Source organism: Streptomyces sp. NPDC041713 (genome assembly GCF_055591085.1).
The window spans coordinates 1-57,671 of record NZ_JBVIZY010000015.1 but is presented as its reverse complement, the minus strand read 5'-3'; the positions used below and the strand labels follow the sequence as shown (position 1 = coordinate 57,671).

The 57,671-nt window shown below is 68.0% G+C and carries 43 protein-coding genes and 2 pseudogenes; 25 read left to right on the top strand and 20 right to left on the bottom strand.

Annotation, left to right across the window (positions count from 1 at the left end; translation table 11 throughout):
* Nucleotides 1–81 precede the first annotated feature (81 nt).
* Entirely contained in the window at nt 82–522 is a 441-nt protein-coding gene (locus tag ACZ6CV_RS32465) for a PaaI family thioesterase (RefSeq protein ID WP_469255000.1), read from the top strand.
* Nucleotides 523–563: 41 nt separating this feature from the next.
* On the opposite strand, the gene ACZ6CV_RS32460 is transcribed toward ACZ6CV_RS32465, so the two are convergent.
* Complete coding sequence (locus tag ACZ6CV_RS32460) at nt 564–1,580, bottom strand: Gfo/Idh/MocA family protein (RefSeq protein WP_469254822.1); 1,017 nt, start codon at nt 1,578–1,580, stop codon at nt 564–566.
* A 100-nt stretch (nt 1,581–1,680) separates the two neighbouring features.
* Between ACZ6CV_RS32460 and ACZ6CV_RS32455 the strand changes: the two genes are divergently transcribed.
* The 8 genes from ACZ6CV_RS32455 (at nt 1,681) to ACZ6CV_RS32420 (ending at nt 10,199) form a co-directional block, all read left to right on the top strand.
* A complete protein-coding gene (locus ACZ6CV_RS32455; protein WP_362365411.1) occupies nt 1,681–2,472 on the top strand; it encodes a GntR family transcriptional regulator in 792 nt (263 codons plus the stop codon).
* 121 nt (nt 2,473–2,593) lie between these two features.
* Nucleotides 2,594–3,598, top strand: coding sequence for a sugar ABC transporter substrate-binding protein (locus tag ACZ6CV_RS32450; protein WP_469254821.1), 1,005 nt, complete (start codon nt 2,594–2,596; stop codon nt 3,596–3,598).
* Nucleotides 3,599–3,693: 95 nt separating this feature from the next.
* On the top strand, nt 3,694–4,713 hold the full coding sequence (locus ACZ6CV_RS32445; RefSeq protein ID WP_469254820.1) for a sugar ABC transporter substrate-binding protein: 1,020 nt from the start codon (nt 3,694–3,696) through the stop codon (nt 4,711–4,713).
* Nucleotides 4,710–5,765, top strand: coding sequence for an ABC transporter permease (locus ACZ6CV_RS32440; protein WP_469254819.1), 1,056 nt, complete (start codon nt 4,710–4,712; stop codon nt 5,763–5,765). Before ACZ6CV_RS32445 ends, ACZ6CV_RS32440 begins: the two co-directional genes overlap by 4 nt.
* An 8-nt stretch (nt 5,766–5,773) precedes the next feature.
* Nucleotides 5,774–6,589 (top strand): ATP-binding cassette domain-containing protein, encoded by an 816-nt coding sequence (locus ACZ6CV_RS32435; RefSeq protein ID WP_469254999.1) that lies wholly within the window; start codon nt 5,774–5,776, stop codon nt 6,587–6,589.
* A gap of 379 nt (nt 6,590–6,968) precedes the next feature.
* Nucleotides 6,969–8,126, top strand: a complete 1,158-nt coding sequence (locus ACZ6CV_RS32430) for an ROK family glucokinase (protein WP_355805918.1) — start codon at nt 6,969–6,971, stop codon at nt 8,124–8,126.
* Nucleotides 8,127–8,738 carry a sugar kinase gene (locus ACZ6CV_RS32425; protein ID WP_362365399.1) on the top strand — a complete coding sequence of 204 codons (612 nt, stop codon included), beginning with the start codon at nt 8,127–8,129 and terminating at the stop codon, nt 8,736–8,738. It abuts the gene before it with no gap.
* Nucleotides 8,739–8,879: 141 nt separating this feature from the next.
* Nucleotides 8,880–10,199: a sulfite oxidase gene (locus ACZ6CV_RS32420; protein WP_469254818.1), complete on the top strand. Its 1,320-nt coding sequence runs from the start codon at nt 8,880–8,882 to the stop codon at nt 10,197–10,199.
* 42 nt (nt 10,200–10,241) lie between these two features.
* Here the strand turns inward: ACZ6CV_RS32420 and ACZ6CV_RS32415 are convergent, their stop codons facing one another.
* From ACZ6CV_RS32415 to ACZ6CV_RS32405, 3 genes are all read right to left on the bottom strand, one after another.
* Nucleotides 10,242–11,201 (bottom strand): ornithine cyclodeaminase family protein, encoded by a 960-nt coding sequence (locus tag ACZ6CV_RS32415; protein ID WP_469254817.1) that lies wholly within the window; start codon nt 11,199–11,201, stop codon nt 10,242–10,244.
* Between the two features lie 95 nt (nt 11,202–11,296).
* On the bottom strand, nt 11,297–12,199 hold the full coding sequence (locus tag ACZ6CV_RS32410; RefSeq protein WP_469254816.1) for a helix-turn-helix domain-containing protein: 903 nt from the start codon (nt 12,197–12,199) through the stop codon (nt 11,297–11,299).
* A gap of 84 nt (nt 12,200–12,283) precedes the next feature.
* Nucleotides 12,284–12,550, bottom strand: a complete 267-nt coding sequence (locus tag ACZ6CV_RS32405; protein ID WP_355805936.1) for a DUF397 domain-containing protein — start codon at nt 12,548–12,550, stop codon at nt 12,284–12,286.
* Nucleotides 12,551–12,738: 188 nt separating this feature from the next.
* Between ACZ6CV_RS32405 and ACZ6CV_RS32400 the strand changes: the two genes are divergently transcribed.
* From ACZ6CV_RS32400 to ACZ6CV_RS32390, 3 genes are all read left to right on the top strand, one after another.
* Entirely contained in the window at nt 12,739–13,281 is a 543-nt protein-coding gene (locus tag ACZ6CV_RS32400; RefSeq protein ID WP_469254815.1) for an ATP-binding protein, read from the top strand.
* Nucleotides 13,282–13,462: 181 nt separating this feature from the next.
* The gene (locus ACZ6CV_RS32395; protein WP_469254814.1) at nt 13,463–14,482 is read left to right on the top strand and encodes an alpha/beta hydrolase; all 1,020 of its coding nucleotides are present in this window, start codon (nt 13,463–13,465) and stop codon (nt 14,480–14,482) included.
* A gap of 332 nt (nt 14,483–14,814) precedes the next feature.
* Nucleotides 14,815–16,446 (top strand): M4 family metallopeptidase, encoded by a 1,632-nt coding sequence (locus tag ACZ6CV_RS32390; RefSeq protein ID WP_469254813.1) that lies wholly within the window; start codon nt 14,815–14,817, stop codon nt 16,444–16,446.
* A 142-nt stretch (nt 16,447–16,588) separates the two neighbouring features.
* On the opposite strand, the gene ACZ6CV_RS32385 is transcribed toward ACZ6CV_RS32390, so the two are convergent.
* Nucleotides 16,589–17,437 (bottom strand): hypothetical protein, encoded by an 849-nt coding sequence (locus ACZ6CV_RS32385; protein ID WP_469254812.1) that lies wholly within the window; start codon nt 17,435–17,437, stop codon nt 16,589–16,591.
* 372 nt (nt 17,438–17,809) lie between these two features.
* Between ACZ6CV_RS32385 and ACZ6CV_RS32380 the strand changes: the two genes are divergently transcribed.
* Nucleotides 17,810–18,544: an alpha/beta fold hydrolase gene (locus ACZ6CV_RS32380; protein WP_469254811.1), complete on the top strand. Its 735-nt coding sequence runs from the start codon at nt 17,810–17,812 to the stop codon at nt 18,542–18,544.
* A 268-nt stretch (nt 18,545–18,812) separates the two neighbouring features.
* Here ACZ6CV_RS32380 and ACZ6CV_RS32375 read toward each other — a convergent pair whose 3' ends face one another.
* Nucleotides 18,813–19,799, bottom strand: a complete 987-nt coding sequence (locus ACZ6CV_RS32375; protein ID WP_469254810.1) for an ArsR/SmtB family transcription factor — start codon at nt 19,797–19,799, stop codon at nt 18,813–18,815.
* A gap of 61 nt (nt 19,800–19,860) precedes the next feature.
* On the opposite strand from ACZ6CV_RS32375, the gene ACZ6CV_RS32370 reads away from it, so the two are divergent.
* Nucleotides 19,861–21,363 carry an MFS transporter gene (locus tag ACZ6CV_RS32370; RefSeq protein WP_469254809.1) on the top strand — a complete coding sequence of 501 codons (1,503 nt, stop codon included), beginning with the start codon at nt 19,861–19,863 and terminating at the stop codon, nt 21,361–21,363.
* Here the strand turns inward: ACZ6CV_RS32370 and pyrF are convergent.
* The 5 genes from pyrF to ACZ6CV_RS32345 all read right to left on the bottom strand — a co-directional run bounded on the left by pyrF (nt 21,331) and on the right by ACZ6CV_RS32345 (nt 24,648).
* Nucleotides 21,331–22,026, bottom strand: a complete 696-nt coding sequence (pyrF, locus tag ACZ6CV_RS32365) for an orotidine-5'-phosphate decarboxylase (RefSeq protein ID WP_469254808.1) — start codon at nt 22,024–22,026, stop codon at nt 21,331–21,333. The genes ACZ6CV_RS32370 and pyrF overlap by 33 nt on opposite strands.
* Before the next feature lie 178 nt (nt 22,027–22,204).
* Nucleotides 22,205–22,825 carry a dihydrofolate reductase family protein gene (locus ACZ6CV_RS32360; protein ID WP_469254807.1) on the bottom strand — a complete coding sequence of 207 codons (621 nt, stop codon included), beginning with the start codon at nt 22,823–22,825 and terminating at the stop codon, nt 22,205–22,207.
* Complete coding sequence (locus tag ACZ6CV_RS32355) at nt 22,825–23,349, bottom strand: SRPBCC family protein (RefSeq protein ID WP_469254806.1); 525 nt, start codon at nt 23,347–23,349, stop codon at nt 22,825–22,827. Before ACZ6CV_RS32355 ends, ACZ6CV_RS32360 begins: the two co-directional genes overlap by 1 nt.
* 123 nt (nt 23,350–23,472) lie before the next feature.
* Nucleotides 23,473–23,814, bottom strand: a complete 342-nt coding sequence (locus ACZ6CV_RS32350; RefSeq protein ID WP_469254805.1) for an ArsR/SmtB family transcription factor — start codon at nt 23,812–23,814, stop codon at nt 23,473–23,475.
* A gap of 87 nt (nt 23,815–23,901) precedes the next feature.
* On the bottom strand, nt 23,902–24,648 hold the full coding sequence (locus ACZ6CV_RS32345; protein WP_469254804.1) for a dienelactone hydrolase family protein: 747 nt from the start codon (nt 24,646–24,648) through the stop codon (nt 23,902–23,904).
* Nucleotides 24,649–24,862: 214 nt separating this feature from the next.
* On the opposite strand from ACZ6CV_RS32345, the gene ACZ6CV_RS32340 reads away from it, so the two are divergent.
* Nucleotides 24,863–25,003, top strand: coding sequence for a hypothetical protein (locus ACZ6CV_RS32340; RefSeq protein WP_362365350.1), 141 nt, complete (start codon nt 24,863–24,865; stop codon nt 25,001–25,003).
* A gap of 15 nt (nt 25,004–25,018) precedes the next feature.
* Here the strand turns inward: ACZ6CV_RS32340 and ACZ6CV_RS32335 are convergent, their stop codons facing one another.
* The 3 genes from ACZ6CV_RS32335 to ACZ6CV_RS32325 form a co-directional block, all read right to left on the bottom strand.
* The gene (locus tag ACZ6CV_RS32335; RefSeq protein ID WP_469254803.1) at nt 25,019–25,141 is read right to left on the bottom strand and encodes a hypothetical protein; all 123 of its coding nucleotides are present in this window, start codon (nt 25,139–25,141) and stop codon (nt 25,019–25,021) included.
* Between the two features lie 5 nt (nt 25,142–25,146).
* Nucleotides 25,147–25,626, bottom strand: coding sequence for a hypothetical protein (locus ACZ6CV_RS32330; protein ID WP_469254802.1), 480 nt, complete (start codon nt 25,624–25,626; stop codon nt 25,147–25,149).
* Between the two features lie 99 nt (nt 25,627–25,725).
* Nucleotides 25,726–26,304 carry a hypothetical protein gene (locus ACZ6CV_RS32325; protein ID WP_469254801.1) on the bottom strand — a complete coding sequence of 193 codons (579 nt, stop codon included), beginning with the start codon at nt 26,302–26,304 and terminating at the stop codon, nt 25,726–25,728.
* Between the two features lie 209 nt (nt 26,305–26,513).
* Here ACZ6CV_RS32325 and ACZ6CV_RS32320 point away from each other — a divergent pair.
* Nucleotides 26,514–26,627, top strand: a pseudogene (locus ACZ6CV_RS32320) (IS110 family transposase); the annotation flags it as partial.
* Nucleotides 26,628–27,016: 389 nt separating this feature from the next.
* Here ACZ6CV_RS32320 and ACZ6CV_RS32315 read toward each other — a convergent pair.
* On the bottom strand, nt 27,017–27,142 hold the full coding sequence (locus ACZ6CV_RS32315) for a hypothetical protein (RefSeq protein WP_469254800.1): 126 nt from the start codon (nt 27,140–27,142) through the stop codon (nt 27,017–27,019).
* A 71-nt stretch (nt 27,143–27,213) separates the two neighbouring features.
* Nucleotides 27,214–30,120 carry an FG-GAP-like repeat-containing protein gene (locus ACZ6CV_RS32310; RefSeq protein ID WP_469254799.1) on the bottom strand — a complete coding sequence of 969 codons (2,907 nt, stop codon included), beginning with the start codon at nt 30,118–30,120 and terminating at the stop codon, nt 27,214–27,216.
* Nucleotides 30,121–31,054: 934 nt separating this feature from the next.
* Between ACZ6CV_RS32310 and ACZ6CV_RS32305 the strand changes: the two genes are divergently transcribed.
* From ACZ6CV_RS32305 to ACZ6CV_RS32290, 4 genes are all read left to right on the top strand, one after another.
* Entirely contained in the window at nt 31,055–37,015 is a 5,961-nt protein-coding gene (locus tag ACZ6CV_RS32305; RefSeq protein WP_469254798.1) for an RHS repeat domain-containing protein, read from the top strand.
* Nucleotides 37,016–37,095: 80 nt separating this feature from the next.
* Nucleotides 37,096–37,587 carry a hypothetical protein gene (locus tag ACZ6CV_RS32300; protein WP_469254797.1) on the top strand — a complete coding sequence of 164 codons (492 nt, stop codon included), beginning with the start codon at nt 37,096–37,098 and terminating at the stop codon, nt 37,585–37,587.
* A 440-nt stretch (nt 37,588–38,027) separates the two neighbouring features.
* Nucleotides 38,028–38,252 (top strand): hypothetical protein, encoded by a 225-nt coding sequence (locus tag ACZ6CV_RS32295; protein ID WP_469254796.1) that lies wholly within the window; start codon nt 38,028–38,030, stop codon nt 38,250–38,252.
* Between the two features lie 43 nt (nt 38,253–38,295).
* Entirely contained in the window at nt 38,296–38,526 is a 231-nt protein-coding gene (locus ACZ6CV_RS32290; protein ID WP_469254795.1) for a hypothetical protein, read from the top strand.
* 355 nt (nt 38,527–38,881) lie between these two features.
* On the opposite strand, the gene ACZ6CV_RS32285 is transcribed toward ACZ6CV_RS32290, so the two are convergent.
* Nucleotides 38,882–41,977, bottom strand: a complete 3,096-nt coding sequence (locus ACZ6CV_RS32285) for an FG-GAP-like repeat-containing protein (protein ID WP_469254794.1) — start codon at nt 41,975–41,977, stop codon at nt 38,882–38,884.
* 365 nt (nt 41,978–42,342) lie between these two features.
* Here ACZ6CV_RS32285 and ACZ6CV_RS32280 point away from each other — a divergent pair, with 365 nt between their 5' ends.
* The 3 genes from ACZ6CV_RS32280 (at nt 42,343) to ACZ6CV_RS32270 (ending at nt 49,515) form a co-directional block, all read left to right on the top strand.
* Entirely contained in the window at nt 42,343–48,573 is a 6,231-nt protein-coding gene (locus tag ACZ6CV_RS32280) for an RHS repeat domain-containing protein (RefSeq protein WP_469254793.1), read from the top strand.
* A 198-nt stretch (nt 48,574–48,771) separates the two neighbouring features.
* The gene (locus ACZ6CV_RS32275; protein ID WP_469254792.1) at nt 48,772–48,921 is read left to right on the top strand and encodes a hypothetical protein; all 150 of its coding nucleotides are present in this window, start codon (nt 48,772–48,774) and stop codon (nt 48,919–48,921) included.
* 315 nt (nt 48,922–49,236) lie between these two features.
* Nucleotides 49,237–49,515 (top strand): RHS repeat-associated core domain-containing protein, encoded by a 279-nt coding sequence (locus ACZ6CV_RS32270; protein WP_469254791.1) that lies wholly within the window; start codon nt 49,237–49,239, stop codon nt 49,513–49,515.
* A 1,562-nt stretch (nt 49,516–51,077) separates the two neighbouring features.
* Here the strand turns inward: ACZ6CV_RS32270 and ACZ6CV_RS32265 are convergent.
* Nucleotides 51,078–51,783, bottom strand: a pseudogene (locus ACZ6CV_RS32265) (DNA cytosine methyltransferase); the annotation flags it as partial.
* A gap of 749 nt (nt 51,784–52,532) precedes the next feature.
* Nucleotides 52,533–52,748: a hypothetical protein gene (locus tag ACZ6CV_RS32260; protein ID WP_469254790.1), complete on the bottom strand. Its 216-nt coding sequence runs from the start codon at nt 52,746–52,748 to the stop codon at nt 52,533–52,535.
* A gap of 128 nt (nt 52,749–52,876) precedes the next feature.
* On the opposite strand from ACZ6CV_RS32260, the gene ACZ6CV_RS32255 reads away from it, so the two are divergent.
* Nucleotides 52,877–53,287 carry a transposase gene (locus ACZ6CV_RS32255; protein ID WP_469254789.1) on the top strand — a complete coding sequence of 137 codons (411 nt, stop codon included), beginning with the start codon at nt 52,877–52,879 and terminating at the stop codon, nt 53,285–53,287.
* A 423-nt stretch (nt 53,288–53,710) separates the two neighbouring features.
* Nucleotides 53,711–54,928, top strand: coding sequence for a hypothetical protein (locus ACZ6CV_RS32250; protein WP_469254788.1), 1,218 nt, complete (start codon nt 53,711–53,713; stop codon nt 54,926–54,928).
* Between the two features lie 449 nt (nt 54,929–55,377).
* Here the strand turns inward: ACZ6CV_RS32250 and ACZ6CV_RS32245 are convergent.
* Nucleotides 55,378–57,671, bottom strand: a 2,294-nt coding sequence (locus ACZ6CV_RS32245; protein ID WP_469254787.1) for a pentapeptide repeat-containing protein, incomplete at its 5' end; no start/stop codon positions are given.

Sequence of the window (57,671 nt, the reverse complement as noted above, 5' to 3'; positions counted from 1 at the left end):
GCGGTCATGACCGAGCACTCCGCGGACCAGGTCTCCGCAGCCGAGCCGCCGACGGGCCAACCGCCCCTTGACCAGCTCCAGATGGGCGATTCGCCCGTCGACCCCGTGGGCGACCCCGTCGACCTGGCCATGGCCCGCAAGGTCCTGGACGCCCAGCCGTTCAGCCGCCTCGTGCAGGCCCGCATCACCCGCTTCGGCGAGGGCGCGGCCACGCTGGAGATCGACGTCCGGCCCGAACTCCAGCAGCAGAACGGGTTCGTGCACGGGGGCGTGCTCGCCTACGCTGCCGACAACGGCATCACCTTCGCGGCCGGCACCACCCTCGGCCCCGCCGTGCTGACCTCGGGCTTCTCCATCCAGTACGTACGCCCCGCCACCGGCGTCCGGCTCGTCGCCCGCGCCGTGGTCGTGCACACGGGGCGCCGCCAGGCGACGGTGCGCTGCGAGCTGTACGGCGTGGCGGCCGAGGGGACCGAGACGCTCTGCGCGATCGCCCAGGGCACGGTGCTCTCCACGGCCTGAGCGGCCTGCTCCTCCTCCGACTCTTCCTCCTGCTCCAACTCCTATTCCTCCGCCGGGGACTCCGGGATCTCGGTCATGCGCACCAACCGCCGCTCACGGCGCGAGAGTTCGCACGCCTCCGCGATCCGCAGCGCGTGCAGCGCCTCGCGCCCGTCGCAGGGGTTCGTGCGCTCGCCGCGGACGACGTCGACGAAGGCCGCGAGCTCCGCCTCGTACGCCGGGGCGAAGCGCTCCAGGAAGCCGGGCCAGGGCTTGACCGGTGCGGCCGGGCCCGTCGGCTCCGCCGAGGTGAGCGGCGTGCGCTCGTCCGTGCCGACCCCCAACTGGTCCAGTTCCCCGGCCAGTTCCATCCGGACGTCGTAGCCCGCGCCGTTGCAGCGGGTCGCGGTCGCCGTGGCGAGGGTGCCGTCGTCCAGGGTGAGGACCGCGGCCGCCGTGTCGACGTCGTCGGCCTCGCGGAACATCACGGGGCCGAGGTCGGAGCCGGTCGCGTACACCTCCGTGACCTCGCGGCCGGTGACCCAGCGCAGGATGTCGAAGTCGTGGACCAGACAGTCGCGGTAGAGGCCGCCGGAGAGCGGGAGGTACGCGGCCGGCGGCGGCGCCGGGTCCGAGGTGACCGCCCGTACCGTGTGCAGCCGGCCGAGCCGGCCCGCCCGCACCGCCTCGCGCGCCGCCGTGTACCCCGCGTCGAAGCGCCGCTGGAAGCCGAGTTGCAGCACCGTCCCCGCGGCCTCGACCTCGGCCAGGGCGGCCAGCGTGCCCGGCAGGTCGAGGGCGATGGGCTTCTCGCAGAACACCGGGAGCCCGGCCCGCGCGGCCCGCGCGATGAGCGCGGCGTGCGCCGACGTCGCCGCCGTGATCACCACGGCGTCCACCCCGGCCGCGAAGACCTCGTCCACCGAGGACACGGCCGTCGCGCCGGTCCGCGCCGCGAGGTCCGCCGCTCTGGCGGCGTCCACGTCGGCGATCACCAGGGACGACACCTCCGCGTTGCGGACGAGGGCCGTCGAGTGAAAGGTGCCGATGCGGCCCGTTCCGATCAGTCCGATGCGCATGGCTCCACCCTCGCGACGCCGTACCCTCCTGTCAATCCTTTGTCCGGACAACAGAACTTAAGAACTTCCCGTCATCCTCTCCTGGGGCTACGCTCGCCCCGTGTCCAAACCAGTCGCCAAAGCAGCTCAGGACAAGCCGGTCCGGGACCCCACGGTGGACCTCCGGCTCGGCGTCGACCGCAGCAGCCCCGTCCCGCTCTACTTCCAGCTCGCCCAGCAGCTGGAGGCGGCGATCGAGCGCGGCGCCCTGACGCCGGGCAGCCTCCTGGGCAACGAGATCGAGCTCGCCGGGCGGCTCGGTCTCTCCCGGCCCACCGTCCGCCAGGCCATCCAGTCCCTCGTGGACAAGGGGCTCCTGGTGCGGCGCCGGGGCGTCGGCACCCAGGTCGTGCACAGCCAGGTGAAGCGCCCGCTGGAGCTCAGCAGCCTCTTCGACGACCTGGAGGCCGCGGGCCAGCGGCCCGAGACCCGCGTCCTGCACAACACCCTCGAACCCGCCTCCGCCGAGGTCGCGGCGGCGCTCGGGATCGGCGAGGGCGACGAGGTGCACCGCGTGGAGCGGCTCCGACTCGCCCACGGCGAACCCGTGGCCCGGCTCCGCAACCACCTGCCGACCGGGCTCGTCGACCTCGACACCGCGCGCCTGGAGGCCACCGGCCTCTACCGCCTGATGCGCGCCGCGGGCCACACCCTGCACAGCGCGCGCCAGTCCGTCGGGGCCCGCGCCGCCACCGCCGAGGAGGGCGAGCTGCTCGCCGAGCCCGTCGGCGCCCCGCTGCTCACGATGCGGCGCACCACCTTCGACGACACGGGCCGGGCGGTGGAGTTCGGCTCGCACGTCTACCGGGCCGCGCGCTACTCCTTCGAGTTCCAGCTCCTCGTACGGCCGTAGCGACCCGGCGCCGCGCCAGCCGTCAGAATGTTCTGACAAAGCCATTGACGCTCCCGGGCGCCCCCCGCTAGAACTCCTCCAGCCGCACCGAGGCGGCCGGAAGGCAAAGGGGTGGTCCACCATGCGCACATCCCGTACGGCGAGGGGCGTCACGGCCTGTCTGGCGGTGATCGCGCTCGCCGCCGGCTGCAGCAGCTCCGGCGGCAAGGACGACGAGGACGGGTCCGGAGACGGTGGGGGCGGGGGCGGCAAGGGCGTGAACACGCCTCGCCTCAAGATCGCGATGGTCACGCACTCCGGCGAGGGCGACACCTTCTGGGACATCGTCCGCAGCGGCGCCAAGCAGGCCGCCCGCAAGGACAACGTCGACTTCCTGTACGCCAACGACAAAGAGGCCAAGGGGCAGGCCGAACTCGTCCAGTCCTTCGTCGACAAGAAGGTCGACGGGCTCGTGGTGACCCTGGCCAAGCCCGAGGCGATGCGGGCCGTCCTCGCCAAGGCGAAGAGCGCCGGGATCCCGGTCGTCACGATCAACTCCGGCGGGGAGTTCTCCCCGCGCTTCGGCGCGCTCAGCCACATCGGCCAGGACGAGTCCGTGGCCGGCGAGGCGGTCGGCGAGGAGCTGAACACGCGCGGCAAGAAGAAGGCCCTCTGCGTGATCCACGAACAGGGCAACGTCTCCCTCGAACAGCGCTGCGCGGGCGTCAAGAAGACCTTCGACGGATCGGTCGAGAACCTGAACGTCGAGGGCACCAACGCGCCCGGCGCGCAGTCCTCCATCAGCGCGAAGCTCCAGGCCACCAAGGACATCGACGCCGTCGTCACGCTCGGCGCGCCGATCGCCGCGTACTCGGTGAAGGCCAAGGACGAGGCGGGCAGCAAGGCCGAGGTCGACACGTTCGACCTGAACGCCGAGGTGGTGAGGCGGCTGAAGGCCAAGGAGGTCGGCTTCGCCGTCGACCAGCAGCCCTACCTGCAGGGGTACCTCTCGGTCGACGAGCTGTGGCTGTACCGGACCAACGCCAACGTGCTCGGCGGCGGCAAGCCCGTCCTCACCGGGCCCGCGATCGTCACCGGGAAGGACGTGCCGAAGCTGGAGAAGTACACCGCTCGCGGTACCCGATGAACACATGCGTGATCCGCGTGGTCGATACTTGGGCGGCTGGGGCCGGGGATCCGGACCGGTCGCACAGAGCAGCAGAGCAAGAAGGGCACGGCGTCGTGGCAAGGGTGAAGACAGGGGTACGTACGGTGGGCGCCGTGCTGGTGGCGGTGCTCGGCGTCACCGCGGGACTGACCGGATGCAGCAGCACCGGCGGCAAGCGCGCGGAGGACGCCCGCAAGGCCGCTGCCGCCGGGGGCAGGGCGGCGGTCGACACGCCCCGCTGGACCTTCGGCATGGTCACCCACTCGGGCGACGGCGACACCTTCTGGGACATCGTGCAGAGCGGCGCCAAGCAGGCCGCCGTCAAGGACAACATCAAGTTCCTGTACTCCCATGACGACGAGGCCCAGCAGGAGGCCCAGCTCGTCGACTCCTACATCGACAAGAAGGTCGACGGGATCATCGTCACGCTGGCCAAGCCGGACGCGATGAAGGGCGCCCTGGCCCGCGCCCAGAAGGCCGGCATCCCGGTGATCACGGTGAACTCCGGATCCGCCGAGTCCAAGAAGTTCGGCGCCCTCACACACATCGGCCAGGACGAGACGATCGCGGGCGAGGCCGTCGGCGAGGAGCTCAACAAGCGGGGCAAGAAGAAGGCGCTCTGCATCCTGCACGAGCAGGGCAACGTCGGCCACGAGCAGCGCTGCGCGGGCGCCAAGAAGACGTTCAAGGGCACGATGCAGAACCTGTACGTGACCGGCACCAACATGCCCGACGTGCAGTCCTCCATCGAGGCCAAGCTGCAGTCCGACAAGTCGGTCGACGCGGTCGTCACGCTCGGGGCGCCCTTCGCGGACACCGCCGTGAAGGCCGCGGACAGCGCGGGCAGCGAGGCCGAGGTCGACACCTTCGACCTCAACGAGAAGGTCGCCGCAGGCCTGAAGTCCGGCTCCCTCGGGTTCGCCGTCGACCAGCAGCCCTACCTCCAGGGATACGAGGCCGTCGACCTGCTCTGGCTGTACAAGTACAACGCCGACGTCCTCGGCGGCGGCCGCCCCGTCCTCACGGGACCGCAGATCATCACCAAGGACCAGGCTTCCGAGCTGGAGGACTACGCGAAGCGAGGGACCCGATGACCGCCACAGCACCCGCGCCCGCCCCCGACGCCAAGGCGGACGAGCGCCTGGTCAAGACCTCGCCGCTGAAGAAGCTGATGGGCCGCCCCGAGCTCGGCTCGGTCGTCGGCGCCGTCGCCGTCTTCATCTTCTTCGCGATCGTCGCCGACAGCTTCCTGCAGGCCACCAGCCTCGCGACGGTCCTGTACGCGGCGTCGACGCTCGGCATCATGGCGGTGCCGGTCGCCCTGCTCATGATCGGCGGCGAGTTCGACCTGTCGGCGGGCGTGCTCGTGACGACGTCCGCGCTCGTGTCGTCGATGTTCAGCTACCAGATGACGGCGAACGTCTGGGTGGGCGTCGGCGTCTCGCTCCTCGTCACGCTCGCCGTCGGCGTCTTCAACGGCGTCATGCTGACCCGTACGGACCCGCCGAGCTTCATCATCACGCTCGGTACGTTCCTGATGCTGACCGGCATGAACCTCGGCTTCACCAAGCTGATCAGCGGTACGGTCTCCACCAAGTCGATCGCCGACATGGAGGGCTTCGAGTCCGCCAAGGACGTGTTCGCCTCCACCATCACCCTCGGCGGCGTCGACTTCAAGATCACCATCGTCTGGTGGCTCGCCCTGATCGCGCTCGCCACCTGGGTGCTGCTGCGCACCCGCGTCGGCAACTGGATCTTCGCGGTGGGCGGCGGCGAGGACGCGGCCCGCGCGGTCGGCGTCCCGGTCGCCGCGACGAAGATCGGCCTTTACATGGGCGTCGCGTTCGGCGCCTGGATCTCCGGCCAGCACCTGCTCTTCAGCTACGACACCGTGCAGTCCGGCGAGGGCGTCGGCAACGAGCTCATCTACATCGTCGCCGCCGTCATCGGCGGCTGCCTCATCACCGGCGGCTACGGCTCCGCGGTCGGCGCGGCCGTCGGGGCGCTGATCTTCGGCATGGTCAGCAAGGGCATCGTCTTCGCCGAGTGGAACTCCGACTGGTTCAAGTTCTTCCTCGGCGTGATGCTGCTCCTTGCGACGCTGCTCAACCACTGGGTCCGCAAGCGCGCGGAGGCGACGAAGTGACCACGGACATGACGAAGCCGGAGGCGGCACCGGAGGGCGAGGAGCGTACGCCGCTCGTCGAGCTCGACGACGTCAGCAAGTACTACGGCAACATCCGCGCCCTCGAAGGCGTGTCCCTGGAGGTGCACGCGGGGGAGATCTCCTGCGTGCTCGGCGACAACGGCGCCGGCAAGTCGACCCTCATCAAGATCATCGCCGGTCTGCACCGGCATGACGCGGGCGGCTTCCGCATCCAGGGCGAGGAGACGCGGCTCGGCTCGCCGCGCGAGGCGCTGGACCTGGGCATCGCCACGGTCTACCAGGACCTCGCCGTGGTCCCCCTGATGCCCGTCTGGCGGAACTTCTTCCTCGGCTCGGAGCCGACGAAGGGCACGGGCCCGTTCCGCCGCATGGACGTCGACCTCATGCGCAGGACGACCCGCGCGGAGCTGCTGCGCATGGGCATCGACCTGCGCGACGTGGACCAGCCGATCGGCACGTTGTCGGGCGGCGAGCGCCAGTGCGTGGCGATCGCCCGCGCGGTCCACTTCGGCGCGAAGGTCCTGGTCCTCGACGAGCCGACCGCCGCGCTCGGCGTGAAGCAGTCTGGCGTGGTCCTGAAGTACGTGGCCGCTGCGCGGGACCAGGGCCTGGGTGTGGTCCTGATCACCCACAACCCGCACCATGCGTACCTGGTCGGCAACCGCTTCGTCCTCCTGAAGCGGGGCGTGATGTCCGGCTCGTACGCACGCGACGAGATCACCCTGGACGAGCTGACCCGCCAAATGGCGGGCGGCACGGAACTGGACGACCTCCGCCATGAGCTGGAGGGCGGGGCCCCTTAGCGGGGGGCGACGTCGCCGGTCGCGCCCCGCACGAAGACGGCACGTCGCCGGGTACGCCCCGTCGGGGGCCGCGGAACGTCGCCGGGTGCACCCCGTAAGGGGCGCGGGGAACTGCGCGAGCGACCAGGGCGGGCCCGCAGCCGCATCTGGGTGCTGTCTCGGCAGACGCGTCTGCGGCTTTTCCTGGGCGGGGCGTGCAGTTCCCCGCGCCCCTGAGGCCACCCGGCCCAGGGCCATCGGGACACGGTCCCGGCACCGGGGTCCCGCGCCCCGAGGCCACCCGGCCCCGGGCCACCGGGAGAGGACCCCGCCCCCTACGGGGGCCGAGCCCCGTATCCCGTTGTGCGCGCCCCCGCGAGCGTGAGGCAGAATCGCCGCAATGAGCACCTACCGCGACCTCGCGCACCGCGGCTCCGCACGGGCCACCGTTCTGCGGACCGTGGGCACCCGCGAACGCCGATCCCATCTGACGGCGCCCCGCGTCAACACCGTCGGCATCGACATCGGCGGCACCAAGGTGATGGCGGGTGTCGTCGACCCGGACGGCAACATCCTGGAGACCCTCCGCACGGAGACCCCGGACAAGTCCAAGAGCCCGCGCGTCGTCGAGGACACCATCATCGAGCTCGTCCTCGACCTCTCCGACCGGCACGACGTGCACGCCGTCGGCATCGGCGCCGCAGGCTGGGTCGACGCGGACCGCAACCGCGTGCTCTTCGCCCCCCACCTGTCCTGGCGCAACGAACCCCTGCGGGACCGCATCTCGGGCCGCCTCGCCGTGCCCGTCATGGTCGACAACGACGCCAACACCGCCGCCTGGGCGGAGTGGCGCTTCGGCGCGGGCCGCGGCGAGGACCACCTCGTCATGATCACCCTCGGCACCGGCATCGGCGGCGCGATCCTCGAGGACGGCGCCGTCAAGCGCGGCAAGTTCGGCGTCGCCGGCGAGTTCGGCCACATGCAGGTCGTCCCCGGCGGCCACCGCTGCCCCTGCGGCAACCGCGGCTGCTGGGAGCAGTACAGCTCCGGCAACGCCCTGGTCCGCGAGGCCCGCGAGCTCGCCGCCGCCGACTCCCCGGTCGCGTACGGCATCATCGACCGCGTCAAGGGCAACGTCCCCGACATCACGGGACCGCTCATCACCGAGCTCGCCCGCGAGGGCGACGCGATGTGCGTCGAGCTCCTCCAGGACATCGGCCAGTGGCTCGGCGTCGGCATCGCCAACCTCGCCGCCGCCCTCGACCCCTCCTGCTTCGTCATCGGCGGCGGCGTCAGCGCCGCCGACGACCTCCTGATCGGCCCGGCCCGCGACGCCTTCCGCCGCCACCTCACCGGCCGCGGCTACCGCCCCGAGGCCCGCATCGCCCGCGCGCAGCTCGGCCCCGAGGCCGGCATGGTGGGCGCCGCCGACCTGGCCCGCCTGGTCGCCCGCCGCTTCCGCCGCGCCAACCGCCGCCGCGTGGAGCGCTACGAACGTTACGAGCGCTACGCAGAGGCGCGCCGCACCAATGACCGCACGTCCCAGGGAACCCAGTAGATGACCGTGCCCCGCCAGCCCTCGCCCCCGGACCGCCCCGGCGCCCACGAACCGCCGGACCGCGACGGCGGCAGGGCCGGCACGACGGAGGACCACAGCCACATGATCCGCCGCCGTTGGCTGACGGCGATCATCATCGTGCTGCTCATCGGCGTGCCCGCCGGCTATCTGGTGATCTCCGCGGACCAGAGCCGCAACAGCGGCCGCGACAAGGAGGACAAGTACTCGGCGACCGGCCTCACCGCCGGCTGGCCCTCCAAGGTGCAGCGCCGCCTGTACGACGTGCCCGTGCAGCCGTACTCCGAAGAGGTCGCGTACTACGAGACGAACAACTGGCGCACCAGCCGTCTCTACGTCCAGTTCCTCACCAGCAACGCGGGCCTGAAGCGGTTCCTCAAGCAGATCGGCACCACCGAGGACAAGCTCAAGCCGAACGACATCACCATCAGCGCACGCGACCGCAACGTCGTCGGCTGGGAGTTCACGGGCCCCGGCCCCTGGTCGGGCCTCACCCACGCGCGGAAGAACCCCACGCCGACGCAGGACGTGGTCGTGGACCGCTCGAACCCCCGGCATCCGATGGTCTACGTGGTGTCGACGACGACACCCTGAGGCCCGACGACCTCCTGACGGCCCGAAGACACCCTGACGGCCCGAAGGCGCCGCGATCCGCTCATGTCCGGAAGCTTGCGTCCGTGTGAAGAATGCGGGCGTTCCGCCGCGAGCCGCCGTACCGCCTCCTAGCGTGTGGCCATGACCAGGATCCCGGAAGCAGAGACGGCCTACGACCGGCGTAGACGGAACCAGTGGCTGGCCGGGGAGGCCCGCGCCGAGGGGGTCGGGCGCCGCGACATGCTGCGGCTCCTGGCCGCCGCGGGCCTCGGCGCGGCGGTACCGGCGTCCCTGCCGGCGGCCACGGCGAGCGCGGCGGCGGGGAGCGCGAGGAAGGCGGGGCCGACGGCGCCGTCGCGCACGACCGTGTCGGCGGGGGAGGGCATCGTCAAACCGCTGCCCCCGGAGCGGTTCATCGTGCACGGCACCAACGCCGAGACCCGCTTCGAGGCGCTCGCCGGCACCGGATACCTCACCCCCGTCTCGCACTTCTTCGTCCGCAACCACACGACGACCCCGCGCCTGGACGCCGCGACCTGGCGGCTGAACGTCTGGGGCGACGGACTGACGGGCGGGGAGCGGCAGTTCGGACTCGCGGAGCTGAAGAGCCTGCCCTCGGTGACCCGTACGGCGTTCGTCGAGTGCGCGGGCAACGCGCGCAACTTCTTCAAGACCCAGCAGAACCAGCCGGCTTCGGGCACTCCCTGGACGACGGGCGCGATCGGCACGGCCCGTTGGCGCGGCGTCCGCCTCGCCGACGTCCTGCGCAAAGCCGGCCTCTCCCACAAGGCGGTCGACGTGATGCCGCGCGGCCTCGACGACGAGTACGTCACGCCCGACGGCACGAACTACGGCCGCGTACGCCGCCCGATGCCGCTCTCCAAGGCCCTGGACGACGTCATCCTCGCGTATGAGATGAACGGCGCACCCCTGCCTCCCGACCACGGACACCCGGTCCGCCTGCTCGCCCCGTCCTGGGTCGGCATCTCCTCGATCAAGTGGCTCGGCGACATCGAGGTGTCGACCACGCCGCTCTACTCGCCCTGGAACACCGACTTCTACCGGCTGTACGGCGACGCGTACCCGCCCGGCGGCAGCGCCCCGCTCACCCGCCAGACCCTCAAATCGGCCTTCGAACTCCCATGGAACGCACCCCTGTCCGCGCACACCCGGCACCGCCTCACCGGCCGCGCCTGGTCCGCCCACGGCGGCATCACCCGCGTCGAGGTCAGCACGGACGGCGGCGCCTCCTGGCGCCAGGCCCACCTCCACGACCCCGCACACCGCGGAGCCTGGACCCGCTGGTCGACCCCATGGACCCCCACCAAGCCGGGCCCCGCAGAACTCCTCTCCCGCGCCACGGACTCCACATCCCGAACCCAGCCGAGGACGACGGTCCCCAACACCCAGGGCTACCTCTTCGACGCGGTGGTACGGCACGCGGTGACCGTGGTGGCCTGAGCGAGGCACCGCGGGAACGGGACCCGCGGCGGCCGGCGGGGTTCACGACCCGTCGGCCACCCACCGCTCATACACCGCAGCCGCCACCGCCAGGTCCTCCCAGGCCATTCCGGCCGACTTGAACAGGCGGGGGCGTCCCTCCGTCGGTCTCGCCTCGCCGCGCACCAAAGCATCGAGGGTGTGCAGTTCGTTCATGGTGAAGGCGCCTTCGGCGGCTGCCAGGAGGAGGTCGCCGCACTCCCGTTCCGCCACCGCGCGGGACTCCGCCACGACCGTGGCGCGGGCCACGAGCCGGGCGTCCACCTCGCGGGCGTCCGGCTCGTGGGAGCCGACCGCGGCGATCGTCGCGTGGTCGGGCGGCAGGGAGCCGTCGAAGAGCGGTTCGCGGGCCGTGGTGCAGCAGCAGATCACGTCGGCCCGCGCGACCGCGTCCGCGTCGGCCGCGGTGGCCGAGAGTCCGGCGGCGCGGCAGCGGTCGGCGAAGGCCGCGACCCGGTCGGCGTTCCGCGCGACCACGTCGACGTGGCGCAGGGCGGGACGCACCGCCCGTACCGCCTCGACGTGCCCCCACGCCTGCGGACCCGTCCCGAAGACGACCAGCCGTTCGGCGTCGGGCACCGCCAGGTGCCGGATCGCCGCTCCGGAGACCGCGGGGGTGCGCAGGGAGGTCAGCGCGATCCCGTCCAGGAGGGCCAGGGGTGCGTGCGTCACGCCGTCCAGGAGCAGGTAGAGGCCCTGGACGCGCGGCAGGCCACGCTCCGCGTTGCCCGGCGTGACCGTGGCGACCTTCACGCCGGTGTACGACGCCGTGGCCGACGGCATCAGGAGCAGCTGGCCCCCGGGCACGTCGACGACGGAGCGGGGCGCCTCCGTCGCGGGGGCGAGCCCGGCGGCCAGGACCGCCTCCAGGGCGTCCACGGCGGCGGACATCGGGACGAGCCGGGCCAGCGTGCCGGCGCCGAGGTGGGGCGGGGCGGCGGGGGAGGGGGCCGGTGTGCTCATGCGGGTCCTTGTCCGGAGGGCCGGGTGCCGGCCGGGTGTGCGCTCCGCCGACTGTGGCCGAGACCCGACGAGGGACCCGCCGAGGCGGTGGCACCTCAGTACGAGTCGCGCAGCCGCTCCAGGATGGCGAGGCTGTCCTCCGCGTTCGGTGCGGCGGTGCACACCCGGTCCATCACCAGCATGTAGTGCTCGACGTCCGAGCGCTTGTCCAGGTACAGGGCGCTGGTGAGCTGTTCGAGGTAGACGATGTCGGGCAGGTCGGGTTCGAGGAAGCGCAGTATGGTCACCGGACCGCCGACGGCGGTGGCCGCGCCCGCCTCCAGGGGGGCCACCTGCAGGGTGATGTCGGGCACCTGGGACATGTCGATGAGGTGCTGTATCTGCGCCCGCATCGCCGCGCGGCCGCCCATCGGGCGCAGCAGCGCCGCCTCGTCCACCACGAACCACAGCTTCGGGCCGCCGGGGCGGGTGATCAACTCCTGGCGGCGCAGCCGCAGTTCCACCTTGCGGGTGATCTCGCGCAGGGAACCCGACGCCTCGCCGAGGCTCGCCACCGCGGTCGCGTACTCGGCGGTCTGCAGCAGGCCGGGGACGAACTGCACCTGGTAGCTGCGTATGACGGACGCGGCTTCCTCCAGGCCGAGGATGGTCTCCAGCCAGCTGGGCATCACATCGCTGTACTGCTGCCACCAGCCGGGCGTTCCGGCGCGCTTCGCCAGACCTATGTAGCCGGCGCGCTCCTCGGGATCGGTGACGCCGTACAGGGTCAGGAGGTCGGCGACGTCCCGTTCCTTCTGCGCCACCCGCCCCAGTTCCAGGCGGCTGATCTTCGCGTGCGAGGCGCGGATGGCCTCGCCCGCGGCCTCCCTGCTGATACCGCGGCTCTCGCGCAGTTTGCGCAGCTGGGTGCCGAGCACGATGCGCAGCACGGTCGGGCCGCCCCGCCGGTTGGCCAGGGACTCGCCGTTCGGCGTAACGCCTTCTGCTGCAGAGGACATCGCGCCGTCCCGCCCTCTCCTGGTCACCCGCTCGTTCGTCGCGTCAGTGTGGCATCGGCCCGGTCCGCCTGTACAGCGATCCGATCAGCTCGCGGGCGGCTGCAGGTCGTCGAAATCGCCGTCCTTGGCGCCCTGGATGAAGGCCGCGATTTCCGCCCGGGTGTAGATGAGTGCCGGCCCCGCGGGGAAGCGGGAGTTGCGCATCGCGACCTGTTCCCCGGCCAGTTCGGCGAGTTCCACGCACTCGCCGTTGGGATTGCTGCGGCCGCTTTTCCGCCAGCCGGCTCCGAGAATGTTCACAGCAGGAATGCCGTTGTCATATTCCGTGTCGTGGTCATTCTCAGGTGGCATGAGGGCTCCCTGACCTCGCCCCGAGCCCGCACCTGGCGGGGGAGGCCATTCCGGATGCAAGTACATCTGCACGTGCAGGCGTGCTTACGATTGTACTTGCGGATGTGCTTGCAGATGTAAGTGCGCCACATCACCATGGGGCGTGGGGGCCCATTCCTCCAAGTTCCGGCACAGGTGTGGGAGTTCAGATGACAGAAACCGTGGGTTGGGTCGGCGCGCCGGCTCTTGACTGTGACGTTCTGGCCTACTCCGCCTGCTGCTTACTGGTGGACGACATCAAGTCCCGTGAGGGATCGCTGGACTTCGTCACGTCGACGCTGGAGAAGTGGGAACTGCTCGATCAGCTCCCGCGCGTCCGCGCGACCGTCGACGAACTGGTCGGCAACGCCCTGACCCACGGCCAACAGGCGATATGCGCCCAACCCGCCCCGAGCGTCGGCATGGTGAGCCTGATCCGCGACGGCCGCGACCTCGCCTGCGCCGTCTTCGACCCCGGCACGGCGACACCGCGCCTCTCCGCCAGGGGAGTCGGGCTGCGCATCGTGGAGGCGGCCGGCGACGTGTGGGGCTGGACGGCGCCGGGCCTGTACGGCAAGGCGGTCTGGTGCTACTTCTCCGGTTCCGGAGCCGCCGTGGCGGTGCCCGAACCGATCGTCGAGCAACTGCTGATGATGGTGGAGATCTTCACGGGCAGCGCCGACCCGCGCACCGTCATCGCGCACCCGGTGTAGGACGCGCACCGGGCGAGGCAGCAACGTTTCGCCGTGCGGGCGGGAGGGGCGTCGTACGTCCGCCCTCGTGCAGGGCCCCCGACGGGGTTCGGCCCCCCTCCCCGTAGGGGTGCCGGGCACACCGTCGACCGGGTGTCCCGCCCCATTCCGCGCGGCGACCGGCGTTTCTACCGTCCTTGGCATGACACAGAGCGAAGAGCGCAACGAAGACCACGCCCGACGCGACGACACGGCGCCAGACAGGAACACCGCGTCACGCAGGGCCGTCCTCCTGGGACTCGGTACGGCGGCGACGGCCGCGGCCCTCGCCGCCACCCCGGCGGCGGCTTCCGCGCTGTCCCGGCCCGGCGCCCCGCGCGGCGTGTGTACGTACGTACTCGTGCACGGCACACACAGCGCAGGGTCGTACTGGCTGCCGATCGCCCAGGAGTTGACCCTGCTCGGGCACCGCGTCGTCGCCGTGGACCTCCCCCTGCACGGCGCGCGGGCCTTCGTACCGGAGTCGTATCAGCGGCAGGACCTGGCGGCGCTGGCCACCGAGCCCTCACCCGTCGCGGCGCTGAGCCTCGACGACTACGAACGGCACGTCACGCGCATCGTGCGGCGGGCCGCGGCGCACGGTCCCGTCGTCCTCGTCGGCCACAGCCTGGGCGGCGCCACGGTCAGCCGGGTGGCCGACGCGGTGCCGGGCCTCCTCCACCACATCTGCTACATGGCGGCGTTCTGCCCCAGCCCCGTACTGCCGTCCCCCGACGCGTGCACGGCGGCACCGGAGAACGCCGACGCGCTCATCCCGCTCGGCCAGGTCGTCGGCGACCCCGAGCGGCTCGGCGTGCTGCGGCTCAACCCGCGCACCGGCGACCCGGACGACCTCGCGGCGCTGTGGAAGATGATGTGCGCCGACTATCCGGAGGACGTGTTCCGGCAGCGCCTCGGCGGCATGCAGACGGACGAGTCGACCACGGCGTACGCGGGGCGGGCCGTGGACCGCACGCACACCTGGGGGCGCCTGCCGCGCACGTACCTCCGCTTCGGCCGGGACCGTACGATCGCCACGCGGCTCCAGGACCGGATGATCGCGGAGGCGGACGCGCGCACGCCCCGCAACCCCTTCCACGTACACGACTTCCCGACCGCCTCGCACCTCGGCCCACTGGACCCCGCACCACTGGTGGACGCGCTCGCGGGCCTGGCCCCGTAGACCGCGGACCCACCTTCCGGCCTGGGGTGGGGCGGACCTGGTTCCGCCCCACTGAGGCACAGCGTCGCCCCGATCCGGCAACTCAGCTCCCTGGTAGGCGTGTTGACGATGTCGCCCCCGTCCATGACCTGTTCGCATTACGTATGTCGACCATCGTTCAACGGACTTTATCCGGCCAACATCCGACCAAAATGCTGACATGTACCTGGTTGGAATGACACTCTTCCCCGCAACACGCTGCACGTACAGCACCACGCTGCACGCCCGCATCGCGTCTTTCTCTGCTCCGGGGGGCTCTCCAGGCCTCCCGGACCCCCACAGATGGAGCCCGCGTGACCTCTGACATATTCAGCAAGCGTTCCACGCTCGCGATCGCCACCGCCGTCGCCGCCGGAGCGCTGCTCACCGCCGGACTGACCACCGGCGCCTCCGCCCAGCCGACCCGGGACGACGGGCCGTCCGGCTCTCCCGTCGCCCTCTCGGTGTCGGCCCGCGCGGACCTCCTCCGGGACGCGAGCGCCGAGAGATCGGCGACCGCCGAACGGATCGGCCTCGGTGCCAAGGAGAAGCTCGTCGTCCGTGACGTCATCAAGGACGCCGACGGCACCACCCACACCCGCTACGAGCGCACCTACGACGGCCTGCCCGTCCTCGGCGGCGACCTCGTCGTGCACACCGCCAGGAGCGGCGCACTCAAGGGTGTCACCAAGGCGACCGAGGCCACGGTGAAGGTCGCCGCCACCGACGCGAAGCTCGGCACGTCCTCCGTCGCCAAGTCGGCCGAGTCCACCGCCGCGAAGGCGAAGACGGCGCGGGCCGACGCGCAGGCGCCGCGCAAGGTGATCTGGGCGGCCGAGGGCAAGCCGGTCCTCGCGTACGAGACGGTCGTCACCGGTGTGCAGAAGGACGGCACGCCCAGCAGGCTCCACGTCATCACGGACGCCGCGACCGGCAAGAAGCTGTACCAGTACCAGGCCATCGAGAACGGCACGGGCAACAGCCAGTACAGCGGCAAGGTCACCGTCGGCTCCAAGAAGGTGACGAGCGGGTACGAACTGACCGACAAGGCGCGGGGCAGCCACCGCACGTACGACCTGAAGCACGCGGAGAGCGGCACCGGCAAGCTGTTCAAGGACGCCAACGACGTCTGGGGCAACGGCAAGCCCACCAGCGCGCAGACCGCCGCCGTCGACGCCGCCTACGGCGCCCAGGTCACCTGGGACTACTACAAGTCCGTCCACGGCCGCAAGGGCATCAACGGCGACGGCAAGGGCGCGACCTCGCGGGTCCACTTCAGCAACAACTACGTCAACGCCTTCTGGGACGACAGCTGCTTCTGCATGACGTACGGCGACGGCGAGGGCAACAAGAAGCCCCTCACCTCGATCGACGTGGCGGCCCACGAGATGTCGCACGGCGTCACCTCGGCCACCGGCAACATGGAGTACAGCGGTGAGTCCGGCGGCCTGAACGAGGCCACCTCGGACATCTTCGCCACCGCCGTGGAGTTCAAGGCCAAGAACTCCAAGGACGTCGGCGACTACCTCATCGGCGAGAAGATCGACATCAACGGCGACGGCTCCCCGCTGCGGTACATGGACAAGCCGAGCAAGGACGGCGCCTCCCTGGACAAGTGGAGCGCCAACGCCGGCAACGTGGACGTCCACTACTCCTCGGGCATCGCCAACCACTTCTTCTACCTGCTGTCCGAGGGCAGTGGCAAGAAGCGGATCAACGGCGTCGACTACAACTCGCCCACCGCCGACGGCTCCAAGGTGCTGGGCATCGGACGCGCCAAGGCCGAGAAGATCTGGTACAAGGCGCTGTCGACGTACTTCACGTCGACCACGAACTACAAGGCGGCCCGTAAGGGCACGCTGAGCGCCGCGAAGGACCTGTACGGCGCGAACTCCACCGAGTACAAGCGCGTGGCCGCCGCCTGGACCGGCGTCAACGTCAAGTAACTCCCGGTCAGTCACGCAGGGGGCGGCGTCCGCGACGGGCGCCGCCCCTTTCGCGGTCCGGTGCGAGCGGCCCCCTCGTGCGGCCCGTCGTGCGTCACCTCTAAGCCAGGCGTTGATCAGCACATCAGCCCGACGGGCGTCTTCAACTCCCCTCAGTGCCCGCCGCCGAACCGCCGGAGCCGCTTCGATCCCTCGATGCGGCCCGGATTCCGGGAAGGCCATCCGTGATCGCTTGCGCATAGTCAGCGAGAAGGCGCGTCAAACCGTCGTGCTGATCGGACAGTTGCTCGTACTCGTCCACCTCCGCCGGTGTCCACGGCGTCTCCGTGTCCTCCAACTCCGAGAGGCGCAGCTTGGCCATGGCCGCACTGACGACAGCCCGGGAGGCGCTGAGGAGGCGACTCGCGGATTCACCGGGGATGTTGACGAGGAGGACGGCGAGTTCGTCGGGGGAGGGAAGCGCCGGGATGCTGAAATCAAGCCAGTAGTCACCCCAGAGACGGCGGCGCCGAGCTTCCGGATCGACGTCGTTCACCACATCGATGCCGCCCATTTCATTCGGCCGAATCGACAGGCCGGAACGGGCTGCCAGGTCAGTGGTCATGGCGGCGAACCCGTCGTCGCTGTCGGGGGCCGCCGCCCCCGGCGGGGGTGTGCCGAGGAAGGCACCCAGCTCCACCAGTTTGCGCGTGTGCTCGTCCACGTCGGGCAGGACTGCCATGTCGTCGGGGAGCAGCAAGGTGTCCGGCGCGGCCGCGCCAAGGCGTGCGTACGGGATGGGCGTTCCGTGGACCGCCGCTTTCCACGCCGTCATGGCCGCGTCCACCCACCAGCAGACGAATTGATGCGCCGCGTCACGGTGCGCGTTCGCACTCCGGATGGCCAACCTCAGGCGGACAGAGAGCAGCGCGTACTCGGCGTCGTACTGCTTTCTCCGGTCGCCGGCGCGCTGCTCGATCCCGGCTTCGCTGAGGTCGTTCAACTCCTCCATGCGCCGCTCCTCTGCTTGTGATTGATCGAGGAGGACGGTTGAGCACCGCGCCAGGGAGGACAGGGCTGCGTCGACCTCAGGCGCCGTCATGGCCTCGGCCGGGCCGGGCCTGGGCGCGGGGAAGGAGGGGTGGCCACTCACGTCGGACTCCTGGAGAGGGAGGAGGTGCGGAACGAGGCGGGGGAGGGGCTCGTGGAGGCCCTTTCAGGTGAGGACATCAACGGACGGTAGTCCTCGCAACGACAGAGCGTGCGTGAAACGGTGCAAGATGACATGCGGGTTGAGGCAGGGGGTGGGCTCCGTATCTCGCTTGATCGTGCCGAAAATCCCGCCGGTAGAGTCGCGTTGAGGACGGTGTCACCTGGGGGCCTGATGACAGCAGCGGCGGAGGCAGTGCCCATAGTCTTCGTTCACGGGACGCGCTTCAGCGCGGGACAGTGGAGCATGCAACTTGCCGCACTCCGCGAGGAGTTCCCGGTAGCGGCCATAGACCTGCCCGGCCATGGGCAGCGCTCGGCCCAGCCCTGGAGCCTGAGCGCCGCGACGGAGATCATCGCTACCGCGGCGGACTCGCTCGATCGCGGACCGGTTCTGCTCGTCGGACACTCGCTCGGCGGATACGTCTCGCTGGAATTCGCGCGGCGCTTTCCGGAACAACTGCGAGGGGTGGTCCTGGCCGGCGCCAGCGCTTCCACTCGCGGGTTCCGAGCGGTGCCCTATCGGTGGCTCGCCAGGCTGGTTTCCCGTATGCCGGCGGATCGGCTGGCCCAGTGGAACGACCGGTTACTGCGGCGGCTCTACCCGCAGGAGGTGGTGGAGGAGACCATCCGTTCCGGGTACGCCTTCCATGCCTTGCCGGCAGCCTGGGACGAAGTACTCGGACGCTACGACGCGGATGCGATGCGGCACGTCAAGGTTCCGGTCCTCATCCTGAACGGCGAAAAGGACGCCGTTTTCCGCGCCGGGGAGGCGGACTTCGCCCGCGCGCATCCGCACGCTCGCGTGGAATTGGTCCCGCGGGCACGCCATCTCGCGAACTTCGACGACCCAGAGGCCTTCACTGACGCCGTACGCCGCTTCGCTCGCCAACTCCCTGCGGTCAGCTGAGCGCTGGCAAACAGGCCATAGGTCGTTGTCCAGAGCAGATCCGTCTCCCAGTCTGAGTCACGAGGCCGCGGGCCCAACGAGCGCAGGAAATGTGGGAGCGGGAGTTCGCCGAACGTCGGTGGGCGATCCAGATCGTTCGAGGGCTGCCACCCGAGCTCCCGAGCCATCAGGGCCGAGCCCGAGCCAGACGGGTAGCGGACCTGCCGACGGGCCACTTCGTTGGGAGGCCGTGGCGCGGACCGCCGCGTACCAGTTGCGCCCGCGCGTCTCATCCCGCCGCAGCGAGCCGGTCGCCCAGCTCACTGCGGGCGTAGAGGACGCTGCGTCCGGCCCGTGCACGGCTGACGAGGCCGCACGCCGCGAGGACGGCCAGGTGCTGGGAGACCGCGCTGGGGGTGACGCCGAGTGTCCGGGCCAGGGTCCCGGTCGTCTGCGGGGTGTCCAGGGCCGCGAGCAGGGCGGCCTTCGGGCGTCCGACCAGCGCGGCGAGTGCGTCGGCGGGCGGCGGCGCGACGGTTTCCCACAGGGTGGCGACCCCGCGCGCGGGGTAGTCCACGCGCGGCACTTCGCCGATGGGCGCCGTCGCCTTGCGTCCGAACAGCGTCGGGCACAGGGTCAGCCCGCCCCCGGCCGGCACCCGGCTGCGGGTCCCCATGGGGTGCAGCCGCAGGACGCCGGCCTCCCACCGCACGTTGGGGTGCAGATCGGCGAAGAGGGCCTCCGCGCCGCCGTCGGTGAGCAGTTGGGCCCGGTGGAGGATGTCGGCCTCAAGCACCGCCCGCATCCGACGCCAGTGCGGTTCCAACGCCACGTGCCAGTAGGCCTCCAGGGCGTCGGCGATCCGGTTTCGCAGGACGACGGGGTCGCCGCGCAGCACCGCGGGCGTGCGCTGGTCCTGGTAGGCGGTCTCGATGTCCGCGCGTACGACGGCCGGCGCGGTGGCCCGGACGGTGGCCAACTCCTCGCTCATCTCCGGCACCCGCGACAAGGGGCGCGGGGTGATGAAGTCCGGCAGCCACCGGCGATCGCTCACCAGGGCGAGCAGCAGTCCGCCGTCCAGCTCCGCCAACTGCTCGCGCACCAGGCGCAACCACCGCATGTGCAGCGGGAAGTGACCGGGGTCGCGCAGCGCCCACAGACTGTGACACGTCTCCTGCAGCGGGGAGATGGCGAAGCGCACGCGTGCCAGATCCTCCACGCCGAGTTCGATCTCGATCACGCCGCCGCCCGCCCCCCTTTGGATGTCGAACCGCATGGATTTAGCTCCAGCCTAAATCTCTGTCACCCGCCCGGGTACGACGGTTTCAGTGAGAGGCATGATCCTGCCTCCGCGCGGCCCTTTGCGGGTCTATGCCACCCTGACCTTCTTCGACTCGCTGGTGCCCGGCATCATGCTTGCCGGCGGCGTCCTGTTCTTCACCGAGGTCGTCCGCCTGGGCGCGGTGGAGGTCGGCAGCGGCCTGTCCCTGGCCGCGCTCGCCGGACTGGCCGTGGCCGTTCCGGCCGGCCGCCTGGGGGACCGCGTCGGACACCGCCGCCTGCTCATCGCCATCAGCCTGCTGCGTGGCCTGATCCTCGCCGGATACCAACTGGTCGACTCCTACCCGGCGTTCTTGGTGACGGCGTGCCTGGCGGGCTTCGCGGAAAGCGCGGTAGCGCCCGTACGTCAGGCCTATCTCGGCACCATCACCACGCGGGAGAACCGTGTGCGGACGCTCGCGTTCAACCGCGTCGTGCGCAACGTCGGTGCCACGCTGAGCACTCCCGCCCTTGGGGTGGCCCTCGCGCTGGACACGCCTGTGGCTTTCCGTGCCCTGATCGGCCTGGGAGCGGTCAGCGTCCTGATCGTCGCGCTGGTCGCCACCCGGCTGCCGGAAACCGTCATCGCCGGGCCCGCTCCCGCTGGCACGGCACGCCCGAAGAGGACCAGCTCGCAGGGGGCCAGCCCGCAGGGGACCAGCCCGAACGAGAGAGGCCCGAAGGCGACCAAGCAGCCGGGGGTCCTGCGCGACCGCCCCTACCTGACCCTCGCCCTCCTCAACGGCGTCCTGATCATGCACATGGAGCTCCTGGAGATCGGTATGCCGCTCTGGGTCACCCACCACACCCGGGCGCCCGTCTGGGCCACTTCCGTGCTGCTGTTCACCAACGTCCTGGTGGCCATCGGCTTCCAGATGCGCGTCGGACGCTCCGTCACCACCGTGTCCTCGGCGTCCCGCGCTCTGCGCAACGGTGGCTACTGTCTGCTGATTGCCTCAGCCCTTTTCGCCCTCGCCGAGACCCTCACCCCTCTGCTCTGCCTGACGGTTCTGTTCGCCGCTGTCGTGCTGCTCACCCTCACCGAACTCTTGCAATCGGCGGGCTCCTGGGGCTTGTCCTACGACCTGGCCGACGCCGCACGCCTCGGCGAGTACCAGGGTGCGTGGAGCGTCGGAACCCACCTCATCCGCTCCTGCGGCCCCTTCCTGGTCACCCTGGCCCTCTCGACGCTCAACGCCCCAGGCTGGCTCATCATCGGCCTGATCTACGCGGTGGCAGCGGCGGGCACCGTCCCGCTGGCCCGCCGCGCGGAGGCCACCCACGAAACGATCACACCACAGCCCACGACCGGCACGGCGCCCCCGATCGAAGACCCGGCCCCCCCCACAAGGTGTGAGGCTCCCACCCGTCACGGGAACCTGGTCCACGAGGCCGAGCCGCGGCGAGAAGGGAATTCGGAGGGGCGGACGACCGATCTCCCCAGCAGCGGCCGCGGTCCGACCACCGAGCACTGTGGATGCCCGCGGTCACAGCCCCAAATCGGTGCGGACGAGCCGTAGCGCGGCTGCGGGATCCGATGCCCGGGTGACCGATCTCCCCACGACGATGTGTGACGCCCCCGCGGCGATGGCGGCACGCGGGGTACCGGGTCGGGCGTGCTCGGCTCGGTCCTCGCCGGGCAGCGTGACGCCCGGTGTGACGATCAGGGAGCCCGGACCCAGCACGTCGCGCAACTGCGCGGCTTCCTGCGGCGAAGCGATCACACCATGGCAACCGGCCCGGCCTGCCAGCCGTCCCAGACGTCGTACTTGCTCCTCGGCCGAGACGTTGACCCCGACATCGGCGAGGTCGGAGCTGGTCATGCTGGTGACGACGGTCAAGGCAAGGACACGCAGGCGTGGAAAGTCGCGAGCCGCTGCAACAGCTGCGGCCATGATGCTGGTGCCTCCCATGCTGTGCACCGACACCATCGACACGCCAAGTGCGCCCGCGGAACGGACCGCGCCGGCAACGGAGTTCGGAATCTCGAAGAGCTTCAGGTCCAGGAACACCTCCTTGCCCCTGGCCACCAGGTGCTGGACGAGGTCGGGCCCGGCCGCGGTGAGCAGTTCCAGCCCTACCTTGTAGAAACGGCACTCGTTACCCAGCCGGTCGACGACCTCTTCAGCCGCTCGACGGCTGTCGAAATCCAGGGCAACAATGATCGGACTGGTCGGCTCCACGGCGTCATTGTCGCCCACCACGGAGCCGGACGACCATCGCGGTGACGGTGCGGGTGCCGTTGAGGCACGTATCGCCATCCGCCGTCGTCAGGGCTGCCGGGTCTCTCGTGGGCAACGGGCCGGATCGGACCGCCCGCGGGCCGCTAACCGCGGTGGGCGGGCGCTGAGCTCGGAACAGTCACCGCTCCCTGACCGCGTAAGTCACATGCGTCACCCTCGAAGAAGGCTCCGCGTGGACCTGTTTCAGGGCCACGCGGCCCGCGTCCACGCCCTCGAACAGGCGGACTCCGGAGCCGAACAGGACGGGGGAGAGGGCGATCGAGAACTCGTCGATCAGGCCCGCGTTCACGTACTCCAGGATCGTCGCACCGCCGCCCGCGATGCGCACGTCCCGTTCCCCGGCGGCCTCGCGGGCCTGGGCGAGGGCGGACTCGATGCCGTCGTTGACGAAGTGGAACGTGGTCCCGCCCGGCCGCTCCCAGGGGTCTCGCTTCTCGTGCGTCACGACGAAGACCGGCGTGTGGAACGGCGCCTCCTCCGGCCACATCTGCTCGCCGGCGTCGAACATGCGCTTGCCCATCACGCTCGCGCCGGTGCGCTCGAACGTCTCGCGCACGATGTCGTTGTCGCGCCCTTCCTCGCCGCCCCCGCCCAACTTCAGGTTCTCCCGGAAGAACCGCTGCGGGAAAACCCACCGTTGCAGCTCCATCCACTGCTGCCCCATCAACTCCTCGGAGGATTCGGGCGCGATGAAACCGTCCAGCGACATCGACACGCTGAAGAACACCTTGCCGGCCATCAGTCCTCCGCCCCCTTCTGGACGATCTCGGTGACGTAGGCGGCCAGGTTGTCCAGGGTCTGCCGGCCCGCCTCGATCGCGTGGTACTTCTCGACCGCCTCGTCGCGCTGCTCCTTGGTGGGGAACACCGTGTGCATCCCGATCCGGGTCGCCGTGCCATCGGACGCGGACTGCTCGGGCGTCTTAGATGTCTCGGACGTATCGAGCGTCTCGAACGTCAGGACCGACTCGAAGGCGTTCGGGTCGTCGCGGGTCTCACCGTGGAGCATCGCGATCCGTTCCGGCGGGGTGAGCTCGGTCCAGGTGATCCACTCCTGGTAGTCCGTCCCGTCCGGTGCGTGCATCACGAAGTCCCACACTCCGCCGACGCGGAACTCGAAGGCCCGCGTGGTGGTGGTGAACCCTTCCGGTCCCCACCATTGCGACAGGTGCCGGACATCGGTGAACGCCTCGAACACCAGCTCCCGTGGGGCGTCGATGATCCGGGAGATGACGAGCTCCCGGTCGGCTGTCGACGGCTGCACCGGCGTCCCCTGTGGGGACTGCACCGGCGTTTCTTGAGGCGGCTGCGCCGGCGTTCCGTGAGGCGCCCCCGGGGTTCCTAGAGGCGGCTGCCCCGGCGTTCCTCGTTCTGCCGTGCTCATCAGCTACTCCGCTTCCCTTGTCCGCTTCAGGTCCTGTACGTACGCGTCCAGTCGATCGAAGCTCTCGTTCCAGAACTGCTCGAAACCGCCGGTCCACTCGTGGACGGGCCGCAGCCCGCCGGCGTCGAGCCCGTACAGGCGCTGCTTGCCTGCCTTGCGGTCGCGCACCAGCCCGACCTCCCGGAGGACCCGCAGGTGCTTGGACGCCCCCGGCTGGGTCATCCCCAACCCCTCAGCCACCTCGGTCACCGACCGCTCGCCCGCCCGCAGCAGCACCAGGATTTCCCGGCGCTGCGGCTCGGCGATCGCGTTGAAGACGTCCGACGTCGTCGCTGCTCGTGCCATGGACAAAATCATATTCCGATATGGGCATACGTCAAGCGGTCGGGGTCGGGGTCGGGGTGGTAGTGGGCCGGCGACCCCGCCCGACCCTCACTCCTCCGTCAGGGGCAGGCACTCGGCGAGCAGGTCGACGACGTCGCGCCAGGCTCGTCGCGCGTGTCGTGGGTGGTGGCCGACGCCGGGGACCGCGGGGTGGTCGACCGGCGGGTGGTGGAAGGCGTGCAGGGCGCCGCCGTAGACCGTGAGGCGCCAGTCGACGCCCGCGGCCTGCATCTCGGTGGTGAAGGCGTCCCGCTGCGCGGGCGGCATGATCGGGTCCTCCGATCCGACCCCGGCCCACACCGGGCAGCGAATGTGCGCCGCCTCGCCCGGTCGGCCCGTGGTGGTCGCGTTGACCGTCCCGATCGCGCGCAGGTCGACGCCGTCGCGCCCGAGTTCCAGCGCGATGGCGCCCCCGGTGCCGTAGCCGACGGCGGCGATACGGTCGGGGTCGGTCCGGGGCTCGGTGTGCAGCACGTCGAGCGCCGCGTGGCCGATGCCCCGCATCCGGTCGGGGTCGGCGAGCAGCGGCAGGCAACGGGCCAGCATCTCCTCGGGGTCGCCCAGATAACGCCCGCCGTGCAGGTCGAAGGCCAGCGCCACGTACCCCAGTTCGGCCAGAGCATCGGCCCGGCGGCGCTCGACGTCGCTGAGCCCCATGCCCTCCGGACCGAGCAGCACGGCGGGCCGGCGGCCGGCACCGGCCGGGAGTGCGAGGTGCCCGATCATCGTCAAACCGTCGGCCGGGTACTCGACCGTACGCGTCGTAGTCGAAGTCGAAGTCGTAGTCGTCGTCATGAGCCCGGACTGTAGTGATCGTCGAGCGCCGTCCGGCCGGTGTTCTGCCGCAGGCAGAGCGCGTGGTGTGGCGGGGCCGGGCGTGCGCCACTACGCGTCGAGGGCGACCACGAAGCCACCTGACAGGCGCACTGCCGCGACCGGAACGGGGTAGTGGGTGGGAGAAGGGCTCGGCGGCGATGCCAGTCCTGTGACGCGCGGAGGAGGTGAGGCTGTGGAGTTCCTGCACTTTGCCGCAGACAAGCCGACACCGTTCTGGCCCACCGGCGCAATCATCCTGGTCGTCATCGTCCTTATCTCCGGACTGGGCGGGATCTGGCGTGAGCGCAGGATCAAGAAGGGCAAGAAGACCTAGGCGGTCGCGTTCGGATCAGCGGGTGGACCAGAGGAAGATGCCCGCGATGTGAAGTCCGGCGAGGTAGATGGTCGCGGTCTTCTCGTAGCGGGTGGCGATGCCGCGCCACTGCTTAGCCGCTTGTAGGCGCCCCGCCAATTGCCTTACCTCTTGCGCGACTCCACTCGGTTCACAATCAGGTTCGCCACGACCCCGAGCACGGTTGCCGCTGCCGCCGGAAGCCATGGGTTCGTGGCGTGCAGCCCCGGAGTGAACTCAAGGACGAACAGGGCGGCCACGAACGTCAGGCACGAAGTGCCCTCTTCCGCCGCCCGCTTGGCCCCCTCCGTGAACGCGCTGAGCCGCAAGAGCAGGTGTACCGGAGCGGTGAAGAGACCGGCGAGGATCCCGCAGGGGAGAGACAGCAGTGCGGCCCAGAGCAGCGCGCTCCATCCATCGAACTCGATCAGGTCGCTGAACAGAGCCGTGACCACCAGAACCACAAGCAGCAGGAACAGCAAGACGAGGGCTGCGACAGCGAGCCCCAGCCCGGTGAACCCGGCCCCGGCAAGGACCTTTCCCCCAGTGGTGAAGGAATCCCATGTCGGCTCATCCTCATCATCTGGCCGACGTTCGTCGCTCATCGCTGACACCTTCCTGGCGCGAGTGAACAGTTCCTGAGGCGGGCCGCGCCCTCGCGGGGCAGGCAGGGTGCGGCCCGACGCTCATGAGGAGTTCGGCCGCTAGTACTCGTCGTTCGGCCGCTCGTACTCGTCGAGCGTCCCGTCTCCGTTGTCGTCGTACGAGTAGTTGTATGCGTCGTTGTAGTTGTGCCGGTAGCGCATGCAGGTGCCCTCGGCGCGCAGTTCGGGCTCGTCGTCGTAGTAGCCGAGGTGGAGGGTGACCCGGATGCCGTCGTCGAGGAGGGTGGTGATGCCGTTGTCGACCTTCTCGACGGTGCGGCCGTCCTTGCGCCAGGTGGCCCGGAGGGATGCCAGCGCCGCGCGGTAGTCGTCGTCGCCGGCGAAGTCCAGGTCCCAGGTGAGGATCGGCTCATCCCGACTGACGTCGCTTTCGTCGAAGCCGAAGTCGTCCACGCACGAGGAAGAGCCGTCCCGGGAGGCGTACGGCTCTCTGGTCGGTGCCGGGGACAGCGCACGGTAGGTGTCCTCGCCGGCCCGGTTGGTGGCCCGGACATGATTGCGGAACTCCTCGGTACTGTGAACGGGCCCGCCTTGTACCGTCTCGCACGCCTTGGCCGTCAGCCCGAGGAGAGCTATGAGGGCGACGCTGACCACGGGGACCACGATCTTCGACTTCATGCCGTCGATCAAATCCGTCCGGGCGGGACGCGGGGTAGCGCTCTGCTACTCAGCCAGTCTGAGCAGTGGCACCCAGACCGGGTGGTCCGAACACGGTGGGGGTCGTCGTACGTGACGTCCGAGATCGAGCGCGGGAGAATTCCGGTCACGAGGCACGGGGCCGAGCTGTGGGGATCAGGCAAGACCACTTCGACCGTGCCCCAGTACGTCGCCTCAACCGTGGCGGCGACCGCCAGGCCCATGCCGCGCTCCACCGCATCGCGTCCACCCGCCTACGGGTCGACCCCCGTACCCACCCAGACGCACTCCGTTGCCTCAAACGCCCGCGGCGATACCGCTTCGACGGGCCCGAAGACGCCTCCGCCCTGATCCTGGGTGCCTCCCTCGGCACCACATGGCATAGGTGGGCGAGTGCATCTCGTGGTGTCTAGGTAGTCCAGGAAAGGGGTGTAAGTGCCTTTCAGGGCCTTGTGGTCCGGGTACATACATGTGGCTGGTGACCTATTTTTCTGCGTGCACGGGGTCCCGCTGGTGGGCTGGCTCAGTGGATTCGCTTGCGCCCCACCGAGACGGGAGTTCAATCTGATTCATTTCGCACCAACTACCGCTTTGATATGTCGCTAATTCGACCGACCTTGGTGTCGTGTGCACTTGTCACAGTGCCTCTACGCCCAACCCGCCGATCAACCCGACACTTGTGCTCCCACCGCGTCTACGGGTGCGTGTCCGTGATGGCGATGACCTCGTCGAGGCGGTCCAGGGCGGCCTGCAGGTCGTCGGCATTGGCCTGGATGAGGTCACGCGCTCGGCGCGCAGTTCGAGGAGGGAGGAGGCCCAACGCGGGGCCTCCCCCCGTCACGCGAGTTGCGCGTCGTATAGCGGACGGCAGAGGCACGCAGACCGCGGGCGTCAGCCGAGGGCGGTCATCTTCTCCCAGCCGCCGGAGCCGATCGTGGCCGGAGCACCGAGGCCACCGGCCGTCAGGCGTGGGTAGAAGTGCAGCCCCTGGCTGGTGTTGTTCGTGGTGGCCCACAGGTCAGGGATGCCGTCGTTGTCGGCGTCCGTGGCCGAGGAGAGCAGGGGGCGAGCGGCGGGAGTGAAACCCGTGGCCGTCAGCTTGCGTGCACCGGAGTCGAGCCCTTCGCCGTTCGGGCCGGTGCCTTCGTAGGTGAACAGTTCACCGGTGCTGCGCTTACGCGCGAGCAGGTCGACGTGGTTGTTCTTGGTGACGTCGCCGGGGGCAGCGAGGTCGTAGCCGGACCAGTCGCCGTCGCCGACGAGGACGGGTTCGGCGTATTCGTCGAGGTAGCCCGTGGCGTGGCCGAAATAGAGCCATAGGTGGTTTCCTTCCTTGACCAGCAGGTCGGGGAAGGACGGAAGGTCCCATTCGTCGATTCTGCCGTTGCCGTCCAGGTCGGTGGGGCCGTCGACGTCGCCGATGGCCAGGACCTGGTCGGCGTTCTTGAAGTGATCGTTGGCGGGATCGTACAGGCTCAGGTCCCGGCGCCCGTCGCCGCACGCGGAACCGTTCGCGTCTTCGCCGTAGCTGGTGCAGGCGTAGCCGAAGCCGTTGTTGGGGTGGATGTGCAGGTGTCGGCTGCCCTTGGCGCCAGTGGTGGCGATGAGGTCTTCGTAGCCGTCTTCGGTCCAGTCACCGCGTCGGGTGATCAGGGAGCCGGTGAAGTCCTGGGTGCTGGCGTCGCTGGTGGTGCCGATGCGGCCGTTGCCCTGCCCCGCGTACATGCGCAGTTGTCCGGTGTCGCGCAGGGCGAGCAGGTCGGGGTTGCCGTCGCCGTTGAGGTCGCCGGGCTCGTCCGTCTTGCCCGTGGGGTTGGCGTAGAAGAGGTAGGTGCGGGTGTCGGACTTGTTCTTCGCCTTGTCCAGAGAGCGGGCGAAGACGCGCTGGGGGCCGGTCGAGGGCGGAGTGAGCCTAACCCTCGTACTGCCGCCTGCGGAAGGCGCGCTGACGGAGCGGACCTTGGGATCCCAGTCGGTCCAATACTCGTACTTGGCGACGTCCTTGACGCCGGCGGAGGACAGCGTGAAAGTGCCCTCGGTGCGGGCGGGGGACGTGTTCTCGGGCCAGCCGTCCTGTCCGTCGGGGAACTGGGTGGAGGTGATGCCGGGCGGATTGCTGGGCCGGTTCGGGTCGAAGGCGAAGCGGCAGCCGGGGGCTCCGCTGGTCGGGTTCCAGTCGGAGTTGGCCTTGCCGTCGCGGGCCTGGACCTTCCACGAGTAGTTGCCGTTCGCGGCGCCCAGGTGCTTGGTCAGCAGGCTCTTGGACACGGTGGTACGGGCGATGCCGCCGGAGGTGACCTTGACGTCCCGGTCGACGACGATGCCGGGGCTGGTGTCGTGCTTGCCGGTGGGCCACAGGTGGAAACGCGCGGTGACGCTGCCACCGTCGGGATCGGAGACCTTCGCGGTCAGCTGTACATCGGTGTTGCCGACCGTGACGTGGGTCCCCTTGTCACCACAGCTGTTGTTGACGCGGGTGCTGGGCACGGTGTCCAGGCCGGCGGGCTTGTTCGGCATCGAGTTGTACTCGGTGGACAGCACAGCGGTGGAGGCGTCGAACTTCTTCCACGCGTGTACGTCGCTCTCGCTGGCGCGCAGCCCGAAGGCCATCTTCTTCCACTTCTTGGCCGCGGCGTCCACGGTGGCGCCCTTGACGTCGAACTCCAGGTTCCCGGCCGGGCACGCGGAAGACCAGCCCCTGGAGTCATTGACCGTGGCGTACTTCTTCCACCAACTGGGCTGCTTGTGCCACGTCGTGGCCGAGGAGATCTCCCCGGTCAGCCACGCCTCGACGGGCTTCTTGGCACAGGACCAGGAGTGCGTGTTCTTGATGCGCAGGGTGGACTTGGTGATCTGTTTGCCGTGCAGCTTGCGCGGGTCGAACTGGATGAAGGAGCGCCAGGTGCCGCTGGTCTCCGACTCATGGCCGACCCGGGCGACCTTGGAGGAGTGGTTCCAGTATGAGGTGCTGGGGTGCTTCTTGCTGACCGCGGTCCAGCCCAGGCGGGGACTGGAGACGGTCGGGTCGATGTAGACGGGGAAGACGGTGTCCGGGTCGGACAGCACCTTCTGATCAGGCGTTACGACCAGTTCATCACTGCCCGCCTTGAGGGGCATATGGGTGGTGGTGGCGCCGTAACGGGGCTCGAAGACGTCCTCACCGCGCGTGGCGGGCATGCCGCTCTGCTGGTCCAGCAAGGCGGCGACGTCCTTGGTCGTGGCAGCCCTGGTCTTGGCCGTGGACAGCTGTGTGTCGGGGACACCGGCCGAGTCCCACATCTCGGGCGCCGGCGCGGTGAACACCTCCTGTCCGGCCGGGTTCACCGCGGTGAGGTTGCCGATCTGGTCCGTGCTGACGCTCACTCCGTCGGCGTCGAGACCGTAACGGACCTGTTTGAGCAGGGGGGTGTCGGCGGCCTCGCGGGTCTTGACCACGAGCAGTTGCTGATAGCCGTCCACACCCGCCTGCATGCGCAGGTCGATGCCCGGCGCCACCTCCGGGTAGACGGCGGTGTCACCCTCCAGGCGGGGCGTGGGCAGTCGACCCGGCCAATCGACCGTCAGAGATCGGCCGTTGCGGGTGATCGTGACCAACGGAGCGTCGCCGCCAGAGGAGAACTCCAGGCCGACGTCGACCGCCTTCGGACGGACCGCGCCATCCCGCAGCAGCAGGGTGGTGTCGACGTCGACCAGAGATTTGTCCCGCTTCACTCGGACCGGCGCCGCCGCCGTCTCCTCCGTGAAGGTGCCGTCGGGGTTGGCGAAGACCGTGTCGAACTGGGTGCGACGGGCGTTCACTTCGACCCGTTCGCCCGTCTGTGCGGCCTTGCGCGATGCGGCCGTCTCCGGTTCCGCGCCGACTGTCGCTTGGCTCGCCAACTCCTGGCTGGTTGAGCCTGGCTCCGCGACGGCTTGCGACACGGTCAGTACAGGAATGGCGAGGGCCGCGGCCAGAGCGCAGGCCAACGATATACGAGGCAACGTACGCCGGGAGTTTCGGGGTTGACGGCCTGTTCTCAACAGGGGTCCCTTCACAGGAATTCGACCAGGGCGTGACGCCTGGGATCAGCACAGCGGAACGTACCCCACACCCGCAAACCCGTCACATTCAATTCACCGCACCGTCATTCGGATACTAAAAGTGACTTTGGTCCTCAGCTTTCAGGACCTAGGTAACTTTCCGGCAGGCGAAAGTCCTCACGGGTGAGAACCCCCTTAGAATCGGTCAATCAACAGGTAAAGCCTGTGTAATGTCGGCGCGGTTCATTTGCTTACGCCTTGGGGAGAGGTCTGCGCCGTGTCACGTTCTGCTGGTTGTGGGGAAGTTGACGAGCCGCCAGGCGCGTCATCGAGAGTCAAGCCCGCAAGACGGGCGTGGTGGCGTCAGGGTGCGGTACGCACGGTCACGTCGTTCACCGCGGCAACCCTTCTGGTGGGGCTGGTCTCTGCCGAAGCGCTGGCCTTCTCTCCGCTGGCGCTGCCGGATCTGCAGGAGACTCCGCCAGTGCCGGTCACGAAGGTGGGCGGCACGGCGAAGGGGGCGCCGTCAGGAGCCGCCAAGGACGAGACTGCGCGCAAGGACTGGAAGTCCATCCCTAGCGCTGCTTGGCCCGATCCTGGTCACGCCAAGGCGAACATGACTGGCAAGAGGGAAGTCAGCATGAAGGCCGGTGCTCTTCCGGTACGCGTATCGAAGGTGCCCACCCCGCGCAGCGCCGAGAATGCGGGTACCGTGGCAGGGGAGATCGGCATCGAGGTCCTGGATCGAAGTGCCGCCGAACAGGCCGGCATCGACGGACTGCTTGTGGCCGTCGATTCCACCGGCGGCGACGCCCAATTGTCCATCGGTTACAGCGAGTTCCGCAATGTCATGGGCGGTGACTGGGCCTCCCGCCTGACGCTCGTGGAACTGCCCGAATGCGCCATGTCCAAGAGCGGCAAGGACAAGGGTGATTGCACACCAACCCCGATCAAGGCAGTCGACAACGACGCCGACCGGTCCGAGCTGACGGCCCGGGTAGCCCTTGAGCGCGACTCTGCCTCTGAGACGGACAAGGAGCCGGGCAATAAGGCAGAGCCGTCGCAGAAGCAGTCGGCGTCCCAACCGCCGACACCCGACCAGTCGGCGTCCAAGCCCCTCAAGGCCCGGTCCCTCTTCGCCGTGACCTCGAAGCCGGCGGGCTCAGGCGGCGACTACACAGCGACCTCGCTGTCCCCCTCAGGCAACTGGCAGGCAGGCGACTCCTCGGGCGCCTTCACCTGGTCCTACGACATCGAAGCCCCCGACACCGCCGGCGACCTGGGCCCGGAGCTGTCACTGGCCTACAACTCGACCGCCGTGGACGGACGCACCGCGGCCACCAACAACCAGGCCAACAACGTCGGTGACGGCTTCACTCTGGAGCCAGGCTTCATCGAGCGCCGCTACAAGGCATGCAGCGCCGACATGACGGGCGGCACCAACAAGGCCAAGAACGGCGACCTGTGCTGGAGCGGCGACAACGCCGTCCTCTCGCTGGGCGGCTCGACCAACGAGCTGGTGAAGGACGACAAGACCGGCGCCTGGAAGCTCAAGCAGGACGACGGCAGCAAAGTCGAACACCTCAAGAACGCCTCCCTCGGCAACGGCGACAATGACGGCGAGTACTGGAAGGTCACCGACACCGCGGGCGTGCAGTACTTCTTCGGCCGCGACAAGCTGCCCGGCTACGCGGACGGCAAAGAGGTGACCGGCTCCACCTGGACGGTGCCGGTGTTCGGCAACCACTCCGGCGAACCCTGCTACAAGGCCGACTTCACCTCTGCATGGTGCCAGCAGGCTTGGCGCTGGAACCTGGACTACGTAGTGAACCCGCACGGCGACGCGATGGCCTACTACTGGTCCAAGGAGCAGAACCACTACGGCCGCAACGTCCAGCTCTCCACCGGCAAGTCGACGGCGACCCCGTACACGCGCGGCGGCTACCTCAAGCGCATCGAATACGGGCTGCGCTCCAACAACCTCTACACCGGCACTCCCGCGGCGAAGGTCACCTTCAGCACGGCGGAGCGGTGTCTGAAGTCCGGCTCGTTCGACTGCGCGACCGACAAGTTCACCGCCGCCAACGCCAAGCACTGGCCGGACGTGCCCTTCGACCAGTATTGCGCGCCCGGTACGGAGTGCAAGAACCGCTACAGCCCCTCGTTCTGGTCACGCAAGCGCATCGCGTCTATCACCAGCGAGGTTCGCGTCGGCGGCACGTACCAGAAGGTCGACACCTGGGCCCTCGAGCACAGCTTCCCCTCCACCGGAGATGGCTCCTCCCCCGCCCTGTGGCTGAAGTCGATCAAACGAACCGGCTACACGGGTGGCACGGCAACGGCGCTGCCGCCGATCACGTTCATCGGCAAGCAACTGGCCAACCGCGTGGATGCGACCGGGGACGGCATTCCCCCGCTGATCCGCTACCGGGTACAGGCGATCAACAACGAGATGGGCGGCACCATCGCCGCGACCTACAGCGCCCCCGAGTGCACGCGCAGCAGCCTGCCGTCCGAGCAGGGCAACACCAAGCGCTGCTACCCGGTGTACTGGTCCTCGCCGGACTCTCCCGGCGCCGACTACAAGCCGGTCAAGGACTGGTTCCACACCTACGCCGTCACCCAGGTCCGTGAGGAGGACAAGGTCGGCGGCGCCATCGCGAAGCAGACCGACTACAACTACGCCGGTGGCGTGGCATGGGCCAAGAGCGAGGACGCCTTCACCGAGGCCAAGTACCGCACCTACTCGGACTTCCGTGGCTACGCCCGTGTGAAGACCTCCGTCGGCACCGGCACGGACGGAGCCAAGCAGGTCAGTGAGGTCCGCTACTTCCGCGGCATCCCCGGCGCGAAGGTCGCCGACAGTGAGGGCAACGAGGTCGACGATCACCCGGCCTTCGCGGGCGTGACCCGCGACGAGGCCACCCTCAACGACAGCAAAATCATTGAGGCGTCCGCCTCCACCCCGTGGAAGTCGGCAGCCACAGCCACCCACAAGCGCGGCAACGGTCTGCCGGACCTTGAGGCGTTCCACGTCCAGGAGGCCCGGATCGAGGCCGGACGCACCCAGGTCGGCACGTCCTGGCAGCGCACCAGGCTCGAGCGGACCTTCGACTCCTACGGCATGCTCACCCGCGAGTCCGACCTGGGCGACACCGCCAAGTCCGGTGACGAGACCTGCACGTTCACCAACTACGCCCGCAACACGGCCAAGAACATGCTGGAGTTCACCTCCGCGGCCAAGACCGTGGCCAAGGCGTGCGGCACCGACCCCGAACTCCCCGGCGACCTGATCTCCGACACGCGCACGTACTTTGACAACAAGGCCCTGGGAGCCGCCCCGGACAAGGGCGACGTCACCCGGGTCGACGAACAGAACGCCGCCGGAACCGGATTCGTCACGACGGAGAGGAACAAGGTCGACCAGCACGGCCGCGTCACCGAAACCCTCGATGCCGCCGACCAGAAGACCACTACCGCGTACACCCCCTCGACCCTGTACGCGGTGACCAAGCAGGAGACCACCAACCCGCTCGGCCACACCGAGACGGCGGAGAACGACCCGGGCCGCGCTGCCCCGGTGGCATCGGTCGACGCGAACGGCAAACGCACCGAGGCCGTCCTGGACGGTCTCGGCCGCACCGTGAAGGTATGGGAGCCGGGCTGGCCCAAGAAGGACCACGTTGACACTCCGAGCCGGCAGTTCGCCTATGCGGTGACCAAGACCGGCCCGAACGTCACCGAGACCAAGACGCTGCAGCGCAACGGCGGCTACCGTGCCGACTACGCCTTCGCCGACGGCCTGGGCCGCGAACGCGAGGTCCAGGCACCCGCGGCGACCGGCCAGGGCCGGATCATCACCGAGAAGCTCTACGACTCTCGCGGCCTGGAGTGGAAGTCCTACGACGGCTACTACGCCAACGGGGATCCGTCCGGCGAACTGGTGACGGGCGACGACACCAAGACCCCGAAGGCTACGCGCACCACCTACGACGGCGCGGGACGGCCCACGGCGCAGATCAAGGAGAAGTACGGGGACGAGGTCTCGCGCACGACGACCCAGTACGGCGGCGACCGGGTCACCGTGATCCCGCCCAAGGGCGACACCGCCACCACCGTGACCGACATACGCGACCAGACGACAGAGCTGATCCAGTACACGAACGCGGACCGCACCAAGTCCCAGTCGACGAAGTACACGTACACGCCTTCGGGCAAACAGAAGACGGTCACCGACCCGACCGGCGCGAAGTGGACGTATCACTACGACCACCGCGACCGCGCGGTCAAGGTGGAGGATCCGGACAAGGGCACCTACACCACCGGCTACGACAACCTCGACCGCCCCACGACCGTCACCGACGCCGCCGGCAAGGCCCTGACGACGGGCTACGACGCACTGGGCCGCAAGACGAGCCTCAAGCAAGGCAATACGACCCGGGTCACCTGGACCTACGACACCGTGGCGAAGGGCCAGTTGACGAAGTCGGTCCGCCACGAGGGCGGCCAGGACTACACCAACGAGATCACCGCATTCAACGACCGCTACCAGCCGACCGGCACCAAGGTCACCATCCCCGCCCGCGAGGGCACCCTGGCCGGCACGTATGCCTTCAGCTCCGGGTACAACGCGCAGACCGGCCTGCAGGACTGGATCCGCCAACCGGCCCTGCCCGGCCAGATATCCGAGAACCTCACCTACCGTTACGGTCCCCAGGACCAGCTCGTCGGCGCAGGCACCACCGCCTCTGTCTTGATCAACAACAGGACATACGACCCGTACGGCCACGTCCTGCGCACCGAGTATGGGCGCAAGGGCCAGAAGGTGTGGCAGACGAACGAGTACGACGAGCACACGGGCAACGTGGCTCGTACCACCACGGACCGCGAGACCGGGCCGTCGCGCATCGACGACATCCACTACACCTTCGACCTGGCGGGCAACATCACCCGGCTCGACACGGCCATCGGCCAGGACGAGGCACGCTCCAAGGACACGCAGTGCTTCACCACGGACGCGCTGCGCCGGATCACCAACGCCTGGACCGCCACGGACAGTTGCAAGGCCAAGCCCGACGCTGACGGCGACGACGGCGGCCAGCGACCCAAGGTCGGCGGCCCGGACGCCTACTGGCATTCCTACACCTACGACGCCATCGGCAACCGCCGGACCGAGACGCAACACAAGGTCGAAGGCAGCGTGCTGACGGCAAACGACATCACCCACACGTATCACTACGGCCAGAACGGCGCGACCAAGCGCCAGCTGACGGGGGTGTCGACCGAGGAAGCAGGCAAAAAGACCACCGACACCTACACATACGACAAGACCGGTAACACCAGCAAGCGCACCCTCGTGGGCACCACTCAGGACATGACCTGGGACGACGAAGGCCACCTGGAGACGGCGACCAAGTCGGGCCAGAAGACGGAATATGTCTACGACGCCGACGGCAACCGCCTGATCGCCAAGACACCGGCACGCAACACGCTCTACCTGCCGGGCGGCAACGAACTGACCGCCGAAGCGAACGGCACGAAGTCATCGACCCGCCACTACGAGGCAGGGGGAGACACGGTCGCGGTCAAGGCGAGCAACGGGACCAGCATCCTCCTCAACGACCACACCGGCACCGCCACCGCAGCCATCCTCCTCGCCGGGGGCCAGGCGGTCACCCGCCGCAAGATGAACATCTTCGGCACACCGCGCGGCGAACAGAACGTCAACTGGCCCGGCACCCGAGGCTTCGTCGGTGGAACGATCGACAACACCGGACTCACCCACCTCGGAGCCCGCGAATACGACCCCACACTCGGCCGGTTCATCTCGGTCGACCCCGTCATCGACACGGCCGATCCGCAACAGATGCACGGCTACACGTACGGCAACAACAATCCGGTCATCCACACCGACCCCGACGGCAAGTTCTTCGGCAGCTTCATCAAGAAATTTGCGCGGGCCATTAATCACCTCGTCAAGACCGTTCGCCGCTACATCGCATGGTCCCGCACCCCGTTCGGACGCACCTACCACAAGCAGACGTCCGCCCAACGCAAGCGGTCAAGCTATTCCACGTCCGCCTATCGTGAATCGAGCCGCCGAGCCCATGTACGCCAGCAAGCCAAGGCCCGCGCCGACGCGGCCGCCCGCGCTGCCCAGAAGCGCGCGGACGAACAACGACGCAAGGTGGACCAGGCCAAGAAGGCATCCCAACCCTGGTACAAGAAGGCGTGGAACAAGACTGGCGGCAAGGTTGTCAGTCACGTCCGCGAGCACTGGCGGGGATACGCACAGGGAGCAGCATTCGGCGTCTGCGTGGCAGCAAGCGCTGGGTGGTGTGCAGTGGCCGGCGGTGCCCTCATCGTGGCGGACAATGGTGCCGACTACGCCAACAACAAGTTCAGCTGGCGCAAACTCGGTACACAGTCGCTCTGGCTCGGTGCTGGTGCGGGGGCAGGCAGATACCTCGCAGGCAGCTGGCGAGGAAGCGCCTTCACGCGCGGTCCCTCCGGTCCGCGGGCCCCACTGTGGCGTGGAACAACGAGGCCGTCTGCGCCCAGGGGCGGAATGGACTGGGGACAAACAGGCCGCAACATGGGCCTCAATGGAGGCATGGGCTGGGCCGGTTGCGGCGCAGGTGGATTCAGCGGTGGGCAAGGAGTTTGTGGATGATCAGCAGCTGGAAACCGGCCTGTCGACCCTCGGGAACACCTCTGGCTACACTGCGTCGCAAGAGTGGTCCCATCGGTGGGATGATCGTGATCACCGCGACATTGCTTGGCGGCGGCTGGTTGATTGCCTTGGGCTGGGACAAGAACAATCCGGGTGATCTACCTGCCTTCGCTTCACTCCTCGTCGCAGTCCTACGGTTCATGTGGCGAGCCGTAGTACGTCCTCACGTCACCGTGTATTCAGACGCTCTTTTGGTCATCGGCTTCTGGGACCGTTGCGTGGTTCCCGGCGCAACGATCAGGCGTATCAATCTTGACGAGGGAATGACGATCGAGACCATCCACGGGGACGACATTCCGGTGTTCGCGTTCTCGCGGTCTTTGCTGGACCGAGGGCAAGCGGAATCAGCCGCCAGGAAAATGCGGAGGGTGAAGCCTGCCCGTCCCGGAATGTCGGCGGAGGCGCCACAGGTGAGCCGAACACCTGACTTCACCTGGGCGGACCTTCTATTTCTTCCGCTGCCGATTCTGATGCTTCTGGCAGCCACAGGGGTATACGGAACATGGAGTTAATCGGTGTCGAAACCTGACAATTCCCTTTCGGGTTGAAGGGGCAAGGGCTTCACCCGGCGGGAACGGGCACGCCGACGGGACGGGACGGCCCTCGTAACGAGGGTCCACCGCTGGTATGAACAGGGCTGCGGAGCGCGGCGGTCTCCAGGTGGCGCCGACCGGCACGTCAATGCCGCGCTCCACCGCATCGTGTCCACCCGCCTGCGGGTCCACCCCGTACCCACCCAGCCGTACTCCGTTGCCGCAAACGCCACGCGGCCCGGGAGGTCTTCCACCTGGTCGAACACCTACAGCCAGTACCCCGCTCAAAGGCGCTGTCGTGACAGATGAGAGGGTCTGGCGGGTGACCCATTCAGTGATTGCCTGGTGGGGGGCTGAACTAGGGTGTCGGCATCTGTGCCAGACCCGCCCGAAAGTCGCCCTCCCGCTCGGAGAATCGCTTGTCAGACTCCACCGATGCGCCCGTTACTTTGGCGGGAGTCGCGCGCTTCGAGGGCGTTGGTCGAGCGGCGGTAAGTAACTGGCGACGCAGCCATGACTCATTCCCGATGCCGGTGGGCGGTACGGACACCAGCCCGCAGTTCTCCTTTGCGGCGGTCGAACGGTGGCTGTACGAACACGGGAAGATCGAGCGGATCGGATTGCGCGAGCGGCTGAGCGGCTGAGCGGCTGTGGCCGCGCTATGAGGCCCTGAGGGATCGTGCGGCTATGGGCGCGGCGCTCGCCGAAGCCGGCCGCAGTCTGCTTGGCGCGACAGGCGCGGATCAGCCCGCACCTGAGCATTCCTTGCTCCCGGACGAGGCCGCTCGTGTGATGAACGAGACGGTCGACGTCGCACGATACGAAGGAGAGCGGGAAACTTTCACCTTCCTGCTCACGCGCTGGCTTGATGCCCATGCACGGCAGGTCGGCACCACCCCAGCCCACTGGCCCGGCTGATGGCAGACGTTGCTCTTGCCATCCGGGCGGAGGAGCGCGGCGCCGGGGACGCCGCGGCCTCGATCGTCTATCGGCCAAGCGAGCGTCGTGCAGCGGTAGGTGATCAGCGCGCGCGGGCCGCGTCCGGCTCCCAATCCGCGGCCTTGGGGCCTGGCGGATTGTCGCGTATTCATCTGCGGCGGTGGGCCTGTGCCGCGTGCAGCCGACGGGTACGCGCTGCGCGTGGATCACAAACGGCGGCGCTGACTGCGTGAGGCTCCCCCGACCGTTGTCCCGGAGCCCGCTGCCTGGGTGTGCGGGCTGCGTGACGTGCGCTGTGGGCAGGCCACGCAGCCTGGTGGGTCAGTTCATCGTGTTAGCTGATGGCTTGGTAGCCGGTCCATCCGTCGCTGACCTTGGACAGGTCGGCACTGCCGCTGGCGACATCCGTGTAGCGCCAGAGGGCATTGTCGTTCCGGGTGAGCCACAGGTCGAAGCCGCGACCGCTGCCGTCCGCGTCACCTGGTGAGGTGATCAGGGGCACGCCGGCCGGCCCGAAGTTGGCCCCGGTTCGGATCTTGGCCGTTTGGTCGGCGAGACCGTCCCCGTTGTCACCGGTGCCGCGGTAGATGTACAGCTCGCCGGTGGTGCGATCACGGGCTCCGAGGTCGACGCGGCCGTCGCCGTTGGTGTCACCGGGGGCGAACAGGTCCATGTTCTTCCAGCCGTCGGCGCCGATGAGGATGGGCTCACGGTGGGTGTCGAGCCGGTTGTCATCGGCTCCGAAGTACAGCCAGAGCAGGTCGCCGTGCTTGACGAGAAGGTCGGGGTAACTGGGGGTGTCCGGGTTGCCGTCGTCGTCGAGGTCGAGCGGACCGTCGACGTCACCGATGGCAAGGATCTGCTCGGCGTTGCTCCAGTGGTTGTTTGCCTCGTCGTAGACGGTGAGTTCCCGGCGGTCACTGTCGTCGCCTTCGCAGTTGGTGCAGGCGAAACCGTAGCCGTTGTTGGGGTGGACCCACAGACGCCTGGCGCCTGTTGCCGCATCGGGGTGCAGGGCGATGAGGTCCTCGTAGGCGTCCCCGGTCCAGTCGCCGCGGTGGGAGATATTTACTCCGCTCCAGGTGAAGTCGGATGCGGGGGAGGTGGCGTCGGTGACGGTGCCGTCGCCTGCGCCGTAGTACCGGTGCAGGGTGCTGTCCTTGTCGATGGCCCACAGGTCGGGGTGGCCGTCGCCGTTGATGTCACCCGGCTTATCGGTTTCCTTGGGGCCGTTGGCGTAGAAGAGGTAGGGCTGCTGGTCGGACTTGTTGCCGGCCTTGTCCAGGCTTCGGGCGTACAGGTAGTTGGCGCCGGCGGTGGTCGGGGTGTATTTGACGGTGACGCTGCCGCCCGTGCTGCTGGGGGTGGTGGTCCGCACGGTGGGGTCGGTGTCGGTCCAGTACTCGTACGTGGCCACGTCCTTCACGCCGCCGCTGGAGAGGGTGAAGGAGCCTGAGGTGCGGACGCTGTTGGTGGTCGAGGGCCATCCGTCGCTGCCGTCGGGGAATTGGCTGGAGGTGATGCCGGGCGGGGAGCTGGGGCGGGTGGGGTCGAAGACGAAGCGGCAGCCTGCCGCGCCCAGGCTGGGGGTCCAGTCGGAACTGGCTCTGCCGTCGCCGGCCTGCGCCTTCCAGGAGAAGCTTCCGCCAGCGGTGGAGACGTACTGAGCGAGCGTAGCTTTCGGGACCTTGATCTTGGCGACGGTGCCGGACGTGGCGGAGACGGTCTTGTCGAAGAAGACCTTGGGGCCGTCGTCGTGGTGGCCGGTAGCCCACAGGTGGAACTGGGCCTTGACGGTGCCGCCGTCCTTGTCGCCGACCTTGGCGGTCAGGTAGACGTCGGTGTTGCCGATGGTTCCGTAGGGAGTGACGTCACCGCAGCCCTTGCTGTTCTTGGTGCTGGGGATCGTGTCCAGGCTTGAGGGTGCGTTGGGGACGGTGTTGTACTCGGTGGAGAGCACTGCGGATTTGGCGGAGAACTTCTTCCAGCCGTACACGTCTTTCTCGTTGTCGGCTTGGAGCAGCAGGGTGATCGTGTTCCACTTGCCCGACGCAGCGTCCTTGGCGGCGCGTGTCGTGTCGAACGCGAGGTTGCCTGCCGGGCAGCTGGAGCCCCAGCCCTTGGAATCGTTGACCGTGTCCAGCTGCTCGCGCTTGTCGGGCTGGTTGTTCCAGGTGGTCGACGAGCCGATGGTCGCCGTGCGGTACAGGTCGACCGGCTTTGAGGTGCACGACCAGGACCAGGTGTTCTTGATCCTGAAGGTGGACTTGATGACCTGCTTCTTGGTACTCCACAGGTTCTTGGTGTTCATGCGGAAGTACGAGCGTCCCAGACCGTTGGTCTCGTTTTCGTACCCGACGCGGGCGGTGGAGGTGGACTTGCCCGAACCGCCCCAGCCGGCCCCGTTGTAGAAGGAGCTGTTGGGATACTTTTTGTAGGCGAGGGCCCAGGAGTAGCGGGAGCCCTCTACATAGGGGTCGATGTAGACCGGGTAGGTGGTGTCCGCGCCGGCCATCAGCCCCGGGTCCGGGGTGAGTTCGAGACTGCCGTCCTTGATCTGGACAGGCATGGCGGCCTGTTGTGCGCCGTGCCCCGGCTCGAATTCGTCCGTTGCCCGGGGTTCTGCCAACTCGTCCGCGGTGGCCTTGGACTTCAGGCTTGCCGGCGCTCCGGAGCTGCTGTCCCACATGCGGGGTGTGGGAGCGGTGAACAGCTCCTGGCCGCCAGGGTTGAGCGCGCTGAGGTTGCCGTGTTCATCAGCGGTGACCTTCACACCACTGCTCGACATGTCGTACGCGATGGTCTTCAGGTCCGGATTGGCCGCCGCCTCGGGGGTCTTGACCACGAGGAGTTGGGCGAAGCCTGAGGCTCCGGCCCGCAGTTTCAGATCGACGTCGGGCAGTACGTCGGGGTAGGTGACGGTGTCCTCGGCGACGCGGGGCGCGGGCAGGGCGTTGGGCCAGGTGAAGGAGATGCTGCGGCCGTCGCGGGTGATGGTGGCCAGTGGGCCGCTTCCCCCGCCGGAGAACTCCAGCCCGAGGGTGGCTGCCCTGGGGGTGATGTTCCCGTCCTCGCCTCGGTGCAGGCTGGTGTCGATGTCGACCAGCTTGTTGCCCTGACGGGCCCACTGGGCGGTGGCATACCGCTCCTCGGTGAAGGTGCCCGAGGGGTTGGCGAAGATCTGGGATGCCTCGGTGCGCTGGGAGAGCACTTCCACCGGTTCGCCGGTGTCAGCGGCTTTGGCGAGGGCCTTGTTCTCCTCGGCTGCCTGTCTCTGCGTTGCCGGGGCAGCGTCGGCGTTTGATGGGGCGGCACCGGCCGCAGCGGGCGCGGCGGCCAGGAGCGGCACGGCCAGTGCGAGTGCTGTGACAGCGGCTATGGGGAGGCGGCGAATTCCGGCTCCCGGCAGGCGTTTTTGATGGGATCTCATCACTTGTCCTTTACAGATTCTGCACGGCGATTGTGTGCGTCACCAGCCCCGACAGTCGAACCCATTGCATGGTTGTACATGTACGCAGCGATTTCTGATGTTGACTCAAAGGCGCTGATTCACCTGGTAGTTGCCGTGGTGATTTTGTCCTAGACCACCCCTAAGCAGAAATTTGGGACATGCGTGACGTGCGAAAGTAACGGATTAATAAATCCTCGAAGCTGGTCACCGTTGCCTCACTTACAACTGTTAACTTTCCGTGGATCTTCATTGTTGTGAAAATTCTGTGGGGTGGGATGGTGTCCGGTTTGCGGGTGGGGGAGGTCGGGCGTCCTGATCGTGTGGTGAGCAGACGGTTGAGAGCCGTGCGATGGGTCGCCCTGTCGCTGGTGGCGTATCTCGTGGCCGGTCTGCTGGGGGGCCCGGTGGCCGCCGCGGCCGAACTGAGCCTGGTGAAGCTGAAGACCCCGGAGCCGGTGCCGACCTCCGCGGTGAAGCAGCAACAGCTCTCCCGGCCTGACCAAACCACTCGGCAAGCCTGGAGGAGAGCTCCGAAGGCCGTGTGGCCCGAGGCGGGCTCCGCCACCGTCGCAGTGCCCGAGACGGGCCGGGCCAAGGTCGAACCCGGAACGCTCCCGGTCAGTGTCGGCCGCGCGAAAGCCACAGGATCCAAGACGCCGGCGGCAGGCCCCGAACAGGCGCAAGTCCAGGTACTGGACCAGAAGGCAGCGAAGTCGCTTGGCGTCTCAGGGGTGGTGCTCGCGGTGCGCCCGCTGCAGGGTTCCAAGGGTGCCGTCGACGTCAGGGTCGATTACTCCAGCTTCGAGCATGCCTACGGAGGCGACTGGGCCTCACGGCTGACACTGCGACAGCTGCCGGAGTGCGCCTTGACCACTCCGGGCAAGAAGGGCTGCGCCGCCGGAAAGCCGCTCAAGAGCGACAACGACACCAAGCACAGCACGTTGTCGGCGCCCATTACGCTGCCTGCCGCGCAGACCAAGGAGCAGAAGGCGACCTCCCCGGCGGCCAAGGCTCCCGCGGGCACCCGTTCGGCAGATGGCCTGCCCATGAGGAAGGGCACGGTGCTGCTGGCCGCGTCTGCCACTGCGGCAGGCGCCTCGGGCGATTTTCGGGCCAGTTCGCTTGCGCCTTCCGCCTCTTGGTCGGCCGGCGGCTCGAACGGCGGATTCTCCTGGTCGTACGACATCGACACCCCCGAAGTCGCCGGTGGCACCGAGCCGGAGCTGAGCCTGAGCTACAGCTCGCAGTCGGTGGACGGCCGTACAGCCGCCACCAACAACCAGGCGAACTGGATCGGTGACGGCTGGAGCATGGAGCCGGGCTACATCGAGCGCCGCTACGTCTCCTGCTCGGATGACGTCAAAGACGGCAACGGCACCGACAAGAGCGGTGACCAGTGCTGGAAGAAGGACAACGCGGTTCTGAACCTGGGCGGACAGTCCAACATCCTGGTCAAGGACGACAACACCGGTGAGTGGCACCTGGAGAGCGACGACGGCACCAAGGCCGTCAAGCTCGACAGCAAGGAGCGCGGCAACGGCGACGACAACGGCGAGTACTGGCGGATCACCACCCCGGATGGGACCCGCTACTACTTCGGCTACAACCGGCTGCCAGGCTGGAGCGAGGGCAAGGCGGAGACCAACTCCACGTGGACGGTGCCGGTGTTCGGCAACCACAAAGACGAGCCCTGCCACACGGACACGTTCAAGGACTCGTGGTGCCGGCAGGCCTGGCGGTGGAACCTCGACTACGTCGTGGACGTGCACGGGGACGCGATGGCCTACTACTGGAACACCGAATCCAACTACTACGGCCGCAACGTCAACCCCAGCACCGGTGACTCCACCGCCACGTCGTACGACCGGGGCGGCTACCTGGACCGGATCGAGTACGGCCTGCGCTCCAGCACGATGTACGGCAAGAAGGCAGCGGGCAAGGTCGACTTCGACGTCGCCGAACGCTGCCTGAGCGACTGCGGCACCTTCGACAAGGATCACGCGAAGAACTGGCCCGATGTGCCTTTCGACCGGCACTGCAAGGCGGACGAGAAGTGCAAGGACCGCTACTCGCCCTCCTTCTGGACACGGAAGCGGCTGACAAAGATCTCCACTTCGGTCCTGACCGGCGGCGCCTACAAGCCGGTCGACTCCTGGGAGCTGAAGCACCAGTTCCCCGCCACTGGTGACGGAACCGATCCGGCCCTGTGGCTCTCCTCGATCACCCGCACCGGCCACACCGGCACCGGTGATGTGACGCTGCCCGCGGTCACGTTCGAGGGGCAGCAGCTCGCCAACCGCGTCGAGGGCGCCACCACCGGAGGCAGGCCCGACCCGGTGCCCCCGCTGGTGCGCTACCGCGTCTACGGCATCGACACCGAGTCGGGCGGCACCATCGGCGTCACCTACTCCGCACCCGACTGCAAGGCCGGCGACGTCCCCAGCCCGTCGGCGAACAAGCGCCGCTGCTACCCGGTCAAGTGGTCACCGCCGGACGCCCCGGCCGAGGACTACGAGCCCTACCTCGACTGGTTCCACACCTACGTGGTCGCCCAGGTCCTGGAAGCCGACAACACCGGCGGCGCCCCTGTCAAGCAGACTGACTACGCCTATCTGGACGGCATGGCGTGGACCAAGGACGAGGACGAGTTCACCAAGGCCAAGCACCTCACCTATGGCGACCGCAAGGGATATGGCCGTGTCCAGGTCCGCACCGGCGCCCCCGCAGAGGGCAAGCAGACCTTGAAGGAGTACCGCTACTTCCGCGGCATCGACGGCGCCAAGGTCGCCGACCACGAAGGCCCCACGGTCACTGACCACCAGGCCTTCGCCGGCATGACCCGCGAAGAGGCCACCTACAACGGAGCGGACGGCAAGCTGGAGATCACCACCAGCTACACCCCCTGGCACGGCGCGGCCACAGCCACCCATACACGCAGCGGCCTGCCAGCCCTGACCGCGTACGTCACCGGCAGCAAGAGCGAGACGACCCGCACAGCCGTCGCGGGCGGCTGGCGCACCACACAGAAGGACCGCACCCTCGACGAGTACGGGCTCGCCACCTCCGAATCCGACCTCGGCGATGTGGCCAGGAACGGCGACGAGGAGTGCACCACCACCAAATACGCCCGCAACACCGACAAGAACCTCCTCACCCTGGTCAAGGAGGTCAAGAAGACGGCAGTGGCCTGCGACAAGACGCCGTCACTGCCCGCTGACCTGATCTCCACCGAACGGCACTACTACGACGATGCCACCAGCCTGGACACCGCCCCCACCATGGGTGATGTGACGCGCCTGGACGAGCAGGACGACAAGGGCACCGGGTACCTCACCACCGCCCGTCACAACTACGATCAGCACGGCCGCGAGTTGAGTGAAACCGACGCGGACGGCAACGCCACGACGACCGCATACACTCCCACGACCGTCGAGGCACCCACCTCTACGACCGTGACCAACGCGCTCAAGCACACCACAACCACCACCTACGACCCGGCCCGCGGCGTGACCACTGCTGCTGTCGACGCCAACGGAAAGCGCACCGACGCCGTCCACGACGGCCTGGGCCGCACGGTGAAGGTGTGGAACCCCGGCTGGGCCAAGGCTGACCACGCCACCCAGCCTTCCGCCGAGTACGCCTACACGGTCTCCAAGACGGTCGCGAACGCCGTGGCCACCAAGACCCTGCAATACGACGGCTCGTACGCCACCAGCTACCAGCTCTACGACGGCCTGATGCGCGAACGCGAGACCCAGGCCCCAGCCATCGGAACCAAAAACCGCGTCGTCACCGAGACGCGGTACGACACCCGCGGCTTCGCCTGGAAGTCGTACGCCGCCTACTACGCCGACGGTGCACCCTCCACGACCCTGGCCCAGGGCGCGGACAACAAGGTGCCTGCGATGACGGAGAACCTCTACGACGGCATGGGCCGGGTCACCGACGCGATCTCCCGCAAGTACGGCGACGAACAGTGGCGCACCAAGACGCTGTACGGGGGCGACCGCACCACGGTCATCCCGCCCAAGGGCGGCACCGCGAGCACGGTGGTCACCGACGCACGCGGCCGGACGACCGAACGCCTGCAGTACACGGACACTGAGCGCGCCAAGTCCCAGAGGACGACGTACGGGTACGGCAAGTTCGATGAGCCGGAGAAGGTCACCGACCCGGCCGGCAACACCTGGACCTACGGCTTCGACGCGCGCGGCCAGCAGACCACCGCCGATGACCCCGACAAGGGCGTCACCCGCACCACGTACGACAAGCTCGGCCACCCGACCTCCATGACGGATGCACGGGATGTCACGCTGACCACCGGCTATGACGAGCTGGGCCGCAAAACGGAGCTGAAGAAGGGCACCGGCCTGCTGGCCAAGTGGACCTACGACACCGTCGCCAAGGGCCAACCCGCTAGCAGCACCCGCTACATCGACGGCCAGGAGTACCGCTCGGCCACTACCGGCTACAACGACCACTACCAGCCCCTGTCCAGCACCGTCACCGTCCCCGACGGGGTAGGCGACCTGGCAGGCACCTACACCTGGACTTTCGGCTACAACAAGTACACCGGCCAACAGGAGTGGACGAAACAGCCGGAGGTCGGCAACCTGCCCAGCGAACGCCAGGTCACCATCTACGGTGAAGGCAACCTGCCACAAAAGACCACGACAGGGTCCGTCACCCTGGTCAACTCCACGTCACACGACGTGTTCTCCCGCCCCGTGCGCACCGAGTTCGGCACGCTGGGGAAGAGGGTCTACAAGACCCAGGTCTACGACGAGCACACCGGCCGCATGACCCGCCAGACCACCGACCGTGACCTGGCCCCGCAGCGCATCGACGACACCACCTACGCCTACGACGACTCGGGCAACGTCACCGGCATCACCACCGCCAGCGGCCAGGACGAGACCAAGTCCACCGACACCCAGTGCTTCACCAACGACGCACTGGGGCAGCTCACCGAGGCCTGGACCACCAAGACCAACTGCAGCACCGCTCCCTCAGCAAGCACCGTCGGTGGCCCGGACGCCTACTGGCAGTCCTTCATGTACGACGCCATCGGCAACCGCACCCAGCAGACCGACCACAACTCCGGAGCCACCACCACCTACACCCAACCCGAGCCCAACACCGGCCTGCCGCATGCCGTACAAGAAGCAACCGTCAAGGGCGGCCCCGACGACGGACAGAAGAACACCTACGGTTACGACGAAGCCGGCAACACCACCAAGCGCACCCTCGGCAACCGGGCTCAGGACCTCACCTGGGACGATGAAGGGCACCTCGCCACCCTCACCGAGGGCAGCAAGAAGACCAGCTACCTCTACGACGCCGACGGTGACCGCATGATTACCAAGGAAGCGGACGGCAGCCAAACCCTCACCCTGCCCGGCGACAACGAACTGAAGATCACTAAGGCCGGAGCCAAGGAAGGCGTCCGCTACTACACTCACGAGGGCGAAGCCGTCGCCGTCCGCACCGGCAAGGGCTTCTCCTTCCTCCTCTCCGACCACCAGGGCACCTCCATGGCTGCCATAGCCATGGGCACCCTCGCCATCACCCGCCGCAAGCAACTCCCCTTCGGTGGACAGCGATCCAGCCAGTCCGAGTCCATCCCGGGAACCCGTGGCTTCGTCGGCGGCACTGACGACCCCACCGGCCTGGTGCACCTGGGCGCCCGCGAGTATGACCCGGCCCTGGGCCGCTTCCTCTCCGTCGACCCAGTCAACGACGTTGACGACCCGGTCCAGATGAACGCTTACTCCTACGCTCACAACAGCCCCCTGACCAAGTCCGACCCCGACGGTCTGCGTCCCCTGGGCCCGACCGACAGCACGGCAGGCGATGCGGCCTGGGCCGCAGACCGCGGCATGTACGCCGGCTACCAATACAAGGGCAACGGCAGATGGGTCTGGAAGCAGACCCCCCGCAAGGGCAAGATCTACCGCCAGCGCTACCGCGCCTACCGCGCCAACCCCTCCCACTACCTCATCGACGACAGCTACTACCGAGCCCGTGTCCGTCAGTCCGCCATCAACCGCGCCAAATGGCAGGCACAGGCCAGAGCCAAGGCCCGCGCCGAAGCGGAGAGGAAGGCCCAGGCAGAACGCCGCAAGAAGGACGGCATCTTCGGTAACATCAGGAAGGGCAACTGGGGCGCCGCCTGGGACAACACCAAGGACAAGGTCACTGACAAGCACTGGCTGATCGACAAGGGCGTGGGAATCCTCGCAGCGACTGGAACGGCAGCGTGCATCCTGGCAGCGCCCTGCGGAGCAGGCCTCTTCGTTGTAGGTGCGGCGGGTCTGTATGCGGGTGGCCTCGGGGCTCACTACGCCGCTTCGTCGCGACGAGAGAGACGCGAGGGCATGAGCCAATACCTAGTGGGCACCGCCAAGGCCGAGGGAATGGGGATTCTTGCCGGTAGCCTGTGCGGGAGAGGAGTGGGCGGTTGCGTGGCTATGGGCCCCAAAGCCGGCTTTCCCCTGCAGGGAGTACCTCGTACAGGACTACCACGGGCCGCATTTGGTCACATTGGCAGAACTGTGAAGGATTGGCTGTTCTGATGAGCACTCTATTGAATGCGCTCCGGTGCGGCCTCCTGCATGAAGAAGGGACCGGCCTTGAAGGGTGAGCGGTCGTACCCACGGGTAACGAAAAACTGGCGCAACTCTCCAGTCACATGCCGGGACGACGAGTGGGTCTCCCAACAAGAGGCGGCGCAGCTGCTCGGTATCTCTGTGGCGAGGGTCGTGTGGCGCCTCATGACGGAGAACCTGGTGCCGGCCCATGACAGCAACGGTCGGGCAGGCGTTACCCGCGAGAGCATCGAGCGGGACCACCATTGGCTGGAGCATGCATCATGGCGCGCAAAGACACTCCGGGGCATCAAGGGCCTGGTGCGCTGGATCTGAAGAAGAGCGTGAGTGCGGCCGAGGGCGGCTATCGCCGGCGGGGCAAGACGTACATTGGCACTCTGTGTGCGTAGCTGAGTCTGCTCTACACCATCATGACGACCTCCCGACATCTCGTCGCGTGGCTCAGGGCCGAAACAGGCAGCCTCGGGGGAATGCCTGTCTAGCAGCCGGGCGGGCAGTGTACTGGCAAGCAGACAGAGCTGCACGTGTGAGGCGGTAACTAGGGACACGTTCTGCAGGCCTCACCGGCTGGCTGCCGGTGAGGCCTGTCGGCGATCAGCTCACCAGGGCGCCTCTATGGCGGCGGTGGCGATGGGCACCCTTGCCGTCACCCGCCGCGAGCAACTCTCCTTCGGCGGACAGCGATCCAGCCAGTCCGAGTCCATCCCGGGAACCCGTGGCTTCGTCGGCGGCACTGACGACCCCACCGGCCTGGTGCACCTGGGCGCCCGCGAGTATGACCCGGTCCTGGGCCGCTTCCTCTCCGTCGACCCAGTCAACGACGTTGACGACCCGGCCCAGATGAACGCCTACTCCTACGCTCACAACAGCTCCCTGACCAAGTCCGACCCCGGGACCTTGGTCCGGTAGGTCCTGGGCAGCCTGGCGATAGCGTTGCCACGATATGCCTGGCCCCAGGTTCTAGCACCGCCGACAGCTCTGCCGAAGGCTGTTGCGCCTCCGCCGCCAACCACGGTCCAGGCAAGATCCTTGAAGTAGGCGCTAACATCCCAGTTGCCTGTACCGAACCCGTCCCCTAAGAACTTGGCAGCAGCTATCCCTGCACTGGCTACGACGAACACGCCTGCTGACGCCACGATGCATACGCCGAATCCGACGGCTGACGAGTAGGTCTTCATGTCATCCCAATGGTCTTCCACCCATTGCCTTGCGTCGGAGCTCTTGACATTGTCCCAGGCGGCGCCGAAGTTTCCGTTGCGGATGTTGCCGAGGATGCCGTCCTTCTTGCGGCATTCGGCCTGGGTCTTTCGCTCGGCTGCGGCGCGAGCTCTGGTCTGAGCCTGTAACTGGGCGCGGGCTGCGGCTCTCTGTTGGGCGCGGGCACGGGCGTAGCTGATGGTCGGCGTACATGCCGCGGTCCGCGGCCCAGGCCGCATCGCCTGCCGTGCCGTCGGTCAGGCCCAGGGGACGCAGACCGTCCGGGAGTCCGAGGTGTCGGCGGCGGTCGTAGATCACACGTGACGGCCGATGACCCCAGGCGTGCCATCAACTGGAGTGTGACGGCTGGGAACATGGGCGGCAACGCTGGATTCAATACAGCATTCTGTGGTTCAGGTAACGCGAGCCTTGGGGCCTACGCGGGATCCTGCTAGCAGGCGTTCTACCTGGGGATGGATAGCGGTATGTGCTGTCCATCCCCGAACCTTCCACAGGGTGAGCAAGAATTGGAGGAGGGACAGCTTTGCCGAAGCGGCAAAGTGAAAGTACTTAGAAGAGGCTCCTTCCGAGTCATGTCGTGATCCTTCACCGGTCTCTTCGGAGCCGCCGCAGTTGGTGCGATATCCATCCTGACGAATGGGCTTAAAAGCGGCCCCATGTTCGGCGTTAGCCCTTTCGCGTCGTATCTGTGGTTCTCGAATCGTCCATAGTGATTCCGTTGCGACCGTCATCAACCCTCTACTGACGTACACCGTTCCCTATCGAGCAATCGCTCGTGTTGCAGTCGAGAGTGGTGGCACGCTGATCGTCGTCACATGCGATGGCGACGAGATTCATTCCACTGGTTTTGCGGGATCCATCATCGACAGTCTGGTCGGCTCTACGGACCGTGCCGTAGGTGAGCTTGAAAAGCGCCTCAAGCTCGGTAAAGGCGACTAAAAGGCAGAGGCCTCCAGGGTCTTTACCATCTCGTGGGTTGCGGATTTTTGTGCGGATGGTGCAGGGATGTTCGCCGTTGGTGCGGCGATCGTAGGAGCGTGATATCGCCTCACCGCGACCCGAACGGAGGGAGCGAGGCCCCGGTCAGCCGTGCCCCGAGTGGTACGGCCACGGTGGTGGCGATGAAGAGCGAGCTGGCCGAAGAGGATGATCGCCTTCGGGTGACGGATTCTGGCGCGGACCGCGATCAGTTGGTCGATGTTGGTGCGGTAGAAGAGAATGTGCTGGTTTTATCGTGGCTGATGCGCTGGAGCATTGCCCTGCCAGGGGTAGTCGGCGGGGAAGGTCTGCAGGATGCCGGCCTCGGCGGCGGTGATGCGGATCGGATCCGGGGCGGGGGCAGTGCCTGGCGGCGTGGAAGGGGTTGACTCGGCCTGCCATACGCCCTCGTTGGCACGGTGACCGAAGAACAGGGTCCCGGCCGGCTCGGCGATCGTGCGGACGGTGGCGTTGGCCTGGTTGTTGCTGCGCAGGGTCCAGCGCCACACCGTGGGCGTCGCTTGTGTGGCGGGGTGTTCGGCGTGGACGGATCTCTCTGCCCGGCTACCCATCACACTGGCAGTCGAGTTGGCGGGCGGATGCGGCTTCCAGGTGCCGCGGTCGCGGGTGTCGCTGAGGGTCTTGCGGGAGCCGGAGGGGAACGGCTCGGGTCCGCCGCCTGGGCCGCCTCCGGCGCAGACGGTGGGTATGGGGCGGTCGGTGGCGCCCATCCGAGGGCTTCGGTCATGGATGCCCAGCGGACGCGGCCCGGACCGAACAGCGACTCGGGTTCGATGAATTTGGCGTGGGTGGGTGGCGGCGGTTCGGCGGTGCGCGTGCGTGAGGCGAACAGATCGCCCGCCTCCTGGTCTGCGGCACGCCGTAGTCGGCCGCGTTCAAGATCCCGGTCCAAGCCGAGTACCCCCAGGTCCGCAGGATCGCGGCGTACTGGCGCCACAGGGGCAGGACGTCGGGGACTTCAGGAGGACGCCCCGCAGAGGAACGGGCCACAGTAACGCAGGTCACTGCCGTGTCTCTCTTCATGTATTCCCTGCCATCAACGAACGCCAGCTATTGCGTGGTTTCGGTTAGCGGTCGAGTTTGAGCACACGGGGTTCGTGTGTCGGGAGGGGCGGAAGGAGGGGCGGGTGCTGTCCTGGGTCTGAGGTCTGACTCATGATTTTTCTGACCAGGATGTCTCTGTCACACAGTGTCGGCCGTTGCCTGGGGATGGTGCGTTGCTGGTGCCGGGCTGGCGGGGCGTGTCCCAATAGGGGCCTGCCGATTGTTGTGGCGTCCTCCCGATTCTGACCGTCTGACGTGGCCCGGTACCGGCAACGCGACGCGTCATAGGACTGGGAATGGATCGGGTATGGCGACTGCGACCATGTCCAGTGCGCTGCCTGCGCCGAAGGCCCGCCCTCGCCGTCCGGCGGGGGACGTGGTGCTAGGAGTGGACACGCACCGGGATGCGCATGTGGCTTCGGCGCTCTCCTTGACGGGGGCAGTGCTTGCCACCGATGAGTTCCCGGCCACCGCGGCCGGCTACCGCGCTCTGCTGAAGTGGGCCAGAAGGTCGGGAGCCGTGAGGCGGGCCGGAGTGGAGGAACCGGCTCCTACGGGGCGTCCTTGACACGCTACCTGCTGGCCCAGGACGTGGGCGTGTTTGACGTGAACTGGATGGACCGGGCCGATCGCCGTCGGCGCGGCAATTCGGATCCACTCGATGCTCAGAACGCGGCGCGAGCTGTGCTGAGCGGGCGGGCCTGTGCTCGGGCCAAATCGGGCGATGGGCCGGTGCAGATCGCCAGGATGCACAAGCTCACGAAGGCGTCGGCCGTCAAAGCCTGCACCCAGGCCATCAACCAATTCAAGGCCGTGATCGTCACCGCCGATCCGCCTTGCGGGAAGAGCTGGCCGGACTGGGCAATGCCGAACTCTTCCATACCTGTGCGTGGTTCACCGACGCGACCAGTCACGAGGGGGCAGGCGAGGAGTCGGTGCTGCAGGCCACCCGGACCACGCTGGGCCTGCTGGCATCTCGGATTGGCCAGCTCTCCGAGGAGTCCGCGAGGTGGACGCTCGGCTGGCCCGGCTCGTGGAATGTCATGCCCCTCAGCTGCTCGATGTGGTGGGGGTTGGCCCGGACACGGCTGTCGCTCTGCTGATCACGGTGGGGGACAACCCAGAACGGCTGGGCAGTGAGGCGTCCTTCGCTGCCTTGTGCGGGGTGAGCCCCGTCGAGCGTTCCTCGGGACGTCGGCAGGTCCGCCGTCTCAACCGCGGCGGTGGCCGGGAGGCCAATGCCGCGCTCCACCGCATCGTGTTCACCCGCCTGCGGATCGACCGGCGCACCCAGGCGTGCTACGAGCGCCGCATCAAGGAGGGCAAGACCCGACGCGAAATCGTCCGTTGCCGCTCACGCTACGCGGCCCGAGAGGTCTTCCACCTGGTCAAACAGCTACAGCCAGTACCCCGCGCATAGGCGCTGTCGTGACAGATGAGAGGGTCTGGCGGGTGAGTGAGCCACCGAAGAACACCCTGCAATACCGCTTTGACGGGCCCGAAGACGCCCCCGTGCTGATCCTGGGTGCCTCCCTCGGTACCACATGGCACAGGTGGGCGAAGCCGTCTTATGGCGTCTACGTGGTCTAGATCGACGCCGTTCACGCAGCTGGAGCCTTTGTGGTCCGGGTGCGTCGACGGTATTGGTGACACGAACGTGACACGTGACCCTCCATCCGATCGGCGAAAGCCATGTCTTGACCTTTGGGCATACGACAGGCTGGTGCGGCACACATTCGGCATCCCTAGCCAGGAGCTCACGAGCATGTCCCCGAGCGTTGCAGCAGATGACGAGGTTCCTCTTCCAACGGCACGCGATGTTCCACTCGGTCCCCTGGCAGGCATGGACGTACCGCTGTGGCAGGCAGCGACCGGCTCAGTGCTCCACCTGTCGGCGGAGTGCGGGGCGTTCCGCGTCCCTGCGCAGCGGGCTGGTGTCAGCCTGCGTGTACCGGACCGCGGCAGCATGGCCGACGTTCCGGAGCCCGGCGGCTGTCGGCGTTGTCCCAGCCCGTTCCCTGACTACTACACACAGGCCCGCCGTCTGGTCTCACGTATGGAAGCGCTGCGCGCGCTGGCTGATCGGCTCGACTCCGGACATGACCTGGAGGCGTACTGCGACGTTCTCGCATTCGGCATGCACGGCCCGGGAGGCAGCGACCTCAAGGATGCCCACCGTCTGCTGCGCAAGCCGCTCCTGGCACTTGAGGCCGCCCGGGAGCGGTTGGCGAAACGCCATGTCGACGCGTACCGAGACGGGAAGTCCAGGGAGGAGCTACTGCTGATCGGAACGGCCGCGCTCCTCGACTCCGACTTCCGTCGCCGTCGGCCTGGAAAGTTCCGGCTCCCCTGGCAGGAGATGTGGGAGGAGATCTGCGAGGGAGCCCTGGCCGCACAAGAGCTGAAGGACACCTCGTCGGGCCCGGCCCGCTATGACTACCAGTACGGATTCGACCGATGGTGTGAGGGGTGGCTCCGGGCCTTCATGCGTCTCGCCCCTGCCGAGCAGCACGACCACACCTCGCCTGTCGCGGCGCGATGGGCCCGCGCTCGCGATGCCTTGGAGCGCGGAATCAAGCGCGACCTTCGCGATGAGTCGTGGGTGACCAGACTGGTCGATCAACTGCACGACACGGGGCGAGGAATGGTGACCGGCATTGCCGCTTCCCTGGCCGAGCCGGTGGTCGTGGCCTACGACGGGCGCGAGGTGATCGATCTGCCCTGGCCGGCCCAGTACCTCCTCTGGGCCCAATACCCGGGCGGTGTCCGCCAAGCCAGCCACAGCCGACACCGCCTGACCGCCCTCCCTCAGCTCTTCACCATCCTTGATGGTCTCTCGACTCGCTCTTTGTGGGTGATCGCCGACACTGAGTGGCATGACTCACCAACCGTCTACCAAGAGGCCATCGACAATGTCCCCAAGGCCGCGTTCTCTCCCGAGGCCCGCTGCTGGTGGACCACCAACGCAGCCGGGCGGCTCGTCCACCTCCTGTCCATGGCCCGAGCAGACGCTCTCTCCGCACAGCGAGAGGCCCAGCGCGCCCAGACCCCGTGGCGGTAGGCCACCGCTAGCGAGGGCTCCTTCGGGTCGTCAAGTCATCGGACGCGATCAGGTTTCAGGCAGCCTTGCCATAGATAGCACCCTCAGCATCGATGAGACCAAACTGTCATCTCCCTCGAGGGCCCCCAGTCCCGCCCGATGACATGGTCTTCGGCAAGCAGATAGCTCGTCACCAACCTGCGGCGGGCGCTCTCCGATGTCCCGGGTGTCTCGATACCGATGCCGAACAGCACTGCATCCTCCCCACGACCGCATAGCCGCCACCTGCCGTCGCCGTCCGAACCGACGAGCGCAGGTGTAAGTGCCGGGCCGCACGGAAGATTTCAGTGGGCGGACTGTGACCTGTGCACTGAAATCGTGCGGCGACTCATGGCTGTCCGAGCGCACTGGTTGCTTCGGTGTCCGGTGGCTGCGGCGCTCTGCCGTCCCTGAGCGTGGGTGCGCTGGAGTCAGCGTTTGACGCGGTTGCGGACGGCCAGGACCGCCAAGCCCAACAGGATCGGCTCGGTCACGCGGGACGCCATCTCGATGTAAGCGCCGGTGGTGGTCAGGTCCTGGCCGGAGGAGCGGAACACCACCGAGTTGAGCGTGACGTTCAGGGCCTTCTCGAAGCGCTCGCCGGTGACCCTGTCCCCGGTGGGGTTCTGGGGATCAGCTTTGTCGATCTCGAAGGTGACCCTGCCGCCGCCGGGCGGCACGGTTCCGGTCGCTTCCTGCTTCGGGGAGCCCTTCGGGAGCCCGAAGCCCATCAGCAGCATGATGGTGAGGAGCATGGCGGCAGCGAGCCAGCCCACGGCTCGAGAGGCACGCAGGCCGTAGCCGGACAGCGCCCAGTAGGCGGTCAGGAGGTTCCGCTCGCTTCGGGGGATGTCGTCGGCGTGGCGGCGCATCTCCATCTCCCCGTAGTAGAAGTCGGCTGCCCCAGGCTCGTGTTTGCCGTCCTCGAACGCTTTGCGTAGCGCCCTGTACACCGGTGCCAGTTGCAACGGCCCGACATGTCCGGTGCCGAGCACCGCCACATTCCAACCCCGGACTACGGTCGGCTGGCTCGCGCGCCAGTGGTGCTCTTCGGCAAGCGTGCGGCGCTGGGCGAACCAGATGGGGCGCCAGCGCCGCCACTGCATGCGCGGCGGCACTTGATCGAAGGAACAGTTGCCCTCCAGCCGGACCTGGTCCAGATGCACGGTCCCGGTGAACAGGCACCCCGACAAGTCGACGTCGGCGAGGACCAGATGGGCCGCGTCCACGCCACGCAGCGAGGCCATCCGCACCGTGGCGTCGGGTGCGCCGGCAACAGCCTGTTCCGCCACCGTCTGTCCGTCGGGGCGAACGAAGGGGGTGGCCTCAGCGGCGATCGTGAGGGGGTACTCGAAGACGGCGTGGGAGAAGTTTACTGTGGTGTAGCGGAGACGCAGCTCAGCCGTTGATGACCAGTGGGTCCGCCGACACTCCAGTCGGCGCGCGGCGAACGAGAGGGTCACCGGGCCGCCGAACAGCGCCCCGGACAACTTCACCCGCTCCGCGCACACCAACGGCCCGAGGTTGGCCGACCGTTCGAAAACCGCCTGCTCGAGCAGCGTATCGCCGTAGATGGTCGCCGACTCGAATCGGGCGTCGTCCTGAAAGGTCGCCCACTGGAACTCGGCGTTGCTGTGGAAGGTTGCCGACGTGAACAGGGCACTGCTCTCGAAGGTCACTGACTGGAAGCTGGCAGTGCCGTCGAAGGTCACCGATAGGAACCCGGCGGTGAGCTGGAAGGTTGCTGACATGAACAGGGCGGAGTTTTCGAAGGTCGCATCGCTGAACAGGGCGATGCCCTCGAAGGTCACCGACGCGAACTGGGCGGCGCCCGCGAAGGTCGCTGAAGCGAACCAAATGGTCTTACGGAAGTTCGCCGACTCGAAGTTGACGGAGCGTTGGAAGATCGCCCGCCGGAACCCGGCGTCGCCCTCGAAGGTCACCAACTCGAACTGAGCCAATCCCTGGAAGGTTGCCGACTCGAACTCGGTATCGCCATGGAACATCGCCGACTTGAACCCCGCGCCACCCTCGAAGGTAACTGACCGGAACCCGGCGGCGCCATGGAATACCGCCGACTCGAACTGGGCGGTGTCCTTGAAGGTGGCCGAGCCGATCCAGGCGGCTTTCTTGAAGGTTGCCGAGTGGAACCTGGCGGTGCCCTTGAAGATCGCCGCTGGGAACCTGACGATGCCCTCGAAGACTGCCGACTCGAACATTGCTGCGCCCTCGAAGGTCACCGTCTCGAACTGGACCATGCCCTCAAAAGTTGCTGATTCGAACCAGGCCGTGCCAAAGCGGGGGCGCCCCGTGGTTGGGTCACGCAGGGCGTCAAGTATCCGGTTCAGAAGGTCTTCGGTGATGGGGGTGCCGCGGTGGTCGAGGTCGGCGCCCGGGCCCAGGGTGCCCAGGTAGACATCGCGCTCGGCGCCAGCCAGGTGGGCGAGGCATGCGGTGTGGCCGGGGATGTGGATGCCTCGGCAGCCGACAGGGTCATCCTGGGTGGCACCGTGGCCACAGTGTGGCCAGGCAGGCGGAGTTGGGTCCGGTTCGGGTCTTGGCTGTGGCATACCTGAAGGACGATCAAGCACGGCCGGATAGTTGCCGATCCAGCCTCCGAGGTTGCACTGAGACGCCATTTCGTTTGGCGTGATCTTGCGGCACTCTGGGATGGTGACGGCCGCACTTGTTGAGCGAATGGCGCCGGACAGCCTGTGGGAGTTGT

Coding starts and splice junctions, on each gene's coding strand:
- ACZ6CV_RS32290 (WP_469254795.1), top strand. CDS start 38,296: ATGGGCGCGGCGCTCGCCGAAGCCGGCCGCAGTCTGCTTGGCGCGACA.
- ACZ6CV_RS32300 (WP_469254797.1), top strand. CDS start 37,096: ATGATCGTGATCACCGCGACATTGCTTGGCGGCGGCTGGTTGATTGCC.
- ACZ6CV_RS32260 (WP_469254790.1), bottom strand. CDS start 52,748: ATGGAAGAGTTCGGCATTGCCCAGTCCGGCCAGCTCTTCCCGCAAGGC.
- ACZ6CV_RS32405 (WP_355805936.1), bottom strand. CDS start 12,550: ATGCCACCTGAGAATGACCACGACACGGAATATGACAACGGCATTCCT.
- ACZ6CV_RS32250 (WP_469254788.1), top strand. CDS start 53,711: ATGGACGTACCGCTGTGGCAGGCAGCGACCGGCTCAGTGCTCCACCTG.
- ACZ6CV_RS32330 (WP_469254802.1), bottom strand. CDS start 25,626: ATGAGCGACGAACGTCGGCCAGATGATGAGGATGAGCCGACATGGGAT.
- ACZ6CV_RS32460 (WP_469254822.1), bottom strand. CDS start 1,580: ATGCGCATCGGACTGATCGGAACGGGCCGCATCGGCACCTTTCACTCG.
- ACZ6CV_RS32400 (WP_469254815.1), top strand. CDS start 12,739: ATGACAGAAACCGTGGGTTGGGTCGGCGCGCCGGCTCTTGACTGTGAC.
- ACZ6CV_RS32425 (WP_362365399.1), top strand. CDS start 8,127: ATGACCGTGCCCCGCCAGCCCTCGCCCCCGGACCGCCCCGGCGCCCAC.
- ACZ6CV_RS32385 (WP_469254812.1), bottom strand. CDS start 17,437: ATGGAGGAGTTGAACGACCTCAGCGAAGCCGGGATCGAGCAGCGCGCC.
- ACZ6CV_RS32325 (WP_469254801.1), bottom strand. CDS start 26,304: ATGAAGTCGAAGATCGTGGTCCCCGTGGTCAGCGTCGCCCTCATAGCT.
- ACZ6CV_RS32285 (WP_469254794.1), bottom strand. CDS start 41,977: ATGAGATCCCATCAAAAACGCCTGCCGGGAGCCGGAATTCGCCGCCTC.
- ACZ6CV_RS32350 (WP_469254805.1), bottom strand. CDS start 23,814: ATGGCACGAGCAGCGACGACGTCGGACGTCTTCAACGCGATCGCCGAG.
- ACZ6CV_RS32360 (WP_469254807.1), bottom strand. CDS start 22,825: ATGGCCGGCAAGGTGTTCTTCAGCGTGTCGATGTCGCTGGACGGTTTC.
- ACZ6CV_RS32435 (WP_469254999.1), top strand. CDS start 5,774: ATGACGAAGCCGGAGGCGGCACCGGAGGGCGAGGAGCGTACGCCGCTC.
- ACZ6CV_RS32345 (WP_469254804.1), bottom strand. CDS start 24,648: ATGACGACGACTACGACTTCGACTTCGACTACGACGCGTACGGTCGAG.
- ACZ6CV_RS32465 (WP_469255000.1), top strand. CDS start 82: ATGGGCGATTCGCCCGTCGACCCCGTGGGCGACCCCGTCGACCTGGCC.
- ACZ6CV_RS32270 (WP_469254791.1), top strand. CDS start 49,237: ATGGGCACCCTTGCCGTCACCCGCCGCGAGCAACTCTCCTTCGGCGGA.
- ACZ6CV_RS32395 (WP_469254814.1), top strand. CDS start 13,463: ATGACACAGAGCGAAGAGCGCAACGAAGACCACGCCCGACGCGACGAC.
- ACZ6CV_RS32380 (WP_469254811.1), top strand. CDS start 17,810: ATGACAGCAGCGGCGGAGGCAGTGCCCATAGTCTTCGTTCACGGGACG.
- ACZ6CV_RS32370 (WP_469254809.1), top strand. CDS start 19,861: ATGATCCTGCCTCCGCGCGGCCCTTTGCGGGTCTATGCCACCCTGACC.
- ACZ6CV_RS32415 (WP_469254817.1), bottom strand. CDS start 11,201: ATGAGCACACCGGCCCCCTCCCCCGCCGCCCCGCCCCACCTCGGCGCC.
- ACZ6CV_RS32410 (WP_469254816.1), bottom strand. CDS start 12,199: ATGTCCTCTGCAGCAGAAGGCGTTACGCCGAACGGCGAGTCCCTGGCC.
- ACZ6CV_RS32375 (WP_469254810.1), bottom strand. CDS start 19,799: ATGCGGTTCGACATCCAAAGGGGGGCGGGCGGCGGCGTGATCGAGATC.
- ACZ6CV_RS32440 (WP_469254819.1), top strand. CDS start 4,710: ATGACCGCCACAGCACCCGCGCCCGCCCCCGACGCCAAGGCGGACGAG.
- ACZ6CV_RS32420 (WP_469254818.1), top strand. CDS start 8,880: ATGACCAGGATCCCGGAAGCAGAGACGGCCTACGACCGGCGTAGACGG.
- ACZ6CV_RS32450 (WP_469254821.1), top strand. CDS start 2,594: ATGCGCACATCCCGTACGGCGAGGGGCGTCACGGCCTGTCTGGCGGTG.
- ACZ6CV_RS32275 (WP_469254792.1), top strand. CDS start 48,772: ATGACGGAGAACCTGGTGCCGGCCCATGACAGCAACGGTCGGGCAGGC.
- ACZ6CV_RS32430 (WP_355805918.1), top strand. CDS start 6,969: ATGAGCACCTACCGCGACCTCGCGCACCGCGGCTCCGCACGGGCCACC.